This is a genomic window from Carnimonas bestiolae, from assembly GCF_051251145.1.
Lineage (GTDB): Bacteria > Pseudomonadota > Gammaproteobacteria > Pseudomonadales > Halomonadaceae > Carnimonas > Carnimonas bestiolae.
Genome location: NZ_JBPCZK010000001.1, coordinates 572544 through 629772, shown reverse-complemented (window position 1 = coordinate 629772; position 57229 = coordinate 572544). Strand labels below are relative to the sequence as shown.

Annotated in this window: 52 protein-coding genes and 1 other RNA gene (2 of these 53 only partly in view); 33 read left to right on the top strand and 20 right to left on the bottom strand. The window is 57.8% G+C overall.

Features of this window, described 5'->3' with window-relative positions; translation table 11 throughout:
* Positions 1–455, bottom strand: the beginning of a protein-coding gene (locus tag R84865_RS02930; RefSeq protein WP_435636798.1) for a penicillin-binding protein activator. It extends 1255 nt beyond the left edge of the window; 455 of the gene's 1710 nt are visible here — the first part of the coding sequence; the start codon lies at positions 453–455; its stop codon lies beyond the left edge, outside the window.
* Between the two features lie 269 nt (positions 456–724).
* On the opposite strand from R84865_RS02930, the gene rsmI reads away from it, so the two are divergent.
* From rsmI to lpxC, 16 genes are all read left to right on the top strand, one after another.
* Positions 725–1618, top strand: coding sequence for a 16S rRNA (cytidine(1402)-2'-O)-methyltransferase (rsmI, locus tag R84865_RS02925; RefSeq protein WP_435632230.1), 894 nt, complete (start codon positions 725–727; stop codon positions 1616–1618).
* Between the two features lie 73 nt (positions 1619–1691).
* Positions 1692–2065: RNase P RNA component class A (gene rnpB / locus R84865_RS02920), an RNA gene on the top strand.
* A 118-nt stretch (positions 2066–2183) separates the two neighbouring features.
* Positions 2184–3179 (top strand): 16S rRNA (cytosine(1402)-N(4))-methyltransferase RsmH, encoded by a 996-nt coding sequence (gene rsmH / locus R84865_RS02915; protein ID WP_435632229.1) that lies wholly within the window; start codon positions 2184–2186, stop codon positions 3177–3179.
* Positions 3180–3189: 10 nt separating this feature from the next.
* Complete coding sequence (gene ftsL / locus R84865_RS02910; protein WP_435632228.1) at positions 3190–3534, top strand: cell division protein FtsL; 345 nt, start codon at positions 3190–3192, stop codon at positions 3532–3534.
* Entirely contained in the window at positions 3531–5375 is a 1845-nt protein-coding gene (locus tag R84865_RS02905; protein ID WP_435638787.1) for a peptidoglycan D,D-transpeptidase FtsI family protein, read from the top strand. Before ftsL ends, R84865_RS02905 begins: the two co-directional genes overlap by 4 nt.
* The gene (locus tag R84865_RS02900) at positions 5368–6900 is read left to right on the top strand and encodes a UDP-N-acetylmuramoyl-L-alanyl-D-glutamate--2,6-diaminopimelate ligase (protein WP_435632226.1); all 1533 of its coding nucleotides are present in this window, start codon (positions 5368–5370) and stop codon (positions 6898–6900) included. Before R84865_RS02905 ends, R84865_RS02900 begins: the two co-directional genes overlap by 8 nt.
* 1 nt (position 6901) lies before the next feature.
* Positions 6902–8275: a UDP-N-acetylmuramoyl-tripeptide--D-alanyl-D-alanine ligase gene (locus tag R84865_RS02895; RefSeq protein WP_435638786.1), complete on the top strand. Its 1374-nt coding sequence runs from the start codon at positions 6902–6904 to the stop codon at positions 8273–8275.
* Between the two features lie 132 nt (positions 8276–8407).
* The gene (mraY, locus tag R84865_RS02890; RefSeq protein WP_435632224.1) at positions 8408–9490 is read left to right on the top strand and encodes a phospho-N-acetylmuramoyl-pentapeptide-transferase; all 1083 of its coding nucleotides are present in this window, start codon (positions 8408–8410) and stop codon (positions 9488–9490) included.
* Positions 9491–9500: 10 nt separating this feature from the next.
* Entirely contained in the window at positions 9501–10877 is a 1377-nt protein-coding gene (gene murD, locus R84865_RS02885; protein WP_435638785.1) for a UDP-N-acetylmuramoyl-L-alanine--D-glutamate ligase, read from the top strand.
* A 2-nt stretch (positions 10878–10879) separates the two neighbouring features.
* Complete coding sequence (gene ftsW / locus R84865_RS02880; RefSeq protein WP_435636802.1) at positions 10880–12094, top strand: putative lipid II flippase FtsW; 1215 nt, start codon at positions 10880–10882, stop codon at positions 12092–12094.
* The gene (gene murG / locus R84865_RS02875) at positions 12087–13181 is read left to right on the top strand and encodes an undecaprenyldiphospho-muramoylpentapeptide beta-N-acetylglucosaminyltransferase (RefSeq protein WP_435632221.1); all 1095 of its coding nucleotides are present in this window, start codon (positions 12087–12089) and stop codon (positions 13179–13181) included. Before ftsW ends, murG begins: the two co-directional genes overlap by 8 nt.
* 4 nt (positions 13182–13185) lie before the next feature.
* Positions 13186–14649, top strand: coding sequence for a UDP-N-acetylmuramate--L-alanine ligase (murC, locus tag R84865_RS02870; RefSeq protein WP_435632311.1), 1464 nt, complete (start codon positions 13186–13188; stop codon positions 14647–14649).
* 24 nt (positions 14650–14673) lie between these two features.
* Entirely contained in the window at positions 14674–15384 is a 711-nt protein-coding gene (locus tag R84865_RS02865; protein ID WP_435632220.1) for a cell division protein FtsQ/DivIB, read from the top strand.
* Between the two features lie 440 nt (positions 15385–15824).
* Positions 15825–17132 (top strand): cell division protein FtsA, encoded by a 1308-nt coding sequence (gene ftsA, locus R84865_RS02860; protein WP_435632219.1) that lies wholly within the window; start codon positions 15825–15827, stop codon positions 17130–17132.
* Between the two features lie 34 nt (positions 17133–17166).
* The gene (ftsZ, locus tag R84865_RS02855) at positions 17167–18360 is read left to right on the top strand and encodes a cell division protein FtsZ (RefSeq protein ID WP_435632218.1); all 1194 of its coding nucleotides are present in this window, start codon (positions 17167–17169) and stop codon (positions 18358–18360) included.
* Positions 18361–18571: 211 nt separating this feature from the next.
* Positions 18572–19480, top strand: coding sequence for a UDP-3-O-acyl-N-acetylglucosamine deacetylase (lpxC, locus tag R84865_RS02850; RefSeq protein ID WP_435632217.1), 909 nt, complete (start codon positions 18572–18574; stop codon positions 19478–19480).
* A gap of 88 nt (positions 19481–19568) precedes the next feature.
* Here the strand turns inward: lpxC and R84865_RS02845 are convergent, their stop codons facing one another.
* Positions 19569–20063, bottom strand: a complete 495-nt coding sequence (locus R84865_RS02845; RefSeq protein ID WP_435632216.1) for a DciA family protein — start codon at positions 20061–20063, stop codon at positions 19569–19571.
* Between the two features lie 98 nt (positions 20064–20161).
* On the opposite strand from R84865_RS02845, the gene R84865_RS02840 reads away from it, so the two are divergent.
* The 4 genes from R84865_RS02840 (at position 20162) to R84865_RS02825 (ending at position 25839) form a co-directional block, all read left to right on the top strand.
* Positions 20162–20524, top strand: coding sequence for a hypothetical protein (locus R84865_RS02840; protein WP_435638784.1), 363 nt, complete (start codon positions 20162–20164; stop codon positions 20522–20524).
* 101 nt (positions 20525–20625) lie between these two features.
* Positions 20626–23367 carry a preprotein translocase subunit SecA gene (gene secA / locus R84865_RS02835; RefSeq protein WP_435632214.1) on the top strand — a complete coding sequence of 914 codons (2742 nt, stop codon included), beginning with the start codon at positions 20626–20628 and terminating at the stop codon, positions 23365–23367.
* Positions 23368–23466: 99 nt separating this feature from the next.
* Complete coding sequence (gene argJ / locus R84865_RS02830; protein ID WP_435638783.1) at positions 23467–24675, top strand: bifunctional glutamate N-acetyltransferase/amino-acid acetyltransferase ArgJ; 1209 nt, start codon at positions 23467–23469, stop codon at positions 24673–24675.
* Between the two features lie 156 nt (positions 24676–24831).
* On the top strand, positions 24832–25839 hold the full coding sequence (locus R84865_RS02825; RefSeq protein WP_435632212.1) for a Nudix family hydrolase: 1008 nt from the start codon (positions 24832–24834) through the stop codon (positions 25837–25839).
* A 138-nt stretch (positions 25840–25977) separates the two neighbouring features.
* Here R84865_RS02825 and yacG read toward each other — a convergent pair whose 3' ends face one another.
* The 4 genes from yacG to R84865_RS02805 all read right to left on the bottom strand — a co-directional run bounded on the left by yacG (position 25978) and on the right by R84865_RS02805 (position 29565).
* Positions 25978–26205: a DNA gyrase inhibitor YacG gene (gene yacG, locus R84865_RS02820; RefSeq protein WP_435638782.1), complete on the bottom strand. Its 228-nt coding sequence runs from the start codon at positions 26203–26205 to the stop codon at positions 25978–25980.
* 87 nt (positions 26206–26292) lie between these two features.
* Entirely contained in the window at positions 26293–26901 is a 609-nt protein-coding gene (gene coaE / locus R84865_RS02815) for a dephospho-CoA kinase (RefSeq protein ID WP_435638781.1), read from the bottom strand.
* Positions 26902–26927: 26 nt separating this feature from the next.
* Positions 26928–28121 carry a type II secretion system F family protein gene (locus R84865_RS02810; protein ID WP_435638780.1) on the bottom strand — a complete coding sequence of 398 codons (1194 nt, stop codon included), beginning with the start codon at positions 28119–28121 and terminating at the stop codon, positions 26928–26930.
* Positions 28111–29565, bottom strand: a complete 1455-nt coding sequence (locus tag R84865_RS02805; protein ID WP_435638779.1) for a GspE/PulE family protein — start codon at positions 29563–29565, stop codon at positions 28111–28113. Before R84865_RS02805 ends, R84865_RS02810 begins: the two co-directional genes overlap by 11 nt.
* 139 nt (positions 29566–29704) lie before the next feature.
* Between R84865_RS02805 and R84865_RS02800 the strand changes: the two genes are divergently transcribed.
* On the top strand, positions 29705–30205 hold the full coding sequence (locus tag R84865_RS02800) for a pilin (RefSeq protein WP_435638778.1): 501 nt from the start codon (positions 29705–29707) through the stop codon (positions 30203–30205).
* A gap of 18 nt (positions 30206–30223) precedes the next feature.
* Here R84865_RS02800 and R84865_RS02795 read toward each other — a convergent pair whose 3' ends face one another.
* Together R84865_RS02795 and R84865_RS02790 are read right to left on the bottom strand one after the other, a co-directional pair.
* Positions 30224–30499, bottom strand: a complete 276-nt coding sequence (locus R84865_RS02795) for a hypothetical protein (protein WP_435632206.1) — start codon at positions 30497–30499, stop codon at positions 30224–30226.
* A gap of 60 nt (positions 30500–30559) precedes the next feature.
* The gene (locus R84865_RS02790; protein ID WP_435638777.1) at positions 30560–31735 is read right to left on the bottom strand and encodes a cation diffusion facilitator family transporter; all 1176 of its coding nucleotides are present in this window, start codon (positions 31733–31735) and stop codon (positions 30560–30562) included.
* Positions 31736–32110: 375 nt separating this feature from the next.
* Here R84865_RS02790 and R84865_RS02785 point away from each other — a divergent pair, with 375 nt between their 5' ends.
* Positions 32111–33610: a TrkH family potassium uptake protein gene (locus R84865_RS02785; protein WP_435632310.1), complete on the top strand. Its 1500-nt coding sequence runs from the start codon at positions 32111–32113 to the stop codon at positions 33608–33610.
* 97 nt (positions 33611–33707) lie between these two features.
* On the opposite strand, the gene R84865_RS02780 is transcribed toward R84865_RS02785, so the two are convergent.
* Together R84865_RS02780 and R84865_RS02775 are read right to left on the bottom strand one after the other, a co-directional pair.
* Positions 33708–34889 carry a 1-acyl-sn-glycerol-3-phosphate acyltransferase gene (locus R84865_RS02780; RefSeq protein ID WP_435638776.1) on the bottom strand — a complete coding sequence of 394 codons (1182 nt, stop codon included), beginning with the start codon at positions 34887–34889 and terminating at the stop codon, positions 33708–33710.
* Positions 34890–34940: 51 nt separating this feature from the next.
* Entirely contained in the window at positions 34941–35879 is a 939-nt protein-coding gene (locus tag R84865_RS02775; RefSeq protein WP_435632203.1) for a recombination-associated protein RdgC, read from the bottom strand.
* 343 nt (positions 35880–36222) lie between these two features.
* Between R84865_RS02775 and gyrA the strand changes: the two genes are divergently transcribed.
* From gyrA to R84865_RS02740, 7 genes are all read left to right on the top strand, one after another.
* Positions 36223–38967: a DNA gyrase subunit A gene (gene gyrA / locus R84865_RS02770; RefSeq protein ID WP_435638775.1), complete on the top strand. Its 2745-nt coding sequence runs from the start codon at positions 36223–36225 to the stop codon at positions 38965–38967.
* A 15-nt stretch (positions 38968–38982) separates the two neighbouring features.
* Positions 38983–40068 carry a 3-phosphoserine/phosphohydroxythreonine transaminase gene (serC, locus tag R84865_RS02765; RefSeq protein ID WP_435638774.1) on the top strand — a complete coding sequence of 362 codons (1086 nt, stop codon included), beginning with the start codon at positions 38983–38985 and terminating at the stop codon, positions 40066–40068.
* 8 nt (positions 40069–40076) lie between these two features.
* Positions 40077–41225 carry a prephenate dehydratase gene (gene pheA / locus R84865_RS02760; protein WP_435632200.1) on the top strand — a complete coding sequence of 383 codons (1149 nt, stop codon included), beginning with the start codon at positions 40077–40079 and terminating at the stop codon, positions 41223–41225.
* 1 nt (position 41226) lies between these two features.
* The gene (locus R84865_RS02755) at positions 41227–43461 is read left to right on the top strand and encodes a bifunctional prephenate dehydrogenase/3-phosphoshikimate 1-carboxyvinyltransferase (RefSeq protein ID WP_435638773.1); all 2235 of its coding nucleotides are present in this window, start codon (positions 41227–41229) and stop codon (positions 43459–43461) included.
* 5 nt (positions 43462–43466) lie between these two features.
* On the top strand, positions 43467–44150 hold the full coding sequence (gene cmk, locus R84865_RS02750; RefSeq protein WP_435632198.1) for a (d)CMP kinase: 684 nt from the start codon (positions 43467–43469) through the stop codon (positions 44148–44150).
* 189 nt (positions 44151–44339) lie between these two features.
* Positions 44340–46016: a 30S ribosomal protein S1 gene (rpsA, locus tag R84865_RS02745; RefSeq protein ID WP_435638772.1), complete on the top strand. Its 1677-nt coding sequence runs from the start codon at positions 44340–44342 to the stop codon at positions 46014–46016.
* A 332-nt stretch (positions 46017–46348) separates the two neighbouring features.
* Positions 46349–46531 carry an HD domain-containing protein gene (locus tag R84865_RS02740; RefSeq protein WP_435632196.1) on the top strand — a complete coding sequence of 61 codons (183 nt, stop codon included), beginning with the start codon at positions 46349–46351 and terminating at the stop codon, positions 46529–46531.
* A 14-nt stretch (positions 46532–46545) separates the two neighbouring features.
* On the opposite strand, the gene R84865_RS02735 is transcribed toward R84865_RS02740, so the two are convergent.
* From R84865_RS02735 to R84865_RS02715, 5 genes are all read right to left on the bottom strand, one after another.
* On the bottom strand, positions 46546–47292 hold the full coding sequence (locus R84865_RS02735; RefSeq protein WP_435632195.1) for an RNA methyltransferase: 747 nt from the start codon (positions 47290–47292) through the stop codon (positions 46546–46548).
* Between the two features lie 266 nt (positions 47293–47558).
* On the bottom strand, positions 47559–49202 hold the full coding sequence (gene groL, locus R84865_RS02730; RefSeq protein ID WP_435632194.1) for a chaperonin GroEL: 1644 nt from the start codon (positions 49200–49202) through the stop codon (positions 47559–47561).
* 105 nt (positions 49203–49307) lie between these two features.
* Positions 49308–49601, bottom strand: a complete 294-nt coding sequence (locus R84865_RS02725; protein ID WP_025731941.1) for a co-chaperone GroES — start codon at positions 49599–49601, stop codon at positions 49308–49310.
* Between the two features lie 279 nt (positions 49602–49880).
* Positions 49881–50366 carry an FxsA family protein gene (locus R84865_RS02720; RefSeq protein WP_435638771.1) on the bottom strand — a complete coding sequence of 162 codons (486 nt, stop codon included), beginning with the start codon at positions 50364–50366 and terminating at the stop codon, positions 49881–49883.
* A gap of 234 nt (positions 50367–50600) precedes the next feature.
* A complete protein-coding gene (locus R84865_RS02715) occupies positions 50601–50915 on the bottom strand; it encodes a ComEA family DNA-binding protein (RefSeq protein WP_435638770.1) in 315 nt (104 codons plus the stop codon).
* Between the two features lie 256 nt (positions 50916–51171).
* Here R84865_RS02715 and pyrF point away from each other — a divergent pair, with 256 nt between their 5' ends.
* Positions 51172–51879, top strand: coding sequence for an orotidine-5'-phosphate decarboxylase (gene pyrF / locus R84865_RS02710; protein WP_435632191.1), 708 nt, complete (start codon positions 51172–51174; stop codon positions 51877–51879).
* A gap of 27 nt (positions 51880–51906) precedes the next feature.
* Here pyrF and R84865_RS02705 read toward each other — a convergent pair whose 3' ends face one another.
* The 3 genes from R84865_RS02705 to ihfB all read right to left on the bottom strand — a co-directional run bounded on the left by R84865_RS02705 (position 51907) and on the right by ihfB (position 53832).
* Positions 51907–53109: a tetratricopeptide repeat protein gene (locus tag R84865_RS02705; RefSeq protein ID WP_435638769.1), complete on the bottom strand. Its 1203-nt coding sequence runs from the start codon at positions 53107–53109 to the stop codon at positions 51907–51909.
* Entirely contained in the window at positions 53110–53415 is a 306-nt protein-coding gene (locus R84865_RS02700; RefSeq protein WP_435632189.1) for a lipopolysaccharide assembly protein LapA domain-containing protein, read from the bottom strand. It abuts the gene before it with no gap.
* A 105-nt stretch (positions 53416–53520) separates the two neighbouring features.
* Entirely contained in the window at positions 53521–53832 is a 312-nt protein-coding gene (gene ihfB, locus R84865_RS02695) for an integration host factor subunit beta (RefSeq protein WP_435632309.1), read from the bottom strand.
* 222 nt (positions 53833–54054) lie between these two features.
* Between ihfB and R84865_RS02690 the strand changes: the two genes are divergently transcribed.
* Positions 54055–54333 carry an FAD assembly factor SdhE gene (locus R84865_RS02690; RefSeq protein ID WP_435632188.1) on the top strand — a complete coding sequence of 93 codons (279 nt, stop codon included), beginning with the start codon at positions 54055–54057 and terminating at the stop codon, positions 54331–54333.
* Positions 54317–54661: a hypothetical protein gene (locus tag R84865_RS02685; protein WP_435632187.1), complete on the top strand. Its 345-nt coding sequence runs from the start codon at positions 54317–54319 to the stop codon at positions 54659–54661. Before R84865_RS02690 ends, R84865_RS02685 begins: the two co-directional genes overlap by 17 nt.
* A 36-nt stretch (positions 54662–54697) precedes the next feature.
* On the opposite strand, the gene R84865_RS02680 is transcribed toward R84865_RS02685, so the two are convergent.
* Positions 54698–55819 carry an FUSC family protein gene (locus R84865_RS02680; protein ID WP_435638768.1) on the bottom strand — a complete coding sequence of 374 codons (1122 nt, stop codon included), beginning with the start codon at positions 55817–55819 and terminating at the stop codon, positions 54698–54700.
* 91 nt (positions 55820–55910) lie between these two features.
* On the bottom strand, positions 55911–56825 hold the full coding sequence (locus R84865_RS02675; protein WP_435638767.1) for a S66 peptidase family protein: 915 nt from the start codon (positions 56823–56825) through the stop codon (positions 55911–55913).
* A gap of 171 nt (positions 56826–56996) precedes the next feature.
* Between R84865_RS02675 and R84865_RS02670 the strand changes: the two genes are divergently transcribed.
* Positions 56997–57229, top strand: the 5' portion of a protein-coding gene (locus tag R84865_RS02670) for a hypothetical protein (RefSeq protein ID WP_435638766.1). 40 nt of this gene lie beyond the right edge of the window; the window shows 233 of its 273 coding nt (coding positions 1–233); its start codon is at positions 56997–56999; its stop codon lies off the right edge, out of view.

The window sequence follows — 57229 nt, the reverse complement described above, 5'->3', positions numbered from 1 at the left end:
CGCTGAGCGCTGATCAGCGCCGCCGCAGCCTTGAGATGATCGCCCTGGCGCCCGAGCGTTTGCCCCTGCACGGTTTCAAGCCGGTAGCGTTGCTCGGTGGAAAGGTGGAGCTGACCCAGTGCGGCGTTGGCGATGTTCGCGGCAGTATCGTAATCGCCGCTGTTATAGGCACTTTCCGCCTTGATAACGGCGAAGCGGGCGCGTCCATCATCGTCGAGATCGCGGCCATCAATTTGATTGATCACCTTGGCGGCTTGTTGCTGATCGCCTTGTTTGAGGAGCATCTCTGCGGCCTGCAAACGACTCTGTGCGGCTTCGCTGCCTTGCTGCTGTTCAGCGTTCTGGAGCAGGGAGCTTGAAGAAGGCTGGTCGCCTCCAAAGGGTGAAGATGCGCATCCGCTCAGAATAAGTGATGCCAGCGTTAGGCCGCTCAATCGGTGCAGCGTATCTCGCATAGAACAATGTCTCCTGATCCATTGGTGTGACGATAATGAAGCGAACGCGCCAAGAGTGCAGGTGTAAGGTATACGCCTTTATACCATTAGCTTGCGTGAAGGTAGTTTAGTCGCATGATGATGGATATCGCTAATTGGCACGCCAGAGGCGCAATACACCGCTGCGAATTGCCAGATGAGCCAGTGCGGGTACAATCGCACGGCGTGTTCGCGCCGTCAGTCAATCTTGTGCCGCTATCCATGTGTGCCCGACCCAATCTGGAGTTTCCATGAGCCAAGCCCCCCATGCCATGCAGTCATCCCGAGCAGAATCGGGGGAGTCGGGAGTATTGTACGTTGTCGCTACGCCGATTGGTAACCTCGATGACATGTCCACGCGCGCGCTGGATATTTTGCGCAGTGTCGATGTGATTGCCGCTGAAGATACGCGGCACAGTGGTCGACTAATGGCCCATTTCGATATCCGTACGCCAATGCTGGCATTGCATGATCACAACGAGCGCAGCCGCGCTGAGCAACTGCTTTCTCGTATCGCGCAGGGTGAGCGTATCGCACTGATTAGCGACGCCGGTACCCCCTTGATCTCTGATCCCGGTTATCGCTTGGTCGCGCAATTACGCAGTGCCGATTTGCGGGTCGTGCCGGTGCCTGGGCCCTGTGCGCTGATCGCGGCGCTCAGCGGAGCGGGGGTGGCGACTGACCGGTTTCGCTTCGAAGGGTTCCTGCCTGCTCGCAGCAGCGCGCGCAAGAATGCCCTCGAAGCGCTGGCCAAGGAGACTGCCACGCTGGTGTTTTACGAGTCTCCCCATCGCATCACTGACAGCTTGGCCGATATCGCGGCCACGCTGGGTGAGCGGCGGTTGGTGCTTGCGCGCGAATTGACCAAGCGCTTTGAAACTTTTCTAGAAGGCAGTGCAGAGGCGCTGCTGGAAATCATGGCGCAGGACCCCAATCAGGCGCGCGGTGAGTTCGTGGTGATCGTCGAAGGCGCGCCCGCGCAGGCAGAGCAAGCTGGCAGTGTTGATCCTGAGCAGTTGCTTGCGGCGATGCTCGATGCAGAAGTGGGTATCAAGCAGATAGCGGCGGTCGCTACACGACTGCTGGGGGGCAGGAAGCAGCAGTGGTACGAGCGCGCTCAGCAGCTCAAGGATGCACGCGGCTAGTGGTTGTAAAGCGCGCTATCGAGGCGTTTTTACCTTGAGAGAAGGGGGCTGCGCTGGTATTCTCCGAGCCGAGAGAGCAGGCTAGACAGTCGCCGCTGATATGCTGTTTTAACAGCGCATCGGGGGAGGAAAGTCCGGGCTCCATAGGGCAGAGTGCCAGGTAACCCCTGGGCGGCGCGAGCCGACGGAAAGTGCAGCAGAGAGAAGACCGCCTACGCAGGCCCGTTTTGGCGGGCTGCCGGCAAGGGTGAAAGGGTGCGGTAAGAGCGCACCGCGCGGCTGGCAACAGGCGTGGCATGGTAAACCCCACTCGGAGCAAGACCGAATAGGCCCCCGTTGGTGCGGCCCGCACCTGGGGGCGGGTAGGTTGCTTGAGGCAGGCGGCGACGCCTGCCCTAGAGGAATGACTGTCCACGACAGAACCCGGCTTATCGGCAAGCTCTCTCCCTGAAATTTTGCAGGGCAGCATGGCCGCAGCAGTCAGGAAGACGCTGCGGTGGCTGCCTTCGTCAGGTGCGGCGGTGAGCGTCAGACTTCCGTCCGCACTTTTATTTTATTTCCACTTATGCCAACAGGTGTCATCGCGTTGAGGGATGAAGTAGCTGGGACGCACACCTCTCCAGACGCTGCCGCGAACGCAGCGTACAAGCATGTCAGCGTACTGCTCGATGGTGCGGTGAGCGCGCTGGTCGGTAATCCCGATGGTGTATATATCGACGGCACTTTCGGGCGCGGTGGACACAGTCGTGCCATCCTGAATTCTCTTTCTTCTTCCGGTCGCTTGCTTGCCATCGATCGCGATCCCGAGGCGTTGGCGGCTGCCGCTGCCATCTCTGATGAGCGCTTCTCCATTCATCGTGCTACCTTTGCTGAGCTGGACCTTATCGCTGCGCAGGCGGATATCACCGGGCGCGTCGATGGCGTATTGCTCGATGTCGGCGTTTCTTCGCCGCAGTTGGACGATGCGCGGCGCGGTTTCAGCTTTCTGCGTGACGGGCCGCTGGATATGCGCATGGATCCAGAGTCAGGGGTGTCGGCGGCGGAGTGGATCGCCGAGACGTCTGAGAGCGAAATGGCACGTGTTTTCAAAGTGTACGGCGAAGAGCGCTTTGCCAAGCGGCTGGCGCGCGCGGTGTGCGAGCGGCGTCGCGAAATGCCCTTTACGCGCACGGCCGATCTGGCCGAAGTGCTCAAGCAAGCGCACCCTGCATGGGACAAGTTCAAGCATCCCGCGACCAAAGCGTTCCAAGCGATCCGAATTTTTCTCAACGATGAATTGGGGCAGCTCGAACAAGCGCTTAAGGCCGCGCTGAGCGTGCTGGCGCCAGGCGGGCACTTGGTTGTCATCAGCTTCCATTCGCTGGAAGACCGATTGGTGAAGCGCTTTTTTCGCGATCAGTCGCGTGGTGATACGCACCTGCCGGCCAACTTGCCCATTCGCGAGGATCAGCTTGAGCGGCACATGGCGCTGGTAGGCAAGGCGCAGCGTGCCAGTGAGGCGGAAATCGACGAAAATCCGCGCGCGCGCAGTGCGGTTATGCGCGTAGCACGCAAATTATAACGAGGACGCTATGGCAGCGGTTGCTGAGCAAAGAAAATCCGGGCGACTCAACGCACGTATGAGCGGTCTTTACCGCAAACTGTTTTTTGGTGCCACGCTGTTCAGCGTGGTAGTGCTCGCTGTTATCAACCTGATGACTGCCTTCGCGGTAGTGACCGTTACGCACCAGACCCGCGTCCAATATGCACGTCTGCAAACGCTTGAGCACGAGCGCGACGCGTTTCAGGCAAACTGGAGTCGTCTGTTGCTGGAAGAAAGTACGTGGTCGTCGCCTTCACGCATTGAAGCCATTGCCCAGCAGCGCTTGCAAATGAAAGTGCCCGCGGCCGATGCGACCAGGGTGCTCAAACCATGAGTGAGTACCGCAACCGTAACAACAACGAACGCCCCGATTCGCGCCGCCAGCAGCGTGCTCGCCCGCTAGCCGCTGCGTCGTGGCGTTTCAACGTCATGCTGGTGGTGATTCTGATCGCCCTGGCGGCGCTGGTCTGGCGTATCGTCGATTTGCAGGTCGTTACCCAGGACTTCCTCGCCGGACAGGGCGATGCGCGTACCGTGCGCGTCGAAACCATCGATGCCCACCGCGGCATGATTACCGATCGCGACGGCGAACCGCTGGCCGTTTCGACGCCGGTTATCACCATCTGGGCGAACCCCAAGCAAATGCCTACCGATCGCGCAGAACTGGCGCGTCTTGCGCAAGCGCTGGGACAAAACCCCAGCAAGTTTATCGATCACGTCAATAGCTTGCGCTCGCGCGGCTTCATCTATCTGCATCGGCGCATGACGCCTGATCTGGCCCAGCGCGTGCTCGATCTCGATATCCCGGGTGTTTACGGTCAGCACGAATACAAGCGCTATTACCCCGCTGGTGAAGTAACCGCTCAGTTGCTCGGCGTGACTAACGTTGACGATAAGGGGCAGGAAGGTCTCGAGCTTGCCTATGATCGCTGGTTGACTGGCACCAAGGGTCAGCGCCGCGTGCTGGTCGACCGCAAAGGGCGGTTGGTTCGCGATCTACACCTGATGCGCGATGCCCACCCCGGTGGCCAGTTGCACCTTTCGATTAACCAGCGCTTGCAGTTTTTGGCCTATCGCGAACTAACGCGTGCGGTTGAAGAGCACAATGCCGATGCGGGCAGTCTGGTGATGATGAACGCGCGTACCGGTGAAGTGCTCGCGTCTGCCGACGTACCTTCCTTCAACCCCAATAACCGCGCTGGAATGGATCCGGAAGGTTTGCGTGAGCGCGTGCTGACCGATGCCTTCGAGCCTGGCTCGGTGATGAAACCGCTGGCCATGTCGGCGATCATCGATTCGGGCAAGGTGTCACCCAACCAGATCATCGATACCTCACCTGGCTATGTGCGAGTCGACGGCTACACCATCCACGACGTGCGCAACTTTGGCCGTCTGACGCTCACCGGCGTGATTACCAAATCCTCCAACGTGGGGATGACCAAGCTAGCGTTGTCGGTGCCTAACGACACTATTTGGAATCGCTATAATCAGATGGGCATCGGGCGCAGTCTGGGAACTGGTTTCCCCGGCGAAGCGACCGGCAGTTTGCCACCTCCCAGCGGCTGGTCGGCGGCGAAACGTGCGACGCTTGCCTATGGCTACGGTATGTCGGTTTCACCGCTGCAGTTGGCTACTGCCTATACCACGTTGGCAAACGACGGCTGTCGTCTGCAGCCGTCGCTGCTCAGACTCGACAAAAAGCCGCAGTGCGATCAGCTAATTTCGTCTGATACGGCACACAAGGTCGTCAATATGATGGAAACCGTGGTCGGCCCTTACGGTGGTGGTGGACGCGCCAATATCGACGGTTATCGCATCGCGGGCAAAACCGGTACGGTACACAAGGTCGGCGCCAGCGGTTACGAGCGCAATTCCTATCGCTCCAACTTCGTAGGCATCGCGCCCGCTTCTGATCCACGTTTGATCGTGGTGATCTCCATCGATAACTCGCGCAAAGGGGGGTACTACGGGGGTGTCGTTTCAGCGCCGGTATTCTCTCGCGTAGCGGGCCCTGCACTGCGCATGCTCGACGTGCCGCCTGACAGCGATGCGCCAGCTTACAATCCTGAATCTCCCGCACAGCAAGTGAAGGATGCCGAGCAGGCCAAGCAGATTACCGGCCTGCAAAGCAGGCAGGCTGCCAAAGCAGCGGCGCGCGGAGGCACCAATGACTAATTGGTCGCCAAGGTTGCTGTCGGGAGTGCTGCGTGTCTCTCCATCGGCATTGGGCCGGGCGCTGGCGGCTTTTGATGTCGCGGTGTCCGAGACGCTATTGGCGCAGGTGCCGAAAGCCGCAGCGCTGCGGCTTGATTCGCGTGCGGTTGAGCGCGGGGACGTCTTTATCGCTCGCCAGGGCAGTCGTAGCGATGGCCGCAGCTATATAGACGCCGCACTGCAGGCCGGCGCATCGCTAGTGCTATGTGAAGGCAAGTCTCCCGCAGCGCACGAGAATATTATCGAAGTGCCGTCATCCGTTGATTGGCTGGGAAACTTCCTCAAGCAGTTGCTACCGCCGCAGGAATCGCGCATGACCACCATCGCGGTAACCGGCACCAATGGCAAAAGCTCTGTCACCCACTATATCGCGCAGCTCTCCAACGCTTTGGGGTACACGGCAAGCGTCGCGGGTACCTTGGGCGTGGGGCATCCTGATGCGCTGCTCGATACCGGGCTGACGACGCCTGATCCAGTCACCCTGGCGGCTATTTCGGGAGAACTCGCTGAGGCTGGCTGCCAGCGGTTGGCGCTCGAAGCATCGTCACACGCGCTTGATCAGCAGCGTTTGGATGCGCTGTCGATCGATGCTGCGGTACTAACAAATCTGAGTCGCGATCATCTCGATTATCACGGCAGCATGGCGGCGTATGCCGCAGCCAAGGCCAGATTATTCAAGCGTAAGGAATTGAGCGTCGCGGTGGTCAACGGCGCGGATGAATACGCCAATCTTATTTCGTCGGGATTGCCGGGCAGTGCGCGCAAGTGGCGAGTCGATGGGCCGCGCGCCGACTTCAGCGTTACGCGGTGGCGCGCAGGGCTCAGTGATCAGCATGCCACGCTCGAAACCCCCGAAGGCCCGCGCGAGCTATCGCTCAAACTGTTGGGGCGCTTCAACCTCGATAACGCCTTGTTGGCTATCGCTACGCTCTATGCGCTGGGTGATCCGCTCGATGATCTGCTGAGTGCAAGCAATTCATTGTGTGCCGTGCCGGGCCGGATGGAGCGCGTGGCAGTGGCAGGTGCGCCGCTGGTAGTGGTGGATTACGCGCACACCCCCGATGCGCTCGAAAACGCGCTCGCCGCGCTTAGCGATCACGCCAAGGGTAAGGTGTGGTGTCTGTTCGGCTGCGGTGGTGATCGCGATCCGGGCAAGCGCGCCATGATGGCGGAAGTAGCCGCGCGTTTAGCCCGACGTGTTGTCGTTACCGACGATAATCCGCGCAGCGAAGATGCTGCCGCCATTCGTGCACAGATTATCGCTGGCATACCATCAGTGGGGCGTGCCGCCGCCAGCGTGCAAGAGATAGGCGATCGACGCCAAGCAATTGAAGACAGCATCGCCGCTGCTAGCGCCGACGATACGATATTGATCGCTGGCAAGGGGCACGAGGCCTATCAGGAAATCAACGGCGTTCGCCACGATTTCTCCGATATTGATATTGCCCGTGCGGCAGTACAGCGCAGGATTCAGCAGGATGGTTAGCATGATAACGTCGTTGAAGGCCGCCGCCGCTGCGATGGGTGCCCAGTTCGACGGCAACGATCAGCGTTTCGGGCAGCCGCGTACCGATAGCCGCGCGGTGTCCCAGGGCGATCTGTTTTTCGCCATGCGCGGTGAAGCGATGGATGGCCATCGCTTCGTTGCAACCGCGCTTGAGGCTGGGGCGGCCGCGGTGGTGGTCGATCACGATGTCAGTGGGCAGGTTGCAGCGGCAGCGGGGCGTCAGTTAGTGGTCAAGGACACCCGCCTGGCGCTTGGCCTGCTTGGCGGTAGCGTGCGCCAGCAGTGGGGCGGCTCGCTGGTGGCCGTAACCGGTAACAGCGGCAAGACCACCGTAAAAGAGATGCTCAAAGCGATTCTCGAAGAAGCCTCCTCCGAGCGTGAAGTTTTAGCGACGCTAGGCAACCTTAATAGCTACGTTGGGGTGCCCTTTACGCTATGCCGGCTTGAGCCTCAGCATCAGTGGGGCGTGGTCGAACTGGGTGCCAACCATGTGGGCGAGATCTCCTGGACGGCACCGCTGGTGCAGCCGCAGATCGCGGTGATTACCAACGTTACTGGTGCGCATATGGGAGAATTCGGCGGGCTTGCAAGAATTGCGCAGGCCAAGGCAGAAATTCTTAGCGGATTGGCGGAGGGCGGCGTGGCGGTGCTGAACCGCGATGACGCCTTCTATCCGCTGTGGCAGCGACTGGCGGTGCTGCGCGGCGGTGAAGAAAGCATCCGCGACTTCGGCAGTTCGTCTGCCGCATACGCGCATCCGCGTAACATCGGGCACGACGCCCAAGGGCGTTATTATTTCGACCTACAGCTTGGTCAGGTATCTGCCGGCAAGGTATCGCTTGCGCTGCTTGGTGAGCACAACGTCAGCAATGCTCTGGCTGCCGCCGCCGCGGCAAGCGCGCTCGGGATTGACGCTGACGTTATCGTGCGCGGTCTTGAGCGGGTAAGGTCAGTGGGTGGCCGCATGGCGCTACGGCATGGCAAGCGCGGCAGAACGCTGCTCGATGACACCTACAATGCCAACCCCGGGGCCTTCCGAGCGGCGCTCGAGACGCTAGCACTTCAGCCCGCACCGCGCTGGTGCCTGCTGGGTGCGATGGGCGAGCTCGGTGAGCAAAGCGCCGAGCAGCACGCTGAGATTGGCCGCTACGCCAAAGCGCTCGGCATTGATGGTCTGATCGCGTTTGGCGAGGCCGCGGCGGACACGGCACAGGCGTTTGGGGGGCACTGCTTCGATGACTGGGCGACGTTTTTGGCCGCCGCTGAAGAGCAACTGCCTGCTAACGCTTCGGTGCTGATCAAAGGCTCGCGCAGTACCGAAATGGAGCGCGCGGTCGAGCATTTTGCCAAGTAGCGCACTGGCTGGCGCCACAGATATGCGCCGGTAACGAGGTAAATCGATGGACAGGCCGCAGCGCAACATTGGCAGTGGCTGTTTTCGCCGAATGATGCTGTTCGGCTCACTAACAACATTGTGATTGAGTAAATGCTTCTACTTCTGACGGAATGGCTGTCTCACTTCTCCTCAGCCTTTAACGTGTTCGGGTACACCACTACTCGAATGGTACTGGGTGCGCTAACCGCGCTGGTCACCTCGATGGTAGTGGGGCCTTGGTTTATCCGTCGGCTGATTGACGGTCAGATAGGACAGTCGGTGCGTCAGGATGGTCCCGAGTCGCATCTCTCGAAAGCGGGCACGCCTACCATGGGTGGCGGCTTGATCCTGATCTCGATCGCGGTGACGACGCTGCTGTGGGGAAGCCTGAGCAACCTCTATCTGTGGGTAGTGCTGTTGGTTACCCTCGGCATGGGCGCGGTCGGCTGGGTCGATGACTACCGCAAAGTAGTTGAAAAGAACTCCCGCGGTCTGCCGGCGCGCTGGAAGTATTTCTGGCAGTCGGTAATCGCGCTGGTGGCGGGCATTGTGCTCTATCTGCATGCGCAAACGCCCGCTGAAACCGCATTGATCATTCCGCTGGTGAAGCACTACGCGATTCCCTTCGGGCTTTTCTATATCGTCTTTACCTATTTCGTGATCGTTGGCAGCTCCAATGCCGTGAACCTGACCGATGGTCTTGATGGTTTGGCGATTATGCCCACCGTGCTTGTGACGCTAGGGCTCAGCATCTTTGCGTTCGCTAGCGGCAATGCGGTGTTCGCCGATTATCTGCATATCCCGTTCATCAACGGCGCCAACGAGCTGTGTATCTTTGCCGCCGCGATTGTCGGCGCAGGCCTCGGCTTCCTGTGGTTCAACACCTACCCCGCGCAGGTATTCATGGGCGACGTAGGCTCGCTGTCGCTGGGTGCGGCGCTGGGCATTATGGCGGTCATCGTGCGTCAGGAAATCGTGCTGGTGATCATGGGCGGTATCTTCGTTGCTGAAACGGTGTCGGTCATCCTACAGGTTGGCTCCTACAAGCTGACCGGTAAACGCATATTCCGAATGGCGCCCTTGCATCACCACTTCGAGTTGAAAGGGTGGCCCGAGCCCCGCGTTATCGTGCGTTTCTGGATTATCACCTTCGTGCTGGTGCTGGTTGGCCTGGCCACGCTCAAATTCCGCTGAGGCGTATTGAATGGCTGACGGAGCTACCTTTCACGTTCCCCCCGACCATCTGCTGGTGGTCGGGTTGGGCGTGTCTGGCATGGCAATCGCGCGGCATCTGAAGCGTCAGGGCATCGCCTTTGTGATGGCTGACAGCCGCGAACAGCCAGCCGGAGCCGCGCAGTTTCGCCGCGAGTTTGGCGAGGTGCCGCTGTATTGTGGCGATCTCGACGAGATCGATATGAGCGCCGCCACCGAAGTGGTGATAAGCCCCGGCATCGATCCTCATCAGGCGGTGTTTGCGCAGGTGCGCGAGCGCTTGATCGGGGAACTGACGCTGTTCACGCGTGCGCTGCCCAGTAGCGCCAAGGTGATCGCCATTACTGGCTCCAACGCCAAGTCGACCGTTACCACACTGGTCGGCGATATCGCGGGGAGCTGCGGGGTTGACGTTGGCGTTGGCGGCAACCTGGGCACGCCCGCGCTGACGCTGTTGGCGCACGGTCACGAGTTGTATGTGCTCGAGCTTTCTTCCTTCCAGCTTGAGATGGTGGGGCAGTTAGCGCCCGACGTAGCGTGTTTTCTGAACCTCAGTGAAGATCACCTCGATCGGCATGGCGATATGGCCGGCTATCGGGCGGCCAAGCAGCGTATCTTCGAAGGGGCGCAGTGTGCGGTGGTCAATCGTGATGACCGCGCCAGCTGGCCGAGCATCGAGCTGCCTACGTACAGTTTTGGTGTCGGAGTGCCGGAAGGGGCCGAGTGGGGCATCGCGGTGCATCACGGCGAGCAGTGGCTATGTCAGGGCGAGCAGCCGTGGCTGCCGGTCTCTGCGCTGCAGGTGGCGGGTGTGCATAACGTTGCCAACGTATTGGCTGCCTTGGCAATTAGCGTGGTGATGGACTGGCCACGCGAGGTGGTGCTGGCAGCGGTGGCGCGTTTCCGTGGCCTGCCGCACCGCGTCGAAGTGATTGGCGAGCGTGCCGGCGTGCGCTATATCAACGACTCCAAAGGCACTAACGTGGGGGCTAGCCTGGCGGCCATTGAAGGCATTGCGGCCACCATTAAGGGCAACATTATCTGGCTGGGCGGCGGCGTCGGCAAAGGGGCGGATTTTTCGCCATTGGCACCAGCGTTGGCCGCTCATGCCAAGGTCGCGCTACTGTTTGGGCGTGATGCGTCACTGTTAGAAGCGAGCCTTGCAAAGGCCGTGGCGTGTCAGCGTTTCGCCAGCATGGAAGAAGCACTTTCACGAGGCGCCGAGTTGGCGCAGGCCGGCGATGCAATACTGCTGTCGCCGGCCTGTGCCAGCCTCGATCAGTTTGCTAATTACGAAGCGCGGGGCGATGCCTTCCGCGCATGGTTTGAGCGTCAGGGCGAATCCAGCGCCCACGCGGTCAAGGAGTGACGATGAGCCTTCTTTCACGGCTGGAACAGCGCTTTTCAACGCGCAATCAACTGCTCGATGGCTGGCTGATGCTGGCGGCATTGACGCTCGCTGCGATCGGCTGGGTAATGGTGACGTCAGCGTCAACCGAAGTAGCGGCCAGTGCGACCGGCAACCCTTACTACTACAGTGTTCGCCACGGCATTTATATCGTGCTTGGCTTTATTGCCTGCATCGTGGTGATGCGGGTGCCAATGTCGTGGTGGCGTGCCAACGGCCCAACCTTCTTTTTGGTGGGGCTGATCCTGCTGGTGGCAACGCCGGTAATGGGGCATGCGGTCAACGGGGCACGACGCTGGATACCTTTGGGCATTATCAATTTGCAGTCGTCAGAGGTCGCCAAGATCTGTCTGGTGGTCTATCTGGCGGGCTATATGGTGCGTCACATCGAACGGGTGAGAAATACCTGGAGCGGCTTCATTGCACCGCTGGCGCTGGTGTTTGTGCAGGGCGCGCTGCTTATTCTTGAGCCCGATTACGGCTCGACCGTGGTGGCGCTCTCGGCGGCGATGGGCATGCTGCTGATGTCGGGAGTGCGATTGTGGCGCTTTGCGCTGTTATCGGGCCTGGTTATCGTGGCCGGCGTATTCGTCGCTTTTGCTGAACCCTACCGCGTGCAGCGTATTACTAGTTATCTCGATCCATGGGCCAACCAGTACGCCAGCGGCTACCAGTTGACTCAGGCATTGATCGCTTTCGGTCGCGGTGGCTGGACAGGCACCGGTCTCGGCAACAGCATTCAGAAGCTGTTCTTCCTTCCCGAAGCGCATACCGACTTCGTTTATTCAGTGCTGGCCGAAGAGCTGGGCCTGCTGGGCGCGGTAGGCGTCGTGGTGTTGTTTGCCATTCTGGTGTACCGCGCCTTTCGTATTGGGCGTACCGCCGAATTGACCGGTCGCCTGTTCTCCGCCTTCGTTTGCTATGGTCTGGCAGTTATTTTCGGCGCTCAGGCATTCATCAATCTGGCGGTAAATACCGGCATGCTGCCGACCAAGGGGCTAACGCTGCCGCTGGTCAGCTACGGCGGCTCCAGTATGCTGATTTCAGGAGTGATGGTAGGGCTACTACTGCGTGTGGATGGCGAAACTCGTGCCTTCCTTAATGCATCGCGACAAGGGCGGCAGCGGCGAGAGCGCGATAACCATCGTCCCTTCAGCGGAGGTGAGCACCATGGCTGAGCAAGCCCCTATGCGTATGCTGATCATGGCTGGCGGTACCGGAGGCCATGTGATTCCCGCCCTCACGCTGGCGCGTGAGCTTAGTTCGCGCGGTGTCGAAATTCACTGGCTTGGGTCGCCGCGCGGCATCGAGAATGAGCTGGTGCCCAAGGCCAATATTCCGCTGCACCGCATCGCGGTGAGCGGACTGCGTGGCAATGGCGCTGCTGGCTGGCTGAAGCTGCCGTGGCGACTGTCGCGTGCCGTCGCTCAGGCGCGAGCAATTATCAAACAGGTGCAGCCGTCGCTGGTGATCGGGCTGGGCGGTTTCGCCAGTGGCCCGGGCGGATTGGCCGCCAAGCTGACCGGCACGCCGCTGGTGATTCACGAACAGAACGCCGTGGCTGGCATGACCAACTCGACGCTGGCGCGCTTTGCGTCCCGAGTATATGCCGCCTTCCCAGGGGCCTTTCCTGCATCACGTCAGGCCGAAGTGATCGGTAATCCGGTACGTGCGGAAGTGGCGGAAGTGGGCCAGCACGTGCGTAGTGTCGAGACGCTTGAAGGGCGTCGCCTGCGCTTGCTGGTCATGGGCGGCTCGCTGGGCGCAGTGGCGCTTAACAATACGGTGGCACCTGCATTGGCAAAGCTGCCGCTGGAGCAGCGCCCCGAAGTGCGCCATCAGGCCGGACGCAACAAACTTGAGGCTACCCGCGAGGCGTACACCGCCGCATCGGTAGAGGCCTCTTGTAGCGAATTTATCGACGATGTCGCGGCTGCTTATGAGTGGGCGGATCTGGTGGTGTGTCGGTCGGGCGCGCTTACCGTTGCCGAGCTGGCCGCGGCTGCCAAGCCGTCGATTCTGGTGCCATTCCCTCACGCGGTCGACGACCATCAGAGCGTTAACGCGCGGGATTTGAGCGATCACGACGCTGCAGTGTTGCTGCCTCAATCCGAGATGGATGCCGAGCGCTTGGCCACCACCATTGCCGACCTGCTCGATCCTCGGCGCCTGCACCAAATGGCTATCGCCGCGCGGAAACGCGCGCGGCTGGGCTCGATGGAACACATGGCCAATGGGTGTATGGAGATAGCCATTGAAAAGTGAAGCAATTAACGCGCTGCGCGCAGAAAAACGCCCGCAGTTTTTATCGCGTAGTAGTACAGGAAGAATTCGTCGCATCCACTTCGTGGGTATTGGTGGCTCTGGGATGTGTGGCATCGCCGAAGTGCTGCACAATCTTGAGTTCGACGTCAGCGGCAGCGATCAGCGCCGCTCATCGGTTACCCAGCACTTGGCTCAGCTAGGGGTATCGGTAGCGATTGGGCACCATAGCGATAATGCAGCGGGTGCCGATGTTATCGTGGTATCCAGCGCCATCGATCCGAGCAATCCCGAAATCGCGTACGCGCGTGATCACCGTATTCCCATCGTGCGGCGCGCTGAGATGCTGGCGGAACTGATGCGTTTCAGAAACGGCATCGCGGTGGCCGGTACTCACGGAAAAACTACCACCACCAGCCTGGTGGCAACGCTGCTGGCCGAAGGGGGGCTCGATCCCACCTTTGTGATTGGTGGGCTACTCACCAGTGCTGGCACTAATGCACGGCTTGGCGAAGGCGAGTACCTGGTGGCCGAGGCCGATGAGTCAGACGCCTCCTTCCTGCATCTGCAGCCGATGAGCGCGATTATTACCAATATCGACGCTGATCACATGGCCACCTACGAAGGCGATTTTGCGCGCTTGCAGGATGCCTTCATTACCTTCCTGCATAACCTGCCGTTTTATGGTCAGGCGGTGGTATGCATCGATGATTCAACGGTACGCGAGCTGCTGCCGCGTATTCACCGACAGTTTGTTACCTACGGTTTTGCCCAGGATGCCGACTTCCGTATCGAGAATTTCCGTCAGTTTGCCAGCGAAATTCACTTTACTGCTGTCCGCCCCAATGGCCTGCCGCCGCTCGACGTAGTGCTGGCAATGCCGGGACGTCACAACGCCTTGAATGCAATGGCGGCGATTGCGATCGCCACCGATGCGGGGGTCGCTGATGAGGATATCCAGCGCGCGCTGGCGAGCTTTGCCGGGGTAGGGCGGCGTTTTCAGGTGCACGGTAATTTCGCGCTCGCCGATGGGGCAGGGGAGATCATGCTGGTCGACGACTACGGCCATCACCCGCGCGAAGTCGAGATGGTGATTCAGGGCATTCGCCAAGGCTGGCCCGAGCGCCGTCTGGTGATGGTCTATCAGCCGCATCGCTATAGCCGTACTGCCGAGCTTTATGATGAGTTCGTACGGGTGCTGTCCGGCGTTGATACCTTGCTATTGCTGGATATCTACTCGGCAGGCGAAGCGCCTATCAGCGGCGCTGACAGCCACTCGCTGGCGCGCTCGATTAGACAACGCGGGCAGCTCGATCCGCTGTTTGTCGAAGATAAGGCGGCCTTGCCCAGTATGCTTGATCGGGTTCTGCGCGACGGCGATATCCTGATTACCCAGGGCGCTGGCGATGTCGGGTCGATCAGCTTAGCGTTAGCGCGTAGCAAGCTGGACCTTAAGCATGTGGAGATTTAACCGACGTGAATGGCGAGAATCCTAATGCCCAATAGTCTGTTTAACCGGTTGCTTGGTGTGGTGCTGATCGTCGTGGTGCTGGGCGCCGGCGGACGTGTGCTGTGGTTTTGGCTCGACCAGCCGATTCAGTCGGTGCAGGTAGATGGGCAATTCAAGCATATTCGCAGTGCTGATCTGAGCCGCCAACTGTCGCGCTATGTGACCGGACAACGCTGGCTATCCGTAGATCTGAACGCGCTGCGCGCGCAGGCGCTGCAAATTCCTTGGGTCGACGAAGCGCGCATCACGCGCGTGTGGCCGCGCGGATTAAAGTTCCAACTGCAAGAGCAGCGGCCGGTGGCATGGTGGAACGATAATTACCTATTAAATGATAAAGGCGATTCGTTTCAGGTCGTTAATAGCGGTAATTTGTCCGACGACATGCCTTATTTGGCCGGGCCTGATGAACGCGGCGCTGACGTCCTGGGTTTCTACCGCAGTCTTGAAAAACGCCTCAAGCCGCTGGGCATGACGGTCACCCAGGTACGCCTTGAAGCCCGCGGGGCGTGGCGTTTCCAGGTGAATAACAACTTTTGGGTGGTGCCCGGACGGGGTGACCTTGACGTGCGTGTGCAGCGATTCATCGTTGCGTGGCAGCGCGCGCTGTCGAAGGATGCCGATAATATTCGCTATGTCGATTTACGTTATCCCAACGGACTTGCCGTAGGTTGGCACGGTGAAACACACGCGCCTTAATGGTTATAAATAGTGCTGTTAAACAGCACTATTTATCGCTAATTAAAAAATAAAGATTATAGATAAATAAGTGCACCCTAACGTAAACGGCAACTTAAATAGCGCAATAGTCCTTTGCCGCGTCGAGGGCTAATTCTTTTTATTTGCAATAAAAGTATTTTCAAACCACAATTCGCTCATGTAAGATGCGTTTAAAGGCCGTCGTGCCGTGACGCCATCACAGATGCCGCTGGTAGCTGGTCGGATGAAGCAGGATTCGAGTGTGCACTTTTGTCGGGCATGGATTCGCCCGCGTCGTCGCATACCGTTATCAAGGCAAGTCCGATAATGTTTTAATAACGTGTGGCAGGCACTGTTTTTATCGATAGCGGTATGCATAGCCCAACGGCCAACGTGTTCCATTTTTAGTGACGAAATTTTACAGGGAGTAGCGCCGACATATGGCTGGACATTCCAACGCTTCCAACATGGTGGTCGGTCTGGATATTGGAACATCCAAAGTCGTCGCCATTGTCGGTCAGCCAACAGACGATGGCGGCATCGAAATTGCCGGCATTGGTTCTCATCCTTCTCACGGGATGAAGAAAGGCGTCGTCATCAATATCGAGTCCACCGTGCAATCGATTCAGCGCGCCATTGAAGAAGCCGAATTGATGGCGGGTTGCGATATTCACTCGGTGTTTGTCGGTATTGCCGGCAGCCACATCAGTTCCATGAACTCAGACGGCGTCGTCGCCATTAAAGAGCGCGAAGTCACTCCTTACGATATCGAGCGGGTGATCGACTCTGCTCGTGCGCGAGCTGTATCGGAAGGCCAGCGCATTCTGCATGTGTTGCCTCAGGAATATGCGATCGATTCCCAAGAGGGAATTCGTGAACCATTGGGTATGTCGGGAGTCAGACTCGAAGCGAGGGTGCACCTTGTGACTGCCGCGCTTAACGCGGTTCAGAATATCGAGAAGTGTGTGCGCCGCTGCGGTTTGGAAGTGGACGACATTATTCTTGAGCAGCTTGCTTCCAGCTACGCCGTGTTGACCGACGACGAGCGCGAGCTGGGTGTTTGCATGGTCGATATCGGTGGCGGTACTACCGACATGGCTGTCTTCACTGAAGGGGCCATTCGTCACACCGCGGTTATCCCGATTGCTGGCGATCAGGTCACCAACGATATCGCGATGGCGCTGCGTACACCCACGCAGTATGCCGAAGATATCAAAGTGAAGTATGCCTGCGCGTTGACGCAGTTGGCTGCAAGTGATGACATCATTCGTGTGCCGGGCGTTGGTGAGCGAGCGCCACGCGAGCTGTCTCGCCAGGAGCTGGCGCAGGTGGTCGAGCCGCGTTACGAAGAACTCTTCACGCTGGTGCGCGAAGAGCTTCGTCGCAGCGGTTACGAAGATCTGGTGGCGGCCGGTATAGTGCTGACCGGCGGCACTTCTCGCATGGAAGGCGTTACTGAACTGGCAGAGGAAATTTTCCACATGCCGGTGCGCATTGCAGTTCCGCAGAACGTGCGCGGGCTTGCCGATGTGGTACGCAATCCTATCTATTCCACGGGAGTGGGGCTTTTGCTCTACGGGCTGCGCCACTCTCAACAGGGGTACGACGACGTTTCGTTCGAGAAGAACGTCGGACGCAGTGAGGGGCAGTCTCATCGCAGTTATTCCGAACGAGGAACTCGCTCTATCAGTGACTCGTTGCCATCTGCCATTGACAAGATTCGGGGCTGGATCAAGGGCAATTTTTGACAAGACCGCATAGCGGTTTAGGGAGACGGGGCTTATGTTCGAATTAGTTGACAATGCGCCATCCAACAATGCGGTCATCAAAGTGATCGGCGTTGGCGGCGGAGGCGGTAACGCTGTCAACCACATGGTTGAGAGCAGTATCGAAGGGGTTGAGTTTATCTGCGCGAACACCGATGCGCAGGCCCTGAAACGAGTTGCTGCAAAGACAGTGCTTCAGCTTGGCACTGAAATTACCAAAGGGCTTGGTGCAGGTGCCAATCCCGAGGTGGGACGTCAGGCGGCACAAGAAGATCGCGAGCGTATCGCTGAGCTTCTTGATGGCGCCGATATGGTGTTTATTACTGCGGGCATGGGCGGCGGTACCGGTACTGGTGGCGCTCCCGTTGTCGCTCAGGTAGCCAAAGAGCTGGGCATTCTGACCGTTGCGGTAGTAACGCGTCCGTTCCCGTTCGAAGGGCCCAAGCGTCAGCGCGCCGCAGAAGAAGGAATGAAAGAGCTGTCCGAGCACGTTGACTCGCTGATCACCATTCCCAATGAAAAGCTGCTGACAGTGCTGGGCAAGAATGCCAGCCTGCTAACTGCTTTCAGCGCTGCCAACGACGTGCTGCTGGGCGCCGTACAGGGCATCGCCGAGCTGATTACCAGCCCGGGCCTGATCAACGTCGACTTTGCCGATGTGCGCACCGTTATGTCCGAAATGGGCATGGCGATGATGGGCACCGGTACCGCAACCGGCGAAAACCGCGCTCGCGAAGCTGCCGAGAAAGCGATTCGTTCGCCGCTGCTTGAAGACGTTAATCTTAACGGCGCGCGCGGTATCCTCGTTAACATTACCGCTGGTCCCGATCTGGCGATCGGCGAGTTCAACGAAGTGGGTATCGCGGTTCAGGAGTTCGCTTCCGAAGACGCAACCGTGGTGGTGGGTTCTTCCATCGACATGGACATGTCCGACGAGCTGCGCGTTACCGTGGTAGCGGCGGGCTTGGAAGATGCACGCACTGCCGCTGGTGGTGGTCGTGCGGTCGAACACGAAGCACGTTCGCCGCGCAGCGACTCCAGCGACTATCGCAAGCTCCAGCAGCCGAGCGGTGGCCGTCCTTCGGTAGCAGCACGCGAGCGTGAGCGTGACGAGCGCCTCAGCGAGCGTCGCGGTAATGCTGCCGCCAAGTCGCGTGACCTCGACGATTACCTCGATATTCCGGCCTTCCTGCGTCGCCAGGCCGACTAAGAGCAGTAACGGTAAGATGAAAACGCCGATGTGAGCTTTCGCCCGCATCGGCGTTTTTCTGTTTGTGTGGCAGGGGTGGCTGCGCTAAACGGTCGATTAACCCCGGTTAAATATGTGATAGTCGGGTTTTTCGAACACCGTTCGTTGTAGACGTTTGCGCAAGCTGATAAGCTGAATGGGTATCATCCCGCTTTTTGAATGACAGGTAGTCATGATTCGCCAACGTACCCTCAAAAACACCATTCGCGCCACTGGAGTGGGGCTGCATTCGGGAAGGAAGGTATATTTGACCTTGCGCCCGGCTCCGGTCGATACCGGCATTATCTTTGTCCGTACTGACCTCTCCCCGCAGGTTCAGATTCCAGCGCACCCTGAGCGGGTGCACGACACCATGCTGTGCACTGCTGTTGCCGAGGGCGATGCCCGGGTCGCGACGGTGGAGCATTTGATGTCCGCGTTTGCGGGATTAGGCGTCGATAACGCCTACGTTGAAGTAAGCGCCGCAGAAGTGCCGATCATGGACGGCAGCGCTGGCCCCTTCGTGTTCCTGATTCAGTCAGCGGGAATTATCGAACAGCAAGCGGCGAAAAAGTTCATTCGTATTACCAAGCCAATCGAAGTGGAAGACGGTGATAAAACCGCCGGATTCCTCCCCTATGATGGCTTCAAGGTAAGCTTCGAAATCAATTTCGACCATCCGGTGTTTGCGTCGCAGCGCCAGAAAATGGAAGTTGATTTTTCGACTACCTCCTTCGTCAAGGAAGTGAGCCGAGCACGTACCTTCGGCTTCCTGCGCGATCTTGAGCGCATGCGTTCAAGCAACCTGGCACTGGGCGGCAGCCTGGATAACGCCATCGTGGTGGACGAGTACCGCATTCTTAACGAAGACGGGCTGCGTTACGACGATGAGTTCGTGCGCCACAAGGTGCTCGACGCCATTGGCGATCTTTACCAGTTGGGCCATAGCCTGATCGGTGAATTTTATGGCTACAAGTCGGGCCACGGCCTCAATAACAAGCTGGTACGTAGCCTGCTGCAGCACCCCGAGTGTTGGGAAATCGCTACGTTTGAAGGAGGTCAGGAGGCGCCCATCAGCTACTCGGCGCCCGCGACTGCCTGATTGATCACAACGCAGTGGGATGCAGTAGTGAATGTAAAAAGTGCCGCTCAATGAGCGGCACTTTGCGTAGTAACGCCAGCATTAACGATTAGCTGTTGGACGTGTCGTCAGCAGTGGTATGCGCCGCAAGTCGTGCCAGCGAGGCCTTGAGCGTCGGGTCGTCGGTATAGTCAGCGCACTCCTTGATGTGCGCCGCTGCCGAGGCAGACAAATAGCGCCGCTGCTGCAACGGCACATGGGTAGGCTTAAGCGGTCTGACCTTGAACGCTAGCGTGCTTACGCTGGACATTTCCGGCAGGTAGCGCAGTAGCGCCAGCAAGCGTGCCCGCTCAAAGCGCAGCCAGGTTAGCCATACCGCGCGGTCGGTCAGAAGGGTAAGGCAGCCGTCGGTAATGCCGCCCACCAGCACGTGGCCCTTGAGTTCTTCGGGCAAGTGCTCCTCTAATTGCTGCTGCGCCTTGGCGATCGCTTGAGCCTTGCTCAACAGCGGGGTAAGTTCGCTGCGTGGCAGCTGTGAATAGGCCGAATTCGCGAGTAATCGCGAGACGGGCTGTGCGTTCCGTTTCTTAACCTTTATACTCATCGGCCTATCACTAACGCGTCATACATGCTCAAGGTAATTTCTTATTGCTCCTGCTGACACGCAGCGCGTTTCAGGCAGGGCATATAATCTAATCTATCATGTCACAGTCAGCTTCCCACAACAGAGGTCATCGCCATTCGCTCGGTCGCCGCCGTCACGGTTGGCTGCTTACCGGCCTATTGGTGACCTGTCTGCTGCCCATCGCCATGTCGTCGGCGTTGATGCAGCATCGTCTGGAGCTGATGACGGCTGAGCTATCGCGTATTGCCTTTCAGGTGCCCGACACCATCCGTGCGGTGTCACGCCGTCGCAGCGTTCGACAAGCACGGCGTGCCCATCGCGTTTATCTGGCTCGGGTGCTAGTACACTGCGTCGCACTTCCTCACGCACTGTTTATCGCCATGACAACAGGTCATGGCTGCTTCTCGCGCCGTGGTCCTCCTGCTGTGTCCTGCTATTAGCCTACTTCTTTGGCGCTGCGCCTGCCGCTCGCGCGTAATACGCACACTTTGAAAATCGCTTGCATGCACCCACCGCTCGCAAGCGAGTACAGGATGACACGATGTTAACCTCAATAGTCCGCAAGATGCTCGGTAGCAAGAACGAGCGCGATCTCAAACGCATGCAGAAAGTCGTTACTCGCATCAATGCGCTCGAAGAACAGTTCGAGGCGTTGGACGATGCTGCACTGCGTGCTAAAAGCGATGAATTCCGCCAGCGTATCGAACAGGGCGAAAGCCTTGATGCACTGTTACCCGAAGCCTTTGCTACGGTGCGTGAAGCCAGTAAGCGCGTGCTGGGCATGCGCCACTTCGACGTACAGCTGGTGGGCGGTATGGCGCTGCATGAAGGGCGCATCGCCGAGATGAAAACCGGTGAAGGTAAAACGCTGGTAGGCACGCTGCCCACTTATCTTAACGCGCTGTCGGGCAATGGCGTGCACGTGGTAACGGTTAACGACTACCTGGCCAGCCGCGATGCCGAGGTGATGCGTCCGCTGTATGAGTTCCTTGGCATGCGCGTTGGCGTGATCTTCGCCGGCCAGCTGCCGCACGAGAAGCGCGATGCTTACTCTGCCGACATCACCTACGGTACCAATAACGAATACGGCTTCGACTACCTGCGCGACAACATGGCCTTCTCGCTGGAAGACAAGGTGCAGCGCAAGCTCAACTTCGCCCTGATCGATGAGGTCGATTCGATCCTGATCGACGAAGCGCGTACCCCGTTGATCATCTCCGGCCCAGTTGAAGACAATACCGAGATGTACCAGACCATCGACCGTCTGGTCAGCGGTATGCAGCCGTGCAGCGATCCCGAGGACAGCGATAGCGGCGATTTCATCATTGATGAAAAGCAGAAACAGATCGAGCTGACCGAGCAGGGCCATCAGAAAATCGAACAGCTGATGCGTGAAGCCAACCTGCTCAAGGAAGACGATTCGCTCTATGCGGCGCAAAACCTCGGCCTGTTGCATCACGCCAACGCCGCGCTTCGCGCCCGCCATCTCTACAGCCGCGACGTCGACTACATTGTGGCCAACGGCGAGGTGGTTATCGTCGATGAGCACACCGGTCGTACCATGCCGGGGCGTCGCTGGTCGGAAGGTCTGCACCAGGCCGTCGAGGCCAAGGAAGGCGTGGAAGTGCAGAAAGAGAGCCAAACGCTGGCATCGACCACCTTCCAGAACTACTTCCGTCTCTACGACAAACTGGGCGGCATGACCGGTACTGCCGACACCGAAGCGTACGAATTCCAGCAAATCTACAAGCTCGACGTACTGGTGATTCCGACCAACCGGCCGCTGGTGCGCAAGGACCAGAACGATCTGGTCTATATGAGCGCGCAGGAGAAGTACGAAGCGATCATCGAAGACATCAAGGAGCAGGTGGCAGCGAATCGTCCGGTGCTGGTGGGTACGGCGTCGATCGAGAGCTCCGAGCTGCTTGATGCGATGCTGCGCCAGCAGAAGGTGCCGCACAACGTATTGAACGCCAAGCATCACGAGAGCGAAGCACACATCATCGCGCAGGCCGGGCAGCCGGGCTCGGTCACCATCGCCACCAACATGGCAGGCCGTGGTACCGACATCCTGCTGGGCGGTAACTGGCAGGCCGAAGTCGCTCAGTTGGAAAACCCCAGCGACGCGCAAATTGAAGAAATCAAAGCGGCCTGGAAGCAGCGTCACGACGCAGTGGTAGAAGCGGGCGGTTTGCACGTGATCGGCTCAGAGCGTCACGAGTCGCGCCGTATCGATAACCAGCTGCGCGGCCGTTCCGGTCGTCAGGGCGATCCGGGCTCGACGCGCTTCTTCCTGTCGCTGGAAGACAATCTGATGCGTCTGTTTGGTTCCGACCGCGTGCAGCGTCTGATGACGGCGCTGGGCCTAGAGCGCGGCGAAGCCATCGAGCACCGTATGGTGACCAACGCCGTTGAGCGCGCGCAGAAGAAAGTGGAAGGGCGCAACTTCGATATTCGTAAGCAGTTGCTCGAATACGATGACGTTGCCAACGACCAGCGTCAGGTGGTGTACACCCAGCGCGATGAAATTCTCGAAAGCCCCGATATTGCTGACAACATTCGCAATATTCGTGGTCAAGTGCTGACCGCTGCGTTCCAGCGTCATATCCCCGAAGGCACGCTGGCCGAGCAGTGGGATATCGACGGGCTGGAAGTGGACCTCAAGGAAAACTTCAATCTCGAGATAGACCTGCATGCACTCTTTGAAGAGCAGCCTGGCTTAGCGGCGGAAACCCTGCTCGAAGAGTTGCAGAAAGAGCACGCCGAGCTATTTGCCGAGAAGCGCGAGCAGCTTAGCGATGAGGTAATGAATCGCTTCGAAACCCAGGTCATGCTGCAAATTCTCGATAGCCGCTGGAAAGAGCATCTGCAGTCGATGGATCATCTGCGTAAGGGCATCCATTTGCGTGGCTATGCGCAAAAAAATCCCAAGCAGGAATACAAGCGCGAAGCGTTCTATCTGTTCGAGTCGCTGCTGGCGAGTATCAAGAGCGATGTCATCCGCGTGCTGAGTCACGTGCAGGTGCGTCGTGAAGAAGACATCGATGAATTCGAACGTGAACGTCGCGAAGCGCTGGAACGAGAACAAGCCGCTGCCGCTGAAACTCACGACAGCGACATCAGCGAGATGACGCTGGACGACTCGGCGCTTGCCAGTGCCGAAGAGGTGGCACAGCCCGCACCTGCGACGGTCAAGCGCGAAGAACCGAAAGTAGGCCGTAACGATCCTTGCCCGTGCGGTTCAGGCAAGAAGTACAAGCAGTGTCACGGCCGTTTGAGTTAATTCATGCCCACGCCGCTTGGTCAGCCAAGCGGCGTGTTCAGATGACAGATGGCCAGCAGCAATGCTGTTAGCCCCAGGTTAAGGAGCAGAAAGCCCACTATGGCGACGGGAGCCTCCAGTTTTCCTGCATTACCCGCGCTTGCAGGTGTCAGTATTGGCATTGCCAGCGCCGGTATCAAAACGCCAGGCCGCAATGATCTGGTGCTGTTCGAGTTTGTCGAAGGCACCACCATGGCAGGCGTTTTCACCAAAAATGCGTTTTGCGCAGCGCCCGTTAGCGTTGCCAAGCAGCACCTTGCCACTACCCAGCCGCGCTACTGGTTGATCAACACCGGCAACGCCAATGCCGGTACTGGCGACGCTGGTTTGCAGGCCGCACGTGACTGTGTTGCCGCAGTGGCAGACCATGCACAGCTCGATAGCAGCAGCGTATTGCCGTTTTCCACCGGCGTGATTGGCGAGCCACTGCCCGTAGACAAAATCACAGCCGCGATCCCTCAGGTATTCGAGCAACTGGGGGCCGATCAGTGGCAGCAGGCGGGGTGGGGCATTCTGACCACCGACACGCGCCCCAAGGGCGCTACCCGCTCGATCGATATAGCCGGCCAGCGCGTGACCATCAACGGTATCAGCAAAGGCTCCGGCATGATCTGCCCCAACATGGCCACCATGCTGGCGTTTGTTGCTACCGATGCAGCGATCGAGCAGAACACGCTGCAGCGCCTGCTGGCCGATACCACTGAACGTTCGTTCAATCGTATTACCGTTGATTCTGACACCTCTACCAACGACGCCTGCATGCTGGCGGCTACCGGCACCAGCAGTGCGATTACTACGCCTGAAGACGAGCGCCTATTCAGCGATGCCTTGCAAGAGGTGATGCTTGAGCTGGCGCAGGCGATTATTCGCGATGGTGAGGGAGCCACCAAATTCATCACTGTTGACGTGCGCGAGGCGGCGAATACCGCTGAGGCGCTCAAGGTTGCCTACAGCATTGCCCATTCTCCACTGGTCAAAACTGCGCTCTACGCCAGTGACGCCAATTGGGGCCGGCTGCTGATGGCCGTTGGCAAGGCCGATATCGACGATCTCGACGTCAATCAGGTAAGTATTGCGCTGAACGGCGTAACCATCGCGCGTAACGGCGCGCGTGCCGAGGAATATAGTGAAGAAGCTGGCAGTGCTGCGGTTGCCAGCGAAGATATCGAGATCGTGGTGCAACTGGCGCGTGGCACTGAGCGTGAACGCGTGTGGACCTCCGATCTTTCGCATGAGTATGTAAGCATTAACGCCGATTACCGCAGCTAAGGGTATCGGCATAAGCAGTTGCAGCGGCGTAGCAGCGCCGCTGCGTACAGAGCGTTATCGATAATAGGCAGTTACTGTGAAAGGCATGATGGACAGCGCGGGCATCCCATCTTCGCGCATGGCAATGATTATTCGGTCCCGGGGGACCTCTGATCAATGAAACGCGGGCACTCTACTTCTGAACAATTCGCGGTGCCCAAGCGGCGCCTGCACGTCGTTGCAGCAGTTATCTATAACGGTGATGACTGCATCTTTCTGTCGCGTCGGCCGTCTTACGTTGATCAGGGCGGCATGTGGGAGTTTCCGGGCGGTAAGCTGCACGCCAATGAAACCAGCCTGGAAGCGCTCAAACGCGAACTTCAGGAAGAACTCGGTATTCAGGTGCACCGTGCTCGCCCGCTTATCAAGGTTAATCACGAGTACAGTGATAAACGCATTCTGCTCGACGTATGGGAAGTGCGTGACTTCAGCGGCGAGCCCTATGGTGCGGAAGGCCAGGTGGTGCGCTGGGTGCCCCATGCCGATGTCGCGCGCTATCACTTTCCTTCTGCCAACGACGCGGTGGTCAAGGCGGTGATGATGCCTCATGCATTAATGGTTACCGAGGATGAGGCAGACGACGCGCGCTTTAGCGAACGCTTCAAGGCGTCGCTGGCTGAGCACTCCCCTGAATTGGTGCGGCTGCGTGCCAGTAGCCTTAGCGCCGATGCGTACCAGGCGCGGGTGGTGGTGGCCGCCGAACTGGCTGCTAAAGCGGGGGCGAAGCTGGTGATCGGGCACCATTCATGTGATATCGAAGCGCTGGCAGCGTTGGTCGAGCAGCACAATCTGGCCGGCGTACAGCTCACCGAGACGCAATTGCTCGATTGCTCTCAGCGCGTTCTGCCTGCTCATCGCTGGCAGGGGGCTTCGGCGCACAGCAGCGAAGCGCTTGAGCATGCGCAGTCGATCGACTGTGACTTCGCGGTGTTAGGCACCGTGCTGCCCAGCACTAGCCATCCTGATGCCGATGCCATGTACTGGAATGGGCTACAGAGCCGTCTGGATAATATTAACATTCCGGTATTTGCCATTGGTGGCATGGCGTTAAGCGATATTGATCGCGCGCGCGCTATTGGCGCACAAGGGGTTGCGGCTATTTCAGCCTTCTTGCCAACGCAGTAACACAAAAGCGGCCTGCTTAAGCAGGCCGCTTTTATTAATTCGGCAATGCTGCCGAGCGCCTTCACCGGTGCGTTCGCCAGCGCTGGATTACACCAGCACCATCGCTAACAGCGACATTCCTTCCAGCGCATCGCGCTATTACTGCTGCTGATCACCGCGCTCCATGCGCGCGATCAGTGCGTCGATATCCGTCTCGTCCATCGCTGGCTCCCCTGGAATACGATGTCCTTCGCTGGCCCACTCGCCCAAATCGATCAGCCGGCAGCGCTTTGAGCAAAAGGGCCTGAACGGGCTGTTTTGGTTCCATTTCACTTGAGTGCCGCACTGTGGGCACTTGACCTGTAACGGTGCCTTGCTGGCAGCCATTAGCCTCTCCTACTGATGAAAACGGGGTGTTTCGGCGTTAACGCCTAATTTGGCGATATGATATCAGGCTCGGCGGAGCGGCTAAAATCACCGCTGCTCTTCGTGCGCAAGTGCGCAATAGGCGTGGTGGAGATCGGTAACCTGCTGCAGCAAATGCTGTTGGTCGGCGCTGTTATCGATGATGTCGTCGGCTCGGGCGAGGCGTTCTGACCGCGGCATTTGCGCCGCAACAATGGCTTCTGCCTGGTGCTTGCTGCCGCCATCACGGGCAGTCACCCGCGCCAGTTGGGTCTCCTCGTCGACATCGACCACCAGAATACGATCTACGTGAGCCGCGTAATGCTCGGATTCAAGCAGTAGCGGCACCATCATCAATCGGTAGGGGCCGCCGAGCGTGTCGAGCTGAGCAAAGATGCGCTCACGAATGACGGGGTGCATGTGCGCCTCTAGCCATTGGCGCTGTTCGGGCGATGCAAAGATCAGGTGGCGCAGCTCACGCCGATTCAGGCTGCCGTCGCTTTCCAGCACTGCGTCACCAAAATGCTCGGCGATTTTCGCCAGCAGAGGCTGGCCCGGCATCACTACATCACGCGCGACCTGATCAGCATCGACGCAACCAATGCCATAGCGGCTGAAATAATGGGCGACCAAACTCTTTCCTGAGGCAATGCCGCCCGTTAGGCCAATCGTTAGCATGTTGTTTCCCTGATGGCGTGATGCGGCTAGAGGCGCTGGCCCAAATCGAAAACGGGCAGATAAAGCGCCACTACAATAGCGCCTAGCCCCAGCGTCAAGGCTAACATCATGAGTGGTTCGATGAGTAGCTCAACTCTTCCCAGGCGCCGCTCAAGCTGGCGCTGTTCAAGCAAGGCAGCATGTTCGAAGGCGGCAGCCAATCGACCGCAGCGCGTGCCGTTGGCAATAATGCTCAAGGTATGAGCCGAGAAGCCAGCGCTTTGGCGAATACTTTCTGCGATGCTGAAGCCACGCGTCAGCTGCTTCAGTATCTCTCCCACCGCAATGCCGTGGTAATTATCGCCAAGGCGCGACAGCGTAATATCAAGGCCGATATTGCTGCGCTGTCCTAGCGCCAGACTGTCGAGTAGCTCTATCCGCGCGGCCGAGCGCACCATGCTGCCGATAAAGGGCAAGCGATGCAGCCACTGCCCGCGTGTGCGCCAGGCTAGCGCGCAGGGCACCAGCGCGGCACACAGTGACACCAGCAGCACTAGCGTGTGATCGCATAACAGCGTTGACAGTGAAAACAGCATGCTGGTGGCAAGCGGCAGCGCTTCTCCCTCCTTGCCGTATAAGTCACGGAATACCGGCACGATGTAGCTCATCATGGCGATCATCATCACTATGCTGACCGCAGCAATAAGTGCGGGATAGCGCATGGGGGCAATCAAACGCTGTTGCAGCGCTAAACGTTTCTCGAGCTGAAGGGCCAAATTGGCCAGCGTATGGGTTAGGCCGCCGCTTTGTTCCGCCAGCGATATAAGCGGCACGGCCAATACCAGTACTTTCGCGATGCCGGTGTGTTCCAGCGCCGCAGAAAGTGGCATACCAGAGCTCACACGCTCGCTCAGGTCATCCCAGAACAGAAATTCCTGATCGTTAACAGCCGCCTGAGCCTGCTGGTGCAAGGCCTCCGCCAGACCAATGCCGGCTGCCAGTAATTGACTTAATGTTGTCAGCCGAAGTGCCCAGCAGCTCGCATTGTTGCGGACGTGGCGCTGTCGGTACGAGCGCTTGATTCGCGTCATCCACTCATACTGTTGCGCTAAACGCTGTATTGCTTGCTGGCGTGAAGGGGCGGCGATGCGGCCACTTGCCAGGCTGCCATCCTTCGACATCGCTTGCCAATGCCACACCTTGTTGGCGCGCGCATGCGGTACCGATCGGTCAGATAACATGGCTGAGCGCCTGAAAGTCGATGAGTCCCAGTGCGGCTTTTTCAAGCCCCGCGCGGTACAGCGGTGCCATGTCGCTATGGGTAACGGTGAAGGGCGGCGACGCGCACTCGAAGATGCCAAGCCTTCCTTGAACGCCGTCGAGGCAGCGCTGGCATCCGCGCGCAACGGCTGGCGTGAGCGTCTTCACGGACTGCTGCAATTGCTGGGCAAGGTGGGTAGCAACCAGTTCATCGGCGGGGCATCGGCAGTGTTGGCAAAGTAACGGCACCAAGCGCTGCGAAATTATTAGCTTCACGCATTCCTGAAGATCATCTTCTGCCACACCCAATTGGCGCATTCGCGACCAGCAGGCGCCGGCGTTGGTGGCATGCACGGTGGCGAGCACTAGATGGCCGGTCTGAGCAGCTTTGAGCGTAATCGCTGCGCTTTCGGCGTCGCGAATTTCTCCGATCATCATCACGTCGGGATCCTGACGTAGAAAAGCACGTAGCACGGTTGCGAAGTCGAGGCCGATACGCGGTTCCACCTGGACCTGCTGCACGCCGGCCAGACGATGTTCGACAGGATGCTCCGCGCTGACGACATGGCGGCGCTGGCGATCAATGTGCATCAGTGCGCTGTAGAGCGTAATGGTTTTGCCGCTGCCGGTGGGGCCGCACACCAGAATGAGTCCGCGGCTGGACGCCAGCGCGTTGGTCAGTAGCTGCAATTGCGCTGATGACATGCCAAGTTCGCTAATGCTGAGCTGCCGCGAGGGCGAGTTGATCAAGCGCAGCGTAACTTTTTCGCCGTCAACGGTGGGTAGCGTGGCAAGCCGGAAGGAGGTCTGCTCGCCATCGTCGAGGGTGATTTCAAGCGCGCCATCCTGCGGCAGGCGCTGCTCGCCAACGTCAAGCCCGGCCAACAGCTTCAGCCTTAGCACGCAGCGCTGGCCTTGCGTCACAGGTAGTTGAGTCAGCAGTTGCAGTACGCCATCGATGCGTATCCTGACCTGGTACCCGCTAGGGGTGGGCTCCAGATGAAGGTCCGACCCATGGCGGTAGCAACAGCTTGCTGCTAGCTCCTTCAGTACGCTATCGACAGAAGGGCTGCCTTCAGCGATAGGAATATCGCACGCGGCCAGCGCTGCATAAGAGGCGACCCAGGGGGCGAGCAGTTCCTGCGGCACGCTGGTGGCGTCGATATCACAACCACACGCAATGCTGAGCTGCTGGGGCAGTGCCGCTGACGCCCCCTCTGGAATAGCCACGCTTAGCCTGTTGTTGCTCAGTTCCAGCGGCAGAACGTTGAGTCGCACGAGCAGCGTAGCGGGCACGCCGTGAAGAGGTAGCGAGGCAAGCTCGATATGCGGCAGCCCGGGTAGTCTGGGAGGGCCGCTGATGCGCGCGGTGACGGTGCCACCTGTGGTGCGCTCGGCCGATGCGGATACCAACGCCAGCTTCATGGAGAGTCTCGTGCGAATACCGGAGTGAAAACGTTAGGTTCATCTTCGCTATCGGCCGCCGGGGCAATTTTTTAAGGCTAAAGGAAAGCGCTGTATCTGCCGATTAGGCGGTGTCCACTTCACACAAGGAATATTTAGTATGGGCATCGCAATGCAAATGGCAGGGCTGGCGAAGGGGGGTGGCAGGTTAAGCAGTTGGCGCCGTGATGATCGCGGTGATGAGGCAGGCTTTACGCTGCTGGAAATGATGGCCGTAATCGCCATTATCGGTGTGCTTGCCGCGGTAGCGATACCGCGCTACCAGCGCTACGTGGCGCAGTCGCAAGTGGCATCGGCACACATGGTGTTGAGAGGCCAACAGATCAACGTTGAGGATATACTGCTGCGCGGCGCAACTCCGTCGATGGCCGCGTTGGGCGTAGAAGGTACTGCAGTGGCTGATGCCTATGGCGAGTGGCAGGTCGATGCAGCGGGTACGTTGCGCTATACCTTTGGCAAGGGCGCCTCCCGCTATATCGGAGAGGGCGCTTGGCTTGCGCTCATGCCCGGCAACGAGCCCGATCAGCAGTGGCAGTGCACAGCTTCTGCGGTAGTAACCGATGACCTGTTGCCGGTTGGCTGTCGCTCGGTGTCAGGCTGACAGCATTGAGGCAGGGCCTTAGTAGAGGCCCTGTTCTTCTTCGACCACTTCTTTCAGCAATTCCAGGAATAGCACATCGCCCGCTGACTGCTGCTGGCGTTGCGTGGGAATATTGATACTGGTGCGCGCGCTGATCGCTTCTGCGATACGTTCGGCAGCATCCTTCTCGCCGTTGTGCTCGCGCGCGATGGCAATCGATGTATCCAGAATGGAGGAATCGTAAAGCAGCTTCTTGATGAACGAGCGCAGTTCGTTAATGGTACGGGATTGCTGAAGTGTGGAAGTGGTATTCATGTCACGACATCCTGGCAAAGTATGATTGGCCTAGCTTACAGGATCAGCAGCCGGCGTACTCTACTGCGTTTGGCTGCTGGCATGCCATAAACGTATATCTCCCAGCCAAGGAGGGTTGTTGGCCAACGTTCGCAGGGTGGCGGGCGGCACTTCCGGGGTCTGGGGCGGCAGATAGATATCCAGATCGATACAGCGCGCTGATTTATCGCGCAAACGGCGATACTGCAGCCCGAGATGAATATGTTCTTGCCAGCAAGGTAATCCTTCCCAGCAGCGATTGAGCAGTTCGGTAATCTCATTGCGCAGCGGCATCAGCTGCGTGGTAACGCCCCATTCTTCTTCGGCGTCGTTTTCATAATCGATATGGAAGGTAATATCGCGCAGGCTGTCGCGCTGCTGGCGCAGGCGCGAGGTAAACGCCATGCCGATTTCATGGGCTTCCGTGACCGAAATATTCGACTCCACCTGCAAGTGCACATCCAGCGAGATATCGCCACCAATGCGGCGAGCGCGCAGATCGTGCAGATCCTTCAGGTCAGGGATGTCGTTGGCACAGCCGCGCAGTTCGGCCAGCTGCTCCTCGGGTAAACCGGTGTCGATCAGTTCACGGCCCGCTTGCCACAGGGTGTCGAAGCCAATCTTGGCCACCAGTAGGGCGACCAGCAGCGCTGCCAGGGAATCGAGCCAAAACCAGCCAAACCAGGTGCCTATCAGGCCCACCAATACGATCAGTGACGACAGCGAATCAGAGCGCGAATGCCAAGCGCTGGCTTCGAGTAACGGCGATTGCTGGCGTTTGGCGATGCGCATGGTCCAGTGGAACAGCGCTTCCTTGGCAAGCAGCGCAATGAGTGTCGCTGCTACTGCCCAGAGACTGGCGAAATGAACGCTTTCCCCCATCCACAGCCGCTGCGCGCTCTCCCAAATCATCGCTCCCGCCACCACGCACAGCACGACGCCGAGCCACAAACTTGCCATGGTTTCGATGCGCCCGTGACCATAGGGGTGATCATCATCCGGCGCCCGCCGCCCGAAGTGAGTCGCGCCCATCACAATGATGTCGGTCAATAGGTCGGCGAGGGAGTGAATGCCATCGGCGATCAGCGCATTCGAAAAGGTGAGCGAGCCCACGACCAGCTTCATCACCGCGAGCAATGCATCGGTAACGACGGTGGCCAGGTTAACGCGCTGGGCTTCCTGCTGCTGGGAGTCGTGTGCTGGGCTGGAGTATGGCATGGTGGCGTACAGGTCGGTGAACAAGGCGCAAGTGTCGGTTAGTATGGGGGCAAGCGCAACCGCTTCAGCAGAAGATGCCCAAGCGCACTACAACCATAATAGTAGCAATGCTGGAACGCATGTCGTGCTTATAACCTAGGCACCAAGAGCCATTTCCTCCATCGTTAGAGAGCGGCGTTTCAGTATCGCGACTGCGCCGCTGGGCGCTCATCCGGTTCCATTATTCAGTATTCGAAAAGGTTTGCGTGGCGCTGTACACTGGCGCGGTTTTCTAATGCCAGATTGGCCCGTTGGCGGTTAGGTGGCCGTTATATATTGGCATTGTCGCTATTCCACAGCGGTACGTTATTTAGAGTGAGGAAGTAAACTCCCGTGATGTCGCCCTCGTCGTGGTTGCGCTCATTGCCTAACCCTATTACTCATCAGGCGGGCCTGGCGCCGGTACTGCGCATTATCGCGGTACTGCTGCTGGTGCTGGCAGTGATGATGTCTGTGCCATTGGTACTGCTGATATCCGAGCACGATGCCGATCTGCGCGCTTTCGCCAGTTCGGTATTGATTACCCTGGCAGTATCTGGACTGCTGTTGGTGATTACCCGTAACTCCAATATGCATCTGCGGCCGCGTCAGATGTTTATTCTGACGGTGATGGCGTGGCTGGTATTCTCCGCCTTCGCGAGTTTGCCGCTGATATTAGGATCGGCGCGACTGTCGGTCGCCGATGCGGTGTTTGAGGCGGTATCGGGGGTTACCAGTACCGGTGCCACGGTAATGGTGAATCTGGATAATCTCTCCGACGGTATCAAGCTGTGGCGGGGCCTGCTGCAGTGGGTGGGGGGCGTCGGGATTATCGTGATGGCGATCGCCATTTTGCCGTTCCTTAAGGTGGGCGGCATGCGACTTTTCAACACTGAGTCTTCGGGTTGGCAGGATAAGATCGTGCCCAGAGCAGGCGGTGCCGCCAAGTCGATTGGGCTGGTGTATCTGATCCAAACCACGCTGGCGATCGCAACCTATTGGCTGCTCGGCATGACGCCTTTCGACGCGGTGGTGCACGCAATGACCTCGGTCTCCACGGGTGGCTTCGCTAACTACGATGCGTCGTTCGGCGAGTACGCCAATAACAAGGCGCTGCTGTGGGCCTGTGTGGTCTTTATGGTCAGCGGTGCCTTGCCGTTCGTGCTGTATCTGCGCATGGTCACGCAGCGCTCGTTTGCGATATGGCGTGATCAGCAGGTTCGTGGTTTCTTTGTGCTGGTGCTGGTTGTCATTGCGCTGATGCTCACCGAGCGAATGTACGTTGGCTCGGCATCGTTTTTCGATAATCTCACCGACGTTACCTTCAACGTTGTTTCAGTCATTACCACCACAGGCTTTGCTACCTCGGACTATAACGACTGGGGGCCGTTCGCGGTCTGCCTGTTTTTCTATCTGCTGTTCATTGGCGGCTGTTCGGGCTCTACTACTGGCGGCATGAAGGTATTCCGCTTTCAGGTGGGCGTTATCATGCTGATCAATCAGCTGCGCCACCTGGTGCATCCGGCCGGCGTATTTGCCCAACGCTACAACGGCCGGCCGCTCGGCGACGATATCATTCGCTCGGTGGTCGCCTTCTCATCGCTGTTTTTCTTTACGGTAGCGGCGCTCTCGGTGGCGCTGTCGGCGCTGGGGCTTGATATGCAAACTGCCTTGAGTGCTTCGGTTACCATGCTGGGCAACGTGGGGCCAGGGCTTGGTAGCATGATTGGTCCTGCGGGCAACTACCACAGCATGCCCGAAACCGCTAAATGGCTGCTGTCGTTTGCGATGCTGCTGGGCCGTCTGGAAATTCTGACGGTCCTGGTGTTGCTGACACCCGCTTTCTGGCGCAGCTGATGGCGGGTTAGCCCAAGGCGAGTTAGCGGTATGCCACCAATGCAAAAGGCGCTCTTTCAAAGAGCGCCTTTTTTGCATTAAGAGGGCGGGGGCGTGCCTAGCCGACTTCTAGCAGTTCAGGTGCCTTGCAGTTGATTACCGGATTAGCGTATTGGTGCAGCCACCAGTTTTTCAGATGCTCGGGCACTTCTGCGTAGCGCGCGTTAAAGCGTTGCCGGTGCTTCTCGGTTATCCCGCTCATATCGAGTAGCTGCGGGTGTATGCCGAGCATTTCGAGCGCCAGATAATGAGAGGGAAACAGCTGATAGCCACTCAGTACCTGACGGTCGATTTCCTTTACCAATTCATCGGTGGAATCAAAGCTATGCTGGTCGAGCGCGGTGCCGAAACGCACTTTGACGCGTCCTTTTTGCCCGGTAATACCCGCCGCGATAGAGCGCATGTCTTCGAAGGCCTGCTTGCGATACTCACGGCCTTCAGCGGCAGCTTCCAGCTCGCGCGCCTTATTGATATCGCATGGATCGTACTCGTAGCTGATCGATACCGGGACGATATTCAGCTCAGCAAAAATCTCGGCCATGGGCTTATCACGCTGGCGTGAGCGCTCGGCCATGCTAAGCATCTTGATAATGCCGGGATCAGTGCGGTCAATACCGTTTTTGGCGCGCCCCTGACGCTGCGCGAGCCAAATTGAGTGGTTGTCGTGCTGAATGGAGTATTGGATGTATTCCGACAGCAGTTGGAAGGCTTTCAGCATTTCGCGCTTGCCCGCCGAAGAACGCGGCACCACGAAGCTTTTATTCAATCGCATGAGTGCCGATACGAACGGCTTCTCAAGCAGATTATCGCCAATCGCAATGCGCACTGTATCTCGCCCCTTGAAGTGCAAAGCGAGGTTAACAAACGCAGGGTCGAGCGAAATATCGCGATGGTTGCTGATAAAAAGGCGCGGCTTGCTGGGATCGAGCTCATCAAGACCTTCGATAATCAGCTCATCGACGGTGCGATCAATCATCTGGCGCATGTAGTCAGCAATATGCACCTGAAAATCGCCAATGGTATTCACGCCGCGCATCTTGCGGCGCAGGCTAACGCCAACAAGCGCGCGCGCTAGCCAAGGGGCCCAGGCATCGAGGCGCGGCAGCTGGTAGCGGGCTATCGCCGCCTGGAATTCATCGTCGTGCGAGAGCCGCTTGAGAACTCCGGGAACCTCGCTGTCCTTGTAAGGACGTAGCGCGTCGAAACGGTTCTCTGCGTGCTCGGAAATATCAGACTTCATTTAGCGTTGTCACGTTGCGTTTTAGTCATTGCGAATAGCGGCCCAACGGGGTTAGGACGCTTCATGATCCCACGGCGCGGCAGCGACATCGTTCTCGCCTCCCAGCCATACCAGTAGAGCATCGGTTAACTTGCCCAACGCGTTGCTCATCAGCGCGAATTCAGTTTCCAGCCTGACAATCGAGTCGCCATCGCCTGCATCCGAATCAGCTTCGTCGAGCAGGTGGTCGTCGAATTTCAGGCTCTTAAGGACAACGTCATCTTGCAGCACGAAGCTTAGTTCGCCCTCTACCTGCAGCGCCAATCGGCTTACCTGACGCCCCGATGCCAGCGCTGTCTGGATCTCGTCGCTTTCAAGATCAATGGCGCGAGCCCTGAGCACGCCGTCATCTTCACCACGCAGTTCGACGTTATCGCCAATGGTCAGGCCATCCGGGCGGGTCGAGGGATCGCTTAGCCACTGCGTTAAGGTGCGACCCACCGGTACCTTGGTAGCTACCGGCGTTACCTTCAGTGAGCCAAGCGCCTGACGCAGCAAGTCGAGCACTTCATCGCCGCGCTTGCGACTGGCGCACGCGATACCCATCAACGAGCGCTGAGTATCCCACCATAAATCAGTATGAGTGTTGCGAGTGAAGGCGCGCGGCAGCAGTTCTTCGACCACCTTTTCCTTGATCGCCTGCTTTTCGCGACGGGGAGGCGCAAAACCGTTGGCGGTTTCGAACTCGGCGCAGCGTTCCTCTACTTCCTCATTAACGACAGCGGTAGGGAGAACCCGCTCCTGACGGCGCAGCCGCAGCAATCGCTGACCGGCGATCTCATGCACCAGTCGGGTACTGTTACGCCCTCCGGGAGCGCTGAAGCCGGTACGTTTGGCTTCGTGTTTACTGACTGGCTGGAACAGTTGCGCGCTTAATGCCTGCTCGAGCGCCGCTTCGTCTAGGTTGGGCTGATCGTGCACTCGATAAAGGTGTAAATGTTTAAACCACATGGTGCTTCCTTGGTTGCAATCGCGCCATTATGGCGAAAGCGCCCACCGCATGCTAGCAAGACGAACCGACAGGTCGCCTGAATGACGCATTTCAAGGCGTCAGCAATCTGCCTTGATAACACGTTTGCCGATCCTGTTGGGCGTTATGCTGGCGCTCGCGGCCGTGGCTGCCGTTGATCGACATTTTATCGCATCGAGAAGCGAGCGCTGGGCGCTCTGTGTGGTACACTCGTTGGTCATTATATTGGAGGGTAGTGGCGTTAGCGCTCGATGCCTTTGAACGCTGCCATGCTGTCGTCCGCCCTCGTATCGCTTTTAAGGTCAAATCGGGATTAATAGCTCCATGGGTGACATCGCCAGAGAGATTCTGCCAGTCAACATCGAGGATGAGCTCAAGCAGTCTTACCTCGACTACGCGATGAGCGTCATTATCGGCCGCGCGCTCCCTGATGTACGTGACGGTCTGAAACCAGTACACCGCCGCGTGTTGTACGCCCAGAATGAGCTCAACAACGCCTGGAACCGCGCCTACCTGAAGTCGGCACGTGTAGTGGGCGACGTTATCGGTAAGTATCACCCGCATGGTGATAGCGCCGTCTACGACACCATCGTGCGTTTGGCGCAGAATTTCTCGATGCGTTATCCGCTCATCGATGGGCAGGGCAACTTCGGCTCGATTGATGGCGATAGCGCAGCAGCCATGCGTTACACCGAGGTGCGCATGGCGCGCCTGGCGCACGAGCTGTTGGCCGATCTCGACAAGGATACCGTCGATTGGGTCGATAACTACGACGGCACCCAGCGCATTCCCGACGTGCTGCCTACCAAGGTGCCCAACCTGCTGGTGAACGGCTCTTCCGGTATTGCGGTCGGCATGGCGACCAATATTCCGCCTCACAACATGAATGAGGTGCTCGACGCCTGTCTGGCGCTCTCCAACGATCGTAATCTGACCATCGACGATCTGATGGAGTATATTCCCGGTCCCGATTTTCCCACCGCCGGTATCATCAACGGCAAGCAGGGTATTCTCGACGCCTATCGCACCGGCCGCGGACGTATCTACATTCGCGCACGTCATACCGTTGAGCACGACGATAAAACCGGCCGCGACCATATCATCATCACCGAGCTTCCCTATCAGGTGAACAAGGCGCGCCTGATCGAGAAGATTGCCGATCTGGTCAAGGAGAAGCGCGTCGAAGGCATCGCTGAGCTGCGCGACGAGTCCGACAAGGACGGCCTGCGTGTGGTAATTGAAACCAAACGCGGTGAGTCTGGCGATGTCGTCGTTAACAATCTGTTCGCCCAGACCCAGCTTGAAAACGTATTCGGTATCAACATCGTGGCGCTCGAAAATGGCCAGCCGCGCACCCTGAACCTGAAAGAGGTGCTCGAAGCCTTCCTGCGTCACCGTCGCGAAGTGGTTACTCGCCGTACGCTTTACGAGCTCAACCGCGCCAAGGAGCGTGGCCATGTGCTCGAAGGGCTAACGGTTGCCATCTCCAATATTGATGAAGTCATCGAGCTGATCCGTGCTTCCAAAAGTGCACAGGAAGCGCGCGAGCGCTTGATCGAGCGCAGCTGGCAGCCCGGCCAGGTGCTCGACATGCTTGATCGCGCGGGTGCCTACAGCTGCCAGCCGGAAGATATTGGCGACGGTTTCGGCCTTGCCGACGATCGCAGCGAATATCGCCTGACGGAAGGGCAGGCTCAGGCCATTCTTGATTTGCGTCTGCATCGCTTGACCGGACTGGAAACCGAAAAGCTGATTGCCGACTACAACGAGATTCTTGAGAAGATTGCCGAGCTGTCAGCCATTCTGGCGTCGCCCGAACGTCTGATGGAAGTTATTCGCGAAGAGCTTGAGCAGATTCGCGAGCAGTACAGCGATGAGCGCCGTACCGAGATTCAGGTCAGCCGACGCGATCTTTCCATCGAAGATTTGATTGCCGAAGAAGAGATGGTGGTCACCATTTCGCGCTCTGGCTACGCCAAGACTCAGCCGCTGTCTGATTATCAGGCGCAGAAGCGCGGCGGCCGCGGCAAATCGGCCACCTCAATGAAAGACGAAGACGTTATCGAACATCTGCTGGTGGCCTCGACCCATGACACTGTGCTGCTGTTCTCCGACCGCGGCAAGGTGTACTGGCTGAAAGTGTATGAAGTGCCGGTTGCCAGCCGTAACGCTCGCGGTCGTCCGCTGGTTAACCTGATTAATCTCGACGAGGGCGAGTGGATTACCGCCATCCTGCCGGTAAGAGAGTATCGCGAGGACAGCTTCATCTTCTTCGCAACCGCGCACGGCACGGTGAAACGTACCACTCTCGACCAGTTCTCGCGTCCGCGTTCGGCGGGTTTGATCGCACTTGATCTGGAAGAAGGCGATCAGTTGGTGGGCGCTGCTATCACTCATGGTAGCGACCATGCGCTACTGTTCTCATCAAACGGTAAGGCCATCCGTTTCGATGAAAACGATGTTCGCTCAATGGGGCGTACCGCGCGCGGCGTGCGCGGCATGCGTCTGCTGGGCGATGCCAAGGTCATCAGCCTGATTATTCCGCGTACTACCGATATTGATGCTGCCGCCGATGCTGACGGAGCAGCCGACAGCGAGAACGATGTCGATAGCAGTGTGGTGGCTGAAACCACCGAGAGCGGTCAGGTCTTCATTCTGACGGGCTCGGAAAACGGCTACGGCAAGCGTACTCGCCTCGAAGAGTTCCCGCTGCGCGGTCGCGGCGGTCAGGGCGTTATCGCCATGCAAACGACTGACCGTAACGGTGCGCTGGTGGCCGCTATTCAAGTGGCGGAAGAAGACGAAATGATGCTGATTACCGATCGCGGTACGCTGGTGCGCACCCGTGTTAGCGAAGTGTCGCGCAGTTCGCGTAATACTCAGGGCGTGCGGCTGATCAAGACAGCAGAAAATGAGCATCTGGTGGCAACGGTACGCCTCGATGAAGAATCCATCGACGATGCCGAGCTGTCTGAAGAGGAAGCGCTTGCTGCTGACGCAGAGCAGCCAGCAGACGATGCACAGGAAAATGGCGGCGACGCATCCGACGATGCGCCCCAGGACGATTAATCGGCACTAGCTATCATGACTCGATACTTTAACTTCTGCTCAGGCCCCGCAACGCTGCCGCTTGCGGTGCTTGAGCGCGCGCGCGACGAACTGATTGATTACCGCGGCAAAGGGCTGTCGGTAATGGAGATGAGCCATCGCGGTAAGGATTTCGTAGAAATTGCCGAGCGCGCCGAGCGCAATTTCCGCGAGTTGATGAATATCCCCGACAACTATCGGGTGCTGTTCATGCAAGGGGGCGCCACCGCGCAGTTCTCTTGCGTACCGCTCAACCTGCTGGGCAGTGGCGGCACCGGTTATTATCTCGATAGCGGTAATTGGGCGTCGAAGGCGTATGAAGAAGGCGCGCGTCTGGGCGACGTACGCATTGCGGCTTCTACCAAACAAGACGGCTATCGCCGCGTGCCTGCCAATAGTGAAATCGAGCTCGGTGACGATGCGGCCTACCTGCATTTTACCGGTAACGAAACCATCGGCGGCATTGCCTACCACGAGCTTCCCCAGGTAGATGACAGCGTACCGCTGGTGTGCGATCTGTCTTCGTCGATCCTTGGTCACAGCGTCGATGTGTCGCGCTTCGGCATCATTTACGCTGGCGCGCAGAAAAACATCGGCCCAGCGGGATTGACGCTAGTGATCATTCGGGAAGATCTGCTTGATCGTGCGATGCCGAACGTGCCCGTGATGTGCGACTACAGCGTTACCGCCAAGCATAAATCGATGCTGAACACGCCGCCGACCTATGCCTGGTATCTGTGCGGATTGGTGTTCGAGTGGCTGAAGGAGCAGGGCGGTGTTGCCGCTATCGAGAAGATCAACCAGCGCAAGGCCGCCAAGCTTTACGCTGCCATCGATGCCAGCGATTTCTACAGCAATACGATGGATGTTGGCAGTCGCTCGATCATGAACATACCGTTCCGCCTGCACGATGACTCACTCGACAAGAAGTTTCTCGCAGAGTCAGAGCAGGCTGGGCTGCTGACCTTGAACGGTCACCGCAGCGTAGGCGGCATGCGCGCCAGCATCTACAACGCAATGCCGGAAGAAGGGGTCGATACGCTGATCGCCTTCATGCAGGAATTCGCGCGTAAAAACGGGTAACCAGCACTATGAGTGGATCTGATAACAACGGTGCCGATCAGGGGGCTTCTTCCTCACTGGCACAGGGCATTGAGCAACTCACCAACCTTGATGATCTGCGTCAGCGCATTGATGCGATTGATGGACAGCTGCTATCGCTGATCAGCGCGCGGGCACGCTGCGCGCAGCAAGTTGCAGCGGTTAAACTCAGTGAAGATCCCAACGCGGTGTTCTATCGCCCTGAACGCGAAGCTCAAGTGCTGCGACGTATCATGGAGCTCAACCCAGGCCCGCTGCCTGATGAGCAGATGGCTCATCTCTTCCGCGAATTTATGTCCGCGTGTCTGGCGCTGGAGCGTCCCATCAAGGTGGCCTATCTGGGGCCGGAAGGCACTTTCACTCAGCAGGCAGCGCTGAAGCATTTCGGCAACTTCGCCGATGCTCAGCCGCTTCCTTCAATTGACGACGTGTTCCGCGAAGTAGAGGCGGGCGCTGCCAGCTATGGTGTCGTGCCGGTCGAGAACTCCACCGAAGGCGTGGTCAACCACACCCTCGATTCGTTTATCAATTCCAACATTAAAATCTGCGGCGAAGTGGTGCTGCGCATTCATCACAACCTGATGGTGGGTGAGAACACTCGGCGCGATAAGATCTCCCGTATTTACTCGCATCCGCAGTCGCTGGCCCAGTGCCGGCAGTGGCTGGATGCGCGCTATCCCCACGCCGAGCGCGTGGCGGTTTCCTCTAATGCAGAGGCCGCGCGGATGGTCAAAGGCGAATGGCACAGCGCGGCCATTGCGGGCGATATGGCGGCGCTCCACTATGGCTTGACCATCATCGATGAAAAGATCGAAGACCGTCCCGATAACTCCACTCGCTTCCTGATGATTGCCAGCAGCGACGTGCCGCCTAGCGGCAACGATAAAACATCGCTGGTGGTATCGATGCGCAACCAGCCCGGTGCTCTGCACGATTTGGTACGCCCGCTGCACGAACATAGCGTCGACATGACCCGCGTTGAGACGCGGCCTTCCCGCAGCGGTATTTGGAACTACGTTTTCTTCATCGATATCAAGGGCCATCGTGCGGAACCGAATATCGCCGCAGCGCTCAAGGAAATGGCCGAATGCGCCGCTGAATTGAAAGTGCTGGGTTCTTATCCGGTTGGCGTGCTGTGACATGAGTGTGGCCAGTTTCGATACCCAGACGATTGGTATCGTTGGGTTGGGGATGATAGGCGGCTCGATTGCTGCTGGCCTGAAGCAGCGTAACGCGACGCAGCGCATTATTGCCGCTGATACGGATAGCAGTGAGCTGCGTCAGGGCGTTGCGTTGGGTTTTATCGATCAGGCAGTTGATATTGAAACACTCGCCGCCAGCGCCGACGTGATTGTGGTCGCGGTGCCGGTGCTGGCGTGCCAATCGGTGTTCAGCGCCATGCGGCCCGCACTTGAGGGTCGCGCTACCCCTGCTGTTGTGACTGACGTAGCGAGCGTGAAGAGTGAAGTTCGCGATGCTGCCATCGCCGTGTTCGGCGCTATGCCAGAGTGGCTGGTGCTTGGTCACCCAATTGCCGGAGCCGAGCGTAGCGGAGTCGCCGCTGCTAACGCCGAGCTGTATCGTCACCGCAAGGTTATCCTCACCCCTGATACCAATGCCTCTACCGCCGCCGTTGCAACGGTGCGTGCGCTGTGGAGCAGACTGGGTGCTAACCTGCTTGAGCTGACTATCGAACGCCACGATGCGGTTTTAGCGCGTACCAGCCATCTGCCGCACCTGCTGGCCTTCTCGCTGGTCGACACGCTGGCGGAGCAAGACGAACGGCTCGAAATTTTCCGCTACGCTGCCGGTGGCTTCCGCGACTTTACCCGCATAGCGGCGTCCGATCCGGTGATGTGGCGCGATATTTTCATCAGTAATCGCGATGCAGTACTCGATGCGCTAAGCGATTATGAGTCCGGCATTCGACAACTGCGCAGCGCCATTGAGCGCAGCGATGGCGACGAGATGCTCGGCACCTTCACGCGCGCGCGCCATGCTCGCCAGTTTTTCCAATCTCTTTTGAATCGATCCAGTTTCCAAGCGAGCTATCAAGACATGGAATCCAACAACCTGATTTACCGTACGTCGCCTGGTGGCAAAGTGAATGGCACCATCAGAGTGCCCGGAGACAAATCCATTTCGCACCGCTCCATCATGCTGGGCGCGCTGGCGGAAGGCGTTACTGAGGTAAAAGGCTTTCTGGAAGGCGAGGACAGCCTGGCCACACTGCAGGCGTTTCGCGATATGGGCGTCGCTATCGAAGGACCGGTGAATGGCAAAGTTACCATTTATGGCGTGGGTCTGAACGGCTTGAGAAAGCCAGCAGCGCCTCTTTATCTCGGCAATTCGGGAACGGCGATGCGGCTATTCAGCGGACTGTTGGCAGGGCAAGCGTTTGATACCGAACTGACCGGCGATGCATCGCTAAGCAAGCGTCCGATGAATCGCGTTGCCGATCCGCTGCGCACCATGGGTGCGCATATCGAAACCGCAGAAGGCGGCCGTCCGCCGCTGCGCATTAGTGGCGGCCAACCCCTGCACGGCATCGACTATCAGCTGCCGATGGCGAGTGCGCAGGTGAAGTCGTGCCTGCTATTGGCGGGCATGTACGCTGAAGGCACTACTCAGGTAACAGAGCCAGCGCCCACCCGCGATCACACCGAGCGGATGCTGAACGGCTTTGGCTATCCCGTGCAGCGCAGCGGCGCGACCGCTAGCATCAAGGGCGGTGGTAAACTCACCAGCAGCAATATCGACGTGCCTTCCGACATCTCTTCCGCAGCGTTCTTTCTTGTTGCGGCCTCCATCACGCCCGACGCTGATCTGATCATCGAGCACGTTGGCATGAACCCCACGCGTGTTGGTGTGTTGAACATCCTGCGAGAGATGGGCGCCAATATCGAGGTGCTTAACGAGCGTGAAGTGGGTGGCGAGCCGGTCGCGGACCTGCATGTGCGTCATGCCCGGCTTAAGGGAATTGATATTCCTGATGATCAGGTGCCGCTGGCGATCGATGAATTCCCGGTGCTGTTCGTCGCGGCGGCTAACGCTGAAGGCACCACCCGCCTGCGCAACGCCGCCGAACTGCGCGTCAAAGAGTCTGACCGCATTCAGGCCATGGCCGATGGCTTGAGCGTGCTAGGTGTTGACAACACCGTCTATGATGATGGAATCGACATTGTGGGCGGTCGCTATCACGGCGGCGAAGTAGATAGCCTTGGCGATCATCGTATCGCGATGGCCTTCGCGGTAGCGGGTCTGTGTGCTGAAGGCGAGATCGTTATTAACGACTGCGCCAACGTAGCCACCTCGTTCCCCAACTTCCTGGCGCTGACCAGCACCATTGGCATGCACCTTTCCACCGAAGAGTAAACGCCATGACAGATGTTCCAGTGATTACCATCGATGGGCCAGGCGGGGCAGGTAAGGGCACTGTTTCTGCACTGTTGTGTGAGGCACTAGGGTGGCACTTGCTGGATTCCGGCGCGCTCTATCGCCTGACCGCACTGGCCGCACAGCGTCACCGTCTGGCTGCCGAAGATGAAGCGGGCGTCGCGGCGCTGGCAGCAGCGCTGCCGGTAGAGTTTGTGGCGGTAGAAGGGCAACTGACCATTGAGCTCGATCGCGACGACGTAACCCAGACCATCCGCCAAGAAGCGGTAGGAACGGCAGCATCCGTCGTGGCGGCGCTGCCGGAAGTGCGCAAGGCGCTGCTCAAGCGCCAGCGCGACTTCCTCAAAGCGCCTGGTCTGATTGCCGACGGGCGCGATATGGGCACAGTGGTATTCGATCAGGCACCGCTGAAAATTTTCCTTACTGCTTCTGCCGAGGAACGCGCCCGCCGACGCCACCTTCAGTTGCTCGAAAGCGGTATTTCTGCTAATATTAGCGACCTTTTGGAAGAAATTCAGGCTCGTGACGAGCGTGATAGCAACCGGTCGGTTTCGCCTCTGAAGCCCGCCGACGATGCCATCACTATCGATAGCACCGAGCTTGAGATCGACGCCGTTGTAGCGAAAATTCGCCAATTGGCAGTCGAGAGAGGGCTTAGCAAGGCCTAAGCGGCTGCGCTGTTGTCCTTAAGGTGCTCTGTTCCGATGTCAGGGCGTTGCCTGCCGACTATTTCAGCAAAGGCGCGTAACGTCGAACCAGCGTTAACATCCTCAGAGCGCATTACATTGGCCCATACTCGCTGGTGGTATGGAGATCGCGGCTATTCTGCCGTCTAACGAAGATTACGCAGGAATAACATGAGCGAAAGCTTTGCTGAGCTGTTTGAACAGTCTCTAAACGACATCAACATGGAACCGGGTGCGATTGTTACCGCAACAATCGTGGACATCGACGGCGACTGGATCACTGTTAACGCAGGTCTTAAGTCGGAAGGCCAGATCCCGGCCGCGCAGTTCAAGGACGAAAACGGTGAGCTGACCGTTAGCGTTGGCGATGAAGTCAGCGTTGCACTGGAAGCAGTAGAAGACGGCTTCGGTGAAACTCGTCTGTCACGTGAAAAAGCCAAACGTGCTGAAGCGTGGAAAGAACTCGAGAAAGCGTTCGAAGACGAAGAAATCGTCAAGGGCGTTATCAATGGCAAGGTCAAGGGTGGCTTCACTGTTGATGTCAACTCTATCCGTGCGTTCCTGCCTGGTTCTCTGGTAGACGTGCGTCCTGTCCGCGATACCACTCACCTCGAAAACAAAGAACTTGATTTCAAGGTGATCAAACTCGACGCCAAGCGCAACAACGTTGTGGTCTCTCGTCGTGCGGTACTCGAAGCAGAAAACAGCGCCGAGCGTGAAGCGCTCCTCGCTACTCTGCAGGAAGGTCAGCAGATCAAGGGTATCGTTAAAAACCTTACCGATTACGGTGCCTTCGTTGACCTCGGCGGCGTTGATGGCCTGCTGCACATCACCGACATGGCCTGGAAACGCATCAAGCATCCGTCTGAAATCGTCTCCGTTGGCGACGAAATCAACGTTAAAGTGCTCAAGTTCGACCGCGAACGCAACCGCGTATCGCTCGGCCTGAAACAGTTGGGCGAAGATCCTTGGGTCAACATCAAGGGTCGCTACCCGGAAGGCACTGTTGTCGCTGCCAAGGTGACCAACCTGACCGACTACGGCTGCTTCGCCGAGCTGGAAGAAGGTGTTGAAGGTCTGGTTCACGTATCCGAAATGGATTGGACCAACAAGAACATCCATCCTTCCAAGGTTGTGCAGGTGGGTGAAGACGTCAACGTAATGGTGCTCGACATCGACGAAGAACGTCGTCGTATCTCTCTCGGTATCAAGCAGACCACTGCTAATCCGTGGGAAGAGTTCAGCGCCAACTACAACAAGGGCGACCGCGTTTCTGGCACCATCAAGTCGATCACCGATTTCGGTATCTTCATTGGCCTGAACGGCGGCATCGACGGTTTGGTTCACCTCTCCGACATCTCCTGGTCCGAGCAGGGCGAAGAAGCCGTTCGTCACTACAAGAAAGGTGACGAAGCAGAAGCGGTTATCCTCTCTATCGATCCTGAGCGTGAGCGTATCTCCCTCGGTATCAAGCAGCTCGAGAGCGACCCGGTTTCCGAATTCCTCGCTGTTAACGACAAAGGCGCGCTGGTTTCCGGCACCGTCACTGAAGTTGATGCCAAGGAAGCCCTCGTTGAGCTCGCTACCGACGTTATCGCTGTGCTGAAAGCTTCCGAGATCGCTGAAGAGCGCATCGAAGACGCCCGCACCGCCATCAACGTAGGTGACAAGGTCGAAGGCCGTATCGTCAACGTCGATCGCAAAAACCGTCAGATCAACATCTCTGTACGTGCGAAAGACCAGGCCGATACTCGTCGCGAGCTGAACAAGCTGCGCACCGAAGAGCCCGAGTCCGAAGGCCCGACCACCATCGGTGACCTGATCAAACAAAAACTGAGCCAGGACTAATCCCTGCCAGTTGATGAATGATCACAGCTAAGGCTCAGCCACGCTGAGCCTTAAAGGAAACGCCCTGCCATCAAAAGATGGCAGGGCGTTTTGTTTATGGGGTGTTTTGAGTTTGACGAGTTACAGAAGCGAAGTAGCTTTATCTTGAAGAATATTTAAGGTTATTGACCATCACCTGATAGAACGTTTGCACGTCGTGGTGTTTTTATGTTGCTCAAGGAGTAACAGTGGCAGTCTCAGTCTTTAGCACAAAGGGTCTTTAAATAAAGGTTATAGTTGCATCTTTTAATCTATATTTAGATACAAGCTATTTGTTTTATAAGGCATCGTTAATGTTCTATGCGCACTCTACCGGTCAGTTGAATAAATCGGACTGGCAACTTTTATCGGATCATCTCAAGAGGGTTGGTGAGATGGCCGCCCAACGGGCGGAGCGGTTCGGAGCTGGTGAATGGGGGATGGCTGCCGGGCTCTTGCATGATCTGGGCAAGTACAGTTTTGAATTTCAGCGCTAATAGACGTCGCGATTCTACCTTTCTCCCCCCTTCGCTAGCGCTTTCAGCGCGCCTATCATCATCGATAGCTCGTTACTGCTCATGTCGCTTCTGCGGAAAATGGTATTCAGTTTCTCTTCGGTGCGGGCGTGGGGCTGATTGAGAAAGCCGGTGGGGGTAAGTAGCTGCGTGAGCAACTGCTCGAAGTAGTCGAGCTGTGCGGCGGTGGGGCGCTGTTCCTTGGCTTTGATGTTGGCAGAGCCGGAGTCGCTATTGCCTGCAAGCCAGGCGTTGCGAACTTCGTAGCAGGCGATCTGTACGGCTTGTGAGAGGTTGAGTACGCCGTAGCTGTCGTCGGTGGGAAAGCGTAATTGGTGTGTGCAGTGGCTGAGCTCTTCGTTGGTCAAGCCTGAGCGCTCGCGGCCGAACACCAGTGCAACGGGGCCGTGTTCGGCTTCTGACATGAGTTCCTGGGCCATCTTACCGCCGTGTTCAAAGCAGGGCAGCGCTAGCTCTCTAAGGCGCGCGCTGGCGCCAATGACCATGTGGCAGTCGGCGACCGCGTCTTCCAGCGAGGTGTGCACCTGAGCGCTCTCGATGACATCGGTCGCACCGGCGGCCATTTGGGTTGCCTGATCCGAGGGAAAGTCGCGCGGATTAACCAGGCGTAAATCGGTTACACCCATGGTCCGCATGGCGCGGGCGCTTGAGCCGATATTGCCGGAATGAAATGTCTGAACGAGAACGATACGAACGTGGGAGAGTAGCGAGCTTGGGTGCATGCACGGGTAGGCTAGTCGATGAGTGAGTCGCCATTATACCGTTAGCTTGATGCATTCGCACCGGCGTGATGGGGAAGGTGTTGATTGGAGCGGCGATATCAACGCTAAACATCGGAAAGCTGGGGAGCAGTCGCTGCGGCTGTCACTCGACATTTGGGCGGCTATTGCTGATCCGCGCTATGTAAGAAATTGCCTGCATAAAAAAACCACGCGACGGACGTCGCGTGGTTCTGTGCTGCCGCTTGGCGACAGAGGGGTAGGATGGCTTACATCATGCCGCCCATGCCACCCATTCCGCTCATGTCGGGAGCGCCACCGGCGTTGCTGCTTTCTTCGGGATCGTCAGTCACCATTGCTTCAGTGGTGATCATCAGGCCGCCGATAGAGCCAGCAGACTGCAGTGCAGTACGCGTTACTTTGGCCGGGTCAACGACACCTGCTTCCAGCAGATCGCCATATTCACCGGTTGCGGCATTGTAGCCGTAGTTGCCTTCGCCAGCTTTCACCTGATTGACGATGACAGAGGCTTCTTCGCCAGCGTTGGTGACGATCTGACGCAGCGGTGCTTCGAAAGCGCGCAGTGCGAGCTGGATGCCGTGAGTCTGATCTTCGTTGTCGCCCTTGAGGTCGTGCAGTTTGGTAAGGGCGCGAATCAGCGCAGTACCGCCGCCAGGAACGATGCCTTCTTCTACCGCAGCGCGGGTAGAGTGAAGGGCGTCTTCAACGCGTGCTTTCTTCTCTTTCATTTCAACTTCAGTCGCTGCGCCTACGCGGATAACGGCAACGCCGCCTGCCAGCTTGGCCACACGTTCCTGAAGTTTTTCGCGGTCGTAGTCAGAAGAAGTTTCTTCGATCTGAGCGCGAATCTGGTTAACGCGCGATTCGATATCACCGTCGTTGCCAGCACCATCGATGATGGTGGTGTTTTCTTTCGACATGGTGATACGGCGTGCGGTACCCAGGCTTTCAACCGTTGCTTCTTCGAGGTTCAGGCCTACTTCCTCGGAGATGACGGTGCCGCCAGTCAGCACTGCGATGTCCTGCAGCATTGCCTTGCGACGGTCGCCGAAGCCAGGTGCCTTGGCAGCAGCCACTTTTACGATGCCGCGCATGTTGTTAACAACCAGCGTAGCCAGTGCTTCGCCTTCGATGTCTTCAGCGATAATCACCAGCGGCTTGCCGGCTTTGGCAACGCCTTCGAGTACCGGAAGCAACTCGCGAATGTTGGAAATTTTCTTGTCGACCAGAAGGATGTAGGGATCTTCCAGTTCAACCGACATGGTTTCCTGGTTGGTCACGAAGTAGGGCGAGAGGTAGCCGCGGTCGAACTGCATACCTTCGACCACTTCCAGCTCGTCTTCAAAGCCGCGACCTTCATCGACGGTGATAACGCCTTCCTTGCCAACCTTTTCCATGGCATCAGCGATAATCTGACCGATGTTGGAATCACCGTTGGCGGAGATGGTGCCTACCTGAGCAATCGCCTTGGAGTCCTTGGTCGGTACGGCCAGCGATTTCACTTCTTCAACGGCAGCTGCGATCGCTTTGTCGATACCGCGTTTCAGGTCCATCGGATTCATGCCGGCGATAACGCCTTTCAGGCCTTCGTTAACGATTGCCTGAGCGAGAACAGTAGCGGTGGTAGTACCGTCACCTGCAACGTCAGAGGTTTTGGAAGCCACTTCCTTGACCATCTGCGCGCCCATGTTTTCGAACTTGTCTTTCAGCTCGATTTCTTTGGCGACGGAAACACCGTCTTTGGTGACGGTAGGTGCACCGAAGGATTTGTCGAGCACCACGTTACGACCTTTCGGGCCGAGCGTAGTTTTTACTGCGTCAGCGAGGATATTGACGCCTTTCGCCATGCGTTTGCGTGCGTCGTCGCCGAATTTAATCTGTTTGCCTGCCATTGTTCACTCTTCCTCAAATTTCGAGTTACTTGTTTAGTAGACGTATGGTGCGCGGGCCAGCTTGATCGCAAGGTGCGGGGCTGCCGGCCATGAGCGTGGCGTCAATCAGTCTTCGAGCACGCCGAGGATGTCGGACTCGCTCATGATCAGTACTTCTTCGCCGTCGATTTTCTGCTTCTCAACGCCAAAGCCTTCCTTGAAGATCACCTTGTCGCCGACCTGGACGTCGAGGGGGCGTACGTCGCCGTTCTCAAGGATGCGGCCCTTGCCCACGGCGAGAATTTCTCCGCGAGTCGGTTTTTCCTGTGCGCTGCCGGGCAGAACGATGCCGCCTGCGGTTTTCTGTTCTTCCTCGAGACGACGAACGACAACGCGCTCATGCAAGGGACGAATACTCATTGCAAACGCTCTCCTGAAGTTGCTTGGTTATAAATGAATGTCGAGTCAGGTTGCCCCTGTAGGCAGCCCACCCGTGAGGCGATGCCTCAATATTCTACGAGCTTCCTCGTGCCCGATTTACATATGGTCGGCGCGACGTATTTCAAGAGACGTGAAGTAAAAAATTTTCGCTCGCAGAGGGAGTTAAGAAGGGGATAAGTCGGCGGGTAGAAGGGCATGGCTGACAAAAATACGGCCGACGTCTAAAGGTCGGCCGCAAGTGCTTAATACGTGCTGCGATTAATGGGGCGAGTGGTCATCCTTTTTGTGTTCGATGAATTCGCCTTCGATGGTGTCGCCGCTGGAAGCGTGCGCATCATCGTTGGCAGCACGACTTTCGCCGTCGTAGGTGCCACGTGCGCCGCGATCGGCTCTAGGGTTGTATATCTCCACCGGCGGCTTGCCCATCAGCTTGCGGGTGATCAGCGGAATCAGCGCAATCACCCCCAGCAGATCGCTAATGGGGCCAGGCATGAGTAGCAAAAATCCCGCGATCACCGAGGAGCCGCCCTTGATAACGTCGGCTTTGTTGACCTGACCAGTGGCCATGCCTTGCTGAATATTGCGCAGCGATCCAATACCTTGGCGCTTGATTAGCTGTGAGCCGATGAATCCGGTGATCACGATCAAGAGCAGTGTGGGCAGCAGGCCAATAGCGTGACCCAGCATCAGTAGCGCGACAATATCGACAATAAAGTAAATAAGAGGAAGTAATAAAATGGGCATGAAAAACGTCCGTGCGTTACTTGGGATTGTGGTGATTTTGGGTCATGGGCGTATTTTTTCAATGGAAAGGTGGCGTGAAGCAAAAAAAGAGCGCTGATCAAAATGCGCTCTTAGCGACGCAGCGAAGCTTCAGGTGCGCAACGCTTCTCTGTCGCGAGGCGCGCTATTGCCCCGCGGGGTGGCCGCTGCCGATGCCTATGGTGGTGCGGCGAGCGGCGCTTGCGATAGTAAAGGCTAGCTCTTGGGTGTTGCCGCGGGAGATGACTTTACTGACGTTTTCGGTGACGCGTTAAATTCGAGGTGCTTTTCCAGCTTCTTGGCGGTGGCTGAACCAATGCCACCAACGCGCGCCAGGTCTTCACTGTCGACGAAGGGGCCGTTGGCGTCGCGCTCGGCAATAATGGCTTCGGCTTTCGCTTTACCAATGCCCGGTAGCGCGACCAGTTCGCTAACGTTGGCACTGTTGATATCGATGGCTTGCGGGGCGGCGAATGCAAGGGTGGATGCGACTAACAGCGAATAAAGAGAGGCGGCTAACCAGTTTTTCATATGCAGCTCCAGAAAGGGTGTGAGAGGGCAATCATCAGCAATTGCCCTGCGCTGGAGTATCGGTCGCCGCGGCCGATTTTTTAGTATGCTGTCGATAAACGCAGTCGCTAGCGCTTGGCAATAAGCTACTGCACAGGTATAAACAGGCCCCATCAATTGTATGCTCAGGTTCAGCCGCTGCCGTTTGCGAGTTTTTGACGGCCATCGCGCGGGTGATAGCAATACAGCGCTTTCAGTCAATTTAAAGGATTAGATTATGCATTCTCCGCTGATAGTGGCGCTCGACTTCTCCACGCTTGACGATGCGCTTGAAATAGCGGATCAGCTCGATCCTTCAGTGTGCCGCGTTAAGGTGGGAAAGGAGCTATTTACGCGTGAAGGGCCGCTAATGCTACGCGCGCTCCATAACCGCGGCTTCGATGTATTCCTGGACCTTAAATTTCACGACATTCCAAACACTGTGGCCAATGCCGTACTGGCCGCTGCCGAGCAGGGCGTGTGGATGGTCAACGTGCATGCCATGGGCGGTCGTCGCATGATGGAAGCCGCCGCAGATGCGCTGGCACGTAACAACATGGCGACTCATCTGATCGCGGTGACGGTGCTGACAAGTCTGGCGGGCAACGAACTGGCCGAGGTAGGGGTAAGCGCGTCGATCGACGAGCAGGTCGAGCAACTGGCGCAGCTGGCGCAATCGTCGGGCATGGAAGGGATTGTGTGTTCTGCACGTGAGGCGCGGCGAGTGCGTCAGGTGTGCGGTAACAAATTCTTTAAAGTAACGCCGGGCATCCGCCCTAAATCATCCGCGGCCAACGATCAGCAGCGCATCACCACGCCTTCGCAAGCGCTACATGATGGCAGTACGCACCTGGTGGTTGGGCGTCCTATTACTGGCGCCGAAAGCCCCTCTGACGCGGTAGCGGATATTCTTGAGCAGATCAGATTCAAGCCGGGCAAAGCGTAATACCGGCCTGATGGAGCCTTGCGTGGATCAAGGCCGCGATGGAAGTTTGGGCAGCGCGGATTCATTGGTGGGTTTCACTGTTTCCCACTGATGGCACTGCGGGCAATGCCAATACGACACCTGCGCAGAAAAACCGCAGTGGCGGCACAAGTAGCGGGGCTCATGTCGTGTTAACGCATCCAGATGGTGACGCAGGCCGCTTAGGTACGGTCGACCGCCATCTTTTTCACTGAGCTGACAGCACAGTTCAGTCAGTTTGCTTATCCCTCGCGCAGTAGGAAAAACGTCCATCTGAGCGTTCAGCCAGCGAGCCGTCGATCTGACACCGTACTCGGGCAGCATCTTTTCAGCCCGCAGCAGTATTAACGTGCTGCTGGGGTGTTGTTCAAGCAGCTCATCCAACTGTTCGATCAGGCCGTCCCGATCTCTTAGATGCTCGTAAGCAGCGCTGAGATTATCAAGAATCAGTGGAATGAATTCGCGATCCAGTTCGGCAATGCGCGCCAGAATTTTCAGCTCGTCTCGGTATCGTCCCTGCTCATTGGCGTGCTGTGCTGCTAGCCAATTCACTCGGATGCTGTCGGGGCAGATAGCGCGGGCGCGCTTGAGATGGTGGGCTTTCTGTACCTGATTGCCGCGGCCGCGTAGCTCTTCGATCAATTCGCAGTGCCAGTTGGCGGCCGCTCGTTTAAGCAGAGGGTCCGCAAGCAGTTTTCGATTGCTGATATCCAGCGCCTGCTGCCATTCTCGTTCTTGTTCGAACAGCACAATCAGCAAGCGTTTGGCGGCGTAATCGAGCTCCTGACTTGGGCGATCGTTAATCAGTGATTTAAGCAGGTGTTCGGCACGATCGAGTAATCCCAGGCGCTGGAAGTCCTGCGCTAGTTCTAGCACTACCTGCTGATTCTGTGACTTCGTTAGCGCCGGCCGGCCGAGCAGATTTTGGTGAATCTTGACGGCGCGATCAGCCTCTCCGCGACTGCGAAAAAGTCGACCCAACATGATGTGCGTGTCGATGGTGGCGCTGGTCACTTCTAGTGTTGTGGAAAGCGCCTCGACATCGTGATCGGGCTGGTCGGCGAGCAGGAAGTGCAGCCCGGCGACGTAATCCCTTGAGAGCTCAGAGGGGCGAGCCGGTGAGCAGGAAGGGCGCTGAGCGCTGCGACGTCCTAACCACCAGCCGATAGCCAGTGCTACTACCAAGAAGGAATAGAGTAGCACCTCGTACATTTAGCGCTGTTCCTGAACGCCTTGCTTCTTCAGCTGGTCGATTTCTGCCTGCTTGACCTTAACGTCCTTGCGAGCACCAGCGAGGCGGGTGCGCAAACGCACGTACATGCCGGTCATGGCGAGCATGCCGAGAATGACACCCACCACCAGACTAAGCAGTAGCCAAAGTGCCAGTGAAGCCTCGGGAAGCTTGGCCCAGATGATATCGAGCGGAATTTCCTGCTGATTGCGAATGCTGAATAGAATACCGAGCAGTGCAACGACGATGGCGATAATCGCCAGCACTAGGGTTTTTAACCAACGCATGAAAAAGGGTTCCTCTTGCAGTTAGCCGACGTTCGCGGCGTTGCTGATCATACTATTCTATCCGCAGCGCAGGGTAGGTGGGGAATCATTGGTGGAATGTCACCGTTAGTAGCCAAGCGTGCGGCTAGCGTTCACCTGCTCACGTAGCTCTTTACCTGGTTTGAAGTGAGGTACAAACTTGCCTTCAAGAGGTACTGAGTCACCCGTTTTGGGGTTGCGGCCAACACGCGGCTCTCGGTAGTGCAGCGAAAAGCTGCCGAACCCCCGAATTTCGACGCGCCCACCACTGGCCAAGGCATTGGTAATATCATCGAGAATCAAGCGTACCGCAGCTTCTACCTCTCGTGCAGAAAGGTCGGGATGTTGAGCGGCAATCTGTTCAATTAACTCCGATTTGGTCATCGAATTGCTCTCCAGACGTTTGATGTGCCTGCCCGACAGGCAAGCTGTTGTTCTTCTACTTGTTTGTGCTGTACGTGAGGCTCTCGAGGATTCAGCATAGCCTTGGTATCGGCGAAAAACAATTTACGCAAAAACAATCGATTAGCAGATCGTTCCGACACGCGTTTGTTAATCTTCGTATACTGCGTGCCGATAACTGATTGTTGACTGCTCGTATGGCGAGCTGAGGACCCTGAAGTGATAGATGAAACCACTCGTAAACGACTGCGCTGGCACTCTCGCCGTGGCATGTGGGAGCTCGACATGCTGCTGGTGCCGTTCTTCGATCATTGCTTTGATTCGCTAAGTGCTGCGGATCAGCATGACTATTGGCAGTTGCTGCAAGGTGAGGATCAGGAACTGTTCATGTGGTTGATGCGCAGGGAACCGTGCGCCAATCCCGCGCTGCAACCTATCGTTGATCGCATTACCGACTTTGCCCGCGATCAGCACACCTCCAATGTTCGGCCCGTCTAAATACGCCTACTGGTCAGGATTGCTGCTCGCGTTACTGTGTTCGGCGCTGGTGGCAGTCTGGTGTCACTGGGCGCTTGGGGGAGCGGTGCTGCTGCTGCTCGCCCATGAAGCCAAGCGTGAGTCACGCACGCAGCTGCCGTCGATGTGCTGGGACGAGCGCACCCAGCGCTGGCTCGATGCGTCGGGCAATGAAGTGGTGATGAAGGCGCTGCGCGTTGGGCCAGCCATTATCGGCGTGCGTTGCAACGGTAATACCGTGTGGCTGTGGCCCGATAGCGCACCCCCCGAGCTGCTTTGGCAACTGCGTCGCTCGCTATGCTGTCGATGAGTGATCGGTGGTGGCCACAGGGTGTGATCAACGTGCTCAGGACGATGGCGTGTTGTGGCCATCTTCGATTAGATGCGCACGGTGGGCGCGCCGGCTCAGGCGGCGGCTGGGCAAGCGTCGCACTGTATTGAGCGTTGTAATCAGTCGCTCGGTGGCGATCGCCAGTTCGCGATTCAGCCATAGATAACCGCTGGGACTGTATAGCCAACGCCCGTTTTGCGTCTGGCAGTGCAGCGCGCGTTCTGCATAGCGCTGCAGTGAGAACGGCGTTACCTTGGCGGTAATCGGTTGCCCGGTGCGCACCTGGTGGGCAACGACTGAAAGTTGCTCGGAAAGCGCGCGTTGCTCATCGCGCAACCCCTCCAACTGTTCGACCACTTCATAACCGTCACGCGTGTCCCACAAGGTTTCTTGTAACAGCTCCACCGTCGAGATCATGCGTTGTTCGGTCAGCAATATATCTGCCAGCGTGTTGCGCTTGATGTCTCCTTCCTGATGTACCGCATCGCTCAGCGAGCGCTGGGTAGCAAACTGCGCGCTCACGGTTTTGATCATTTTGAGCTTCAGTTCACTGTCGAACGTAGAGTCGGTGATGCATATCTGATACAGCCGATTGAGCTTGTCGATATTGTCAGCAAGCAGGAATCGAGCGGCATCGGTGGCGCGCTGCGGTAGCACCAGCGCAGTCACCAAAATGGCAACGCCGGTGCCTACCAGCACGTTAATAGCTCTCCAAATCCCGATGGTAATGTCGGGATCGTTATCGCCCACCACAGTAACTAGCGAAATGCTAAACATCAGGGCGCTATACCCGTGTCTAGAGGTAAAGGTGATGTAAAGCGCGAAACCGATCCCAATTAATGTCAGCACGTGCTGCAATAAGTTGTCGTGAATGAACAGCAATAGGGCAACGCCATAGAGCGCCCCTAAAAAGGTGCCCAGTAGGCGCTGAAGACCCTTGATAACCACGCCGCCCACATGGGGCAGGCTGCCCATCACCATCACGGCGCTGACGAGCGTCCAACTGCCGTAGGGAACATCGAACAGGTAAAGAAGGGCAAACAGTATCGCCAGCGCTACCACTGAGCGCAGTACGTGCACCGCCTGGCGGTGACGATAGATAAAAAAGGCGTCTCTGAAGGGGTTTGATAATGTCATGCTCACTACCCACCATAGCGCCGTCACGGTACCGCGCTGTTAATGTTTAGGCGCCGGTGCAAGGTGGGTAGCGGGGGACACGGCGGCCAGTTTAGGCAGCACTATTCCATGTAATTCCCGCCGAGCCCACCTGTGCTTCAGCACCTAGCTCGAATGCGTGGTTGTTTCCGTCATGCCCTAGCGCCGCGCCGGTGAAGATCGGAATGCCCAGCGACGCTGTCCAGTCCTCGAATATCGGCGCCAGTTCGGGGGCGTCGCGCGGCCCTTCACAGCGAGTAAACTCGCCTAGACAGATGGCCTTGATCTGGGTGGTATCCACGCTTTGCAGCAGCTGAACAAAACTTCTTTCCAGAGCGTAGAAGGCTTCTTGAATATCTTCCAATAGTAGAATGGACGGTCCGCGCAATTGCAGTGCGGCGGGGGTGCCGCAGAGCGAGGCAAGCACCGTTAAATTGCCACCAGTCAACGTGCCATGAATGCGATTGGCGGGGGCATTCGCAAGCGATAGATGGCCAGGCTTGCGCTGCACCGCCGCTTCGATCGAGGTGAGCGACTGCCAGCGTGGTGTTGCTGTCAGATCGTCGCTTTCCAGCGTGAGTCGATTCAGCTCGGTAGCGGTGCTGCCGTGGATGGCGCGCAAACCTTGCGCCGCAAACGCCACCAGCAGTGCAGTCACATCGGAATAGCCGATTAACGGAATTGAGCGCGCTCGCTCAAGGCGCGACCAGTCGATATGCTCGATCAATTGTGCCGCGCCGTAGCCTCCGCGAAGTACCCACACTGCATCGATGTCGGGCTGCTCGAAGGCCCAGTACAGGTCTTGCAAGCGTTCGTCTACACGGCCGGCAAGATAGCGATAGCGATAGTTCAGGTGAGGGCTGAACACCGCCTCGATGCCCAGTGCCGTGAGGCGCTGTAGACACTGCTCGTAGGCAGCAAGGGGCGTCGCGCTGGAGGGCGAAATCACAGCGATCTTGCGTAGCGAGGGCCAAAGTTTGAGAGTCATACAGCTATTCCGATGTTGACGAGTGGGTAACGGGGGCACGGCAGCGTATTGCCTCGTCACGGCGTGGGGGTATTCCAAGGTCGCTCTGTATAGAGGGCGTATGCACGCCCAAGCACCACTTGGATATCAGGGTTCTGGTAAACTTCATGGTCAGCCAAGGAGTAAAACACCATGAGTGAAGAATATAGCGACGTTAGCGACAGTGCACGAATCGCTGCGTTACAGGTAGGCTTCGCGGCGCTGCTGGAGCTGGTAGGTCGCGATCATCCTGAAGTGCATTTTCGGGTCACTGAGTGTCTGCGTCAGTCGGGTGAGATGGCGGTTAATGCGCCGTACCGGCGCGGTTTTTCCGAGCTGACCGAAATGGTCGAGGCGCTTTCTGATCAGCGCTCGACTGCTGACCG

Excerpts from the sequence above, each read along its gene's own strand:
- cmk (WP_435632198.1), top strand. The coding sequence starts at position 43,467 with ATGACAGATGTTCCAGTGATTACCATCGATGGGCCAGGCGGGGCAGGT.
- serC (WP_435638774.1), top strand. The coding sequence starts at position 38,983 with ATGACTCGATACTTTAACTTCTGCTCAGGCCCCGCAACGCTGCCGCTT.
- R84865_RS02785 (WP_435632310.1), top strand. The coding sequence starts at position 32,111 with ATGTCGCCCTCGTCGTGGTTGCGCTCATTGCCTAACCCTATTACTCAT.
- R84865_RS02780 (WP_435638776.1), bottom strand. The coding sequence starts at position 34,889 with ATGAAGTCTGATATTTCCGAGCACGCAGAGAACCGTTTCGACGCGCTA.
- R84865_RS02685 (WP_435632187.1), top strand. The coding sequence starts at position 54,317 with ATGTTCGGCCCGTCTAAATACGCCTACTGGTCAGGATTGCTGCTCGCG.
- R84865_RS02905 (WP_435638787.1), top strand. The coding sequence starts at position 3,531 with ATGAGTGAGTACCGCAACCGTAACAACAACGAACGCCCCGATTCGCGC.
- R84865_RS02790 (WP_435638777.1), bottom strand. The coding sequence starts at position 31,735 with ATGCCATACTCCAGCCCAGCACACGACTCCCAGCAGCAGGAAGCCCAG.
- R84865_RS02720 (WP_435638771.1), bottom strand. The coding sequence starts at position 50,366 with ATGCCCATTTTATTACTTCCTCTTATTTACTTTATTGTCGATATTGTC.
- argJ (WP_435638783.1), top strand. The coding sequence starts at position 23,467 with ATGGCGACGGGAGCCTCCAGTTTTCCTGCATTACCCGCGCTTGCAGGT.
- R84865_RS02725 (WP_025731941.1), bottom strand. The coding sequence starts at position 49,601 with ATGAGTATTCGTCCCTTGCATGAGCGCGTTGTCGTTCGTCGTCTCGAG.
- R84865_RS02775 (WP_435632203.1), bottom strand. The coding sequence starts at position 35,879 with ATGTGGTTTAAACATTTACACCTTTATCGAGTGCACGATCAGCCCAAC.
- R84865_RS02680 (WP_435638768.1), bottom strand. The coding sequence starts at position 55,819 with ATGACATTATCAAACCCCTTCAGAGACGCCTTTTTTATCTATCGTCAC.
- R84865_RS02715 (WP_435638770.1), bottom strand. The coding sequence starts at position 50,915 with ATGAAAAACTGGTTAGCCGCCTCTCTTTATTCGCTGTTAGTCGCATCC.
- R84865_RS02845 (WP_435632216.1), bottom strand. The coding sequence starts at position 20,063 with ATGAGTATAAAGGTTAAGAAACGGAACGCACAGCCCGTCTCGCGATTA.
- ftsL (WP_435632228.1), top strand. The coding sequence starts at position 3,190 with ATGGCAGCGGTTGCTGAGCAAAGAAAATCCGGGCGACTCAACGCACGT.
- R84865_RS02755 (WP_435638773.1), top strand. The coding sequence starts at position 41,227 with ATGAGTGTGGCCAGTTTCGATACCCAGACGATTGGTATCGTTGGGTTG.
- R84865_RS02810 (WP_435638780.1), bottom strand. The coding sequence starts at position 28,121 with ATGTTATCTGACCGATCGGTACCGCATGCGCGCGCCAACAAGGTGTGG.
- R84865_RS02840 (WP_435638784.1), top strand. The coding sequence starts at position 20,162 with ATGTCACAGTCAGCTTCCCACAACAGAGGTCATCGCCATTCGCTCGGT.
- R84865_RS02700 (WP_435632189.1), bottom strand. The coding sequence starts at position 53,415 with ATGCGTTGGTTAAAAACCCTAGTGCTGGCGATTATCGCCATCGTCGTT.
- ftsA (WP_435632219.1), top strand. The coding sequence starts at position 15,825 with ATGGCTGGACATTCCAACGCTTCCAACATGGTGGTCGGTCTGGATATT.
- R84865_RS02900 (WP_435632226.1), top strand. The coding sequence starts at position 5,368 with ATGACTAATTGGTCGCCAAGGTTGCTGTCGGGAGTGCTGCGTGTCTCT.
- R84865_RS02800 (WP_435638778.1), top strand. The coding sequence starts at position 29,705 with ATGGGCATCGCAATGCAAATGGCAGGGCTGGCGAAGGGGGGTGGCAGG.
- ftsZ (WP_435632218.1), top strand. The coding sequence starts at position 17,167 with ATGTTCGAATTAGTTGACAATGCGCCATCCAACAATGCGGTCATCAAA.
- murG (WP_435632221.1), top strand. The coding sequence starts at position 12,087 with ATGGCTGAGCAAGCCCCTATGCGTATGCTGATCATGGCTGGCGGTACC.
- R84865_RS02740 (WP_435632196.1), top strand. The coding sequence starts at position 46,349 with ATGTTCTATGCGCACTCTACCGGTCAGTTGAATAAATCGGACTGGCAA.
- secA (WP_435632214.1), top strand. The coding sequence starts at position 20,626 with ATGTTAACCTCAATAGTCCGCAAGATGCTCGGTAGCAAGAACGAGCGC.
- R84865_RS02705 (WP_435638769.1), bottom strand. The coding sequence starts at position 53,109 with ATGTACGAGGTGCTACTCTATTCCTTCTTGGTAGTAGCACTGGCTATC.
- R84865_RS02865 (WP_435632220.1), top strand. The coding sequence starts at position 14,674 with ATGCCCAATAGTCTGTTTAACCGGTTGCTTGGTGTGGTGCTGATCGTC.
- yacG (WP_435638782.1), bottom strand. The coding sequence starts at position 26,205 with ATGGCTGCCAGCAAGGCACCGTTACAGGTCAAGTGCCCACAGTGCGGC.
- murD (WP_435638785.1), top strand. The coding sequence starts at position 9,501 with ATGGCTGACGGAGCTACCTTTCACGTTCCCCCCGACCATCTGCTGGTG.
- rpsA (WP_435638772.1), top strand. The coding sequence starts at position 44,340 with ATGAGCGAAAGCTTTGCTGAGCTGTTTGAACAGTCTCTAAACGACATC.
- R84865_RS02735 (WP_435632195.1), bottom strand. The coding sequence starts at position 47,292 with ATGCACCCAAGCTCGCTACTCTCCCACGTTCGTATCGTTCTCGTTCAG.
- coaE (WP_435638781.1), bottom strand. The coding sequence starts at position 26,901 with ATGCTAACGATTGGCCTAACGGGCGGCATTGCCTCAGGAAAGAGTTTG.
- rsmI (WP_435632230.1), top strand. The coding sequence starts at position 725 with ATGAGCCAAGCCCCCCATGCCATGCAGTCATCCCGAGCAGAATCGGGG.
- mraY (WP_435632224.1), top strand. The coding sequence starts at position 8,408 with ATGCTTCTACTTCTGACGGAATGGCTGTCTCACTTCTCCTCAGCCTTT.
- ftsW (WP_435636802.1), top strand. The coding sequence starts at position 10,880 with ATGAGCCTTCTTTCACGGCTGGAACAGCGCTTTTCAACGCGCAATCAA.
- gyrA (WP_435638775.1), top strand. The coding sequence starts at position 36,223 with ATGGGTGACATCGCCAGAGAGATTCTGCCAGTCAACATCGAGGATGAG.
- groL (WP_435632194.1), bottom strand. The coding sequence starts at position 49,202 with ATGGCAGGCAAACAGATTAAATTCGGCGACGACGCACGCAAACGCATG.
- R84865_RS02795 (WP_435632206.1), bottom strand. The coding sequence starts at position 30,499 with ATGAATACCACTTCCACACTTCAGCAATCCCGTACCATTAACGAACTG.
- R84865_RS02895 (WP_435638786.1), top strand. The coding sequence starts at position 6,902 with ATGATAACGTCGTTGAAGGCCGCCGCCGCTGCGATGGGTGCCCAGTTC.
- R84865_RS02675 (WP_435638767.1), bottom strand. The coding sequence starts at position 56,825 with ATGACTCTCAAACTTTGGCCCTCGCTACGCAAGATCGCTGTGATTTCG.
- pyrF (WP_435632191.1), top strand. The coding sequence starts at position 51,172 with ATGCATTCTCCGCTGATAGTGGCGCTCGACTTCTCCACGCTTGACGAT.
- R84865_RS02825 (WP_435632212.1), top strand. The coding sequence starts at position 24,832 with ATGAAACGCGGGCACTCTACTTCTGAACAATTCGCGGTGCCCAAGCGG.
- rsmH (WP_435632229.1), top strand. The coding sequence starts at position 2,184 with ATGCCAACAGGTGTCATCGCGTTGAGGGATGAAGTAGCTGGGACGCAC.
- lpxC (WP_435632217.1), top strand. The coding sequence starts at position 18,572 with ATGATTCGCCAACGTACCCTCAAAAACACCATTCGCGCCACTGGAGTG.
- R84865_RS02805 (WP_435638779.1), bottom strand. The coding sequence starts at position 29,565 with ATGAAGCTGGCGTTGGTATCCGCATCGGCCGAGCGCACCACAGGTGGC.
- pheA (WP_435632200.1), top strand. The coding sequence starts at position 40,077 with ATGAGTGGATCTGATAACAACGGTGCCGATCAGGGGGCTTCTTCCTCA.